We start from the raw sequence: 57671 nt of genomic DNA on the forward strand, positions 1-57671 counted from the left end.
GAGCAAGCACTATCTTCAGCGACGTCTGCGTTTAATGATTGGTGCCGAACGCCAGTTGAAGTACGTGCGACTGCATTGCAAAAGCTAGCGGATCTACTAGAAGAAAACCGCGAAGAGCTGATCGCTCTTTGTACACGTGAAGCGGGTAAGAGCTTACAAGATGGTATTGATGAAGTTCGTGAAGCCGTCGACTTCTGCCGTTACTACGCTGTACAGGCTAAAAAGATGATGGCTCAACCTGAGCTTATGCCTGGACCAACTGGTGAGCTTAATGAGCTATTCCTGCAAGGCCGTGGCGTATTTGTGTGTATCAGCCCATGGAACTTCCCTCTTGCGATTTTCTTAGGTCAAGTTACTGCTGCACTAGCTGCGGGTAATACCGTTATCGCCAAACCTGCTGAGCAAACCTGTATTGTCGGTTACCGCGCAGTTCAACTTGCTCATGAAGCTGGTATTCCAACGAATGTACTGCAATTCCTTCCGGGTACGGGGGCAACTGTAGGTGCCCCCTTAACCGCTGACGAGCGCATTGGTGGCGTATGCTTTACTGGCTCAACGGTAACGGCAAAACGCATCAACATGACTCTGGCTGAGCGTAACGGCGCTATCATTCCATTAATTGCTGAGACTGGCGGTCAAAATGCCATGGTTGTTGATTCAACCTCACAACCTGAGCAAGTGGTTAATGATGTTGTCGCATCGTCATTCACATCTGCTGGTCAACGTTGTTCAGCGCTACGTGTGCTTTACATTCAAGATGATATTGCCGATCGTGTACTTGATGTAATGCAAGGGGCAATGGAAGAGTTATCCATTGGTCATCCAGGTCTGGTAAAAACAGATGTTGGTCCAGTGATTGATGCAACCGCAAAAACCAACTTGAACGCGCATATTGATCACATCAAGCAAGTGGGTCGTTTGATCAAGCAAATCGATTTGCCAGAAGGTACAGAACATGGTCACTTTGTGGCGCCTACTGCAGTAGAAATTGATTCAATTAAAGTGCTAGAAAAAGAGCACTTTGGTCCAATTTTGCACGTTATCCGTTATAAGAGTACTGAACTGGATAAAGTGATTGCTGACATTAACTCAACAGGCTTTGGACTAACCCTAGGTATTCACAGCCGTAACGAAGGTCATGCCTTAGAGATTGCCAGTAAAGTTGATGTGGGTAACGTCTACATTAACCGTAACCAAATTGGTGCCGTTGTTGGTGTGCAGCCATTTGGTGGCCAAGGGTTATCTGGTACAGGCCCGAAAGCAGGTGGTCCTCACTATTTAACGCGTTTTGTAACAGAGAAAACTCGAACGAACAACATTACTGCAATTGGTGGTAATGCAACGCTACTTTCTTTAGGTGATAGCGAAGATTAAACCCTCTTAAACCTAATGGCTGAACGTTACCAAGCTGGCCTTGCGCCAGCTTTTTTATTATTGTAATTAAACATCGTTCACATTCTTTGACTCACGTTCTATCCCATCCCACACTTTAGTGACCTATAGTAATCAAACGTCTGAATTATGGCCGTTGCGAGACAATCCGAACCTACACCTATCATTGGCAGCATATACCAAGCTGCTTATAAAGCACCAGTCGAAGAAGGAGTGACAACCGAAACTTCTAGCTTTATGTTAAAAAGCGAGAATGTTGAATACGCTTTTACATACGAAGATAAAGGTAAGCTCTTCTACGTTACCAAGGTAGCTGAAGAAAACCGATATCTTTCGGCGTTTAGAACTGAAGCTTATTCGGAAGTAGAGTTAAATCGAGCGCTTTGTAATTTGCATATTCATGATATTATCAAAAAGTTCCGAGTCATGGTTTTTGATGATAATAGGCCGTCCTACAAAAACCGACTGCCAGAAATACAGCTAACTGAAGAAGCCGTTGATAATTTACTTACAGAATATGAGTTTGTAAGTATTATGCCTTCTCCAGAAAAAACAACCAGTCAACAGAAAGCACAAGAAGTAACAGAAATTCCTGTCTCCAAAGAAGTGGCCATTCAACCTGAAAAACAAGAAACATTAGAGACAACTGCAACAAAAACAGAAGATCAAGCGAAACCTTATGTGGAGCAAAATTCAGAAAAATTTATCAGTGGAAATGAAGGCACGACATTCTCCATAAAGCAACTTATAGAACGTTGGGAAAGCATATTTAATGAGAAATATCCAAGTTTAAACACACTTACAGCAGAGCAAAAGAAGCTCGCAACTACCGCTACAACACATCCAGAAAATAGAAAAATGCCTACCCCAAACAAGTCATCTGAATGCCAAGAACAGGCAACTTATTCATTAGGAAATACACCTTTTTGGCTTCCACCTCATTAAAACCGCTACTTAATTATGTCTACCAACTTCATTTTGCTCAAACAAAAGCAATAAAAACCACATTTTGTTATAATCTCTTGCCCTTTGTTTTCTATGTAACACTATGTCAGCTTCTCAAACTTCTTTTTCAGACTCTTACCTACAACGATTTTCTGGTATTGGCCGTTTGTACGGTCAACCAGCGTTAGCCAAATTTTCGCAAGCTCATGTTATGGTTATCGGTATCGGAGGTGTGGGCACTTGGGTAGCCGAATCTCTTGCTCGCTCAGGCATTGGCCAAATTTCTTTAATGGATTTAGATGATATTTGCGTTACCAACAGCAACCGCCAAACTCACGCATTAACATCAACCATAGGGCAGTCCAAAGTAGCCGTGATGGCTGAGCGGATTAAACAAATTAATCCAGAATGCCAAGTTAATGAAATTGAAGATTTCATTATGCCTGACAACCTTGCCGAGTATTTACAGGGAAGAAAGCAAGGCGGTGAGCTTGACTATGTAGTTGATTGCATTGATGCCGTAAAAGCTAAAGCCGCGGTAATTGCATGGTGTAAGCGTAATAAACTGCCGATAGTCACCGTGGGCGGTGCAGGCGGACAAATAGACCCAACTCAAGTTCAGTTGTGTGATTTGGCTAAGACACAACAAGACCCACTACTGGCAAAAGTACGTAACTTTTTACGCAGAGAATATAATTTCTCTAAAAACTTATCTCGTCGCTTCGGTGTTGATGCCGTGTATTCTACAGAGCAACTGGTATATCCAAAGTCTGATGGTACCGTTTGCCAAACCAAATCTGAAACCGATGGCAATATGAGAATGGATTGCGCTTCGGGCTTCGGTTCAGCAACAAGTGTAACGGGCACTTTTGGATTTGTTGCCGCCAGCCGAGTATTAAAAAAATTGGCTACAAAATAGTTAACCTCAGCTCTGCATAAGCCAACCTCTACAGCACAGCTACTTATGCGTATTTCTGTGTTAGAACATCCCATAATAGGCCGGCTATTATGAACTGTTCTGCCTTGAACTACACAAAATTAGCAGCACTGTAGATAAAAATTTAAGGATTGTACTGTAAATCATAATGTTATTGATTTAGTTATACAGAGCTGAGGTTAGTAAAAAATAAGGTTTAACTGGCATAGAACCTGCTATTCAAGTAAGCGGGTTCAAATTTATGACGGTAAAATCTCATGGCCAAATTTTCTCACTACATTAAGAAATACCTCACTCAAACAAGGTGGCTATATACGCTTATGCTCTGGACACTGCTCCTAAGCAGCAGCTTGTTGTTCCTACCAACTTCTATCATTAACCAATTAGGCTTATCGGGACTACAACAAAGCCAGCAACACTTCTTCGGATTGAGCATATTAATTTCAGCGGCGTACTTCTTAGCCAAACTGTGTGATCATCTGCTCGATGCAGGTATTGAGCATTACAGTGAAAAACGTATCAATGCCGTTATTAATGAAAAGATCAATTTTTTTGACGCTTATGAGCGCGCCCTGCTTCGGGAATTCTTTTTACAGAGCAGTCCAATACTCTCACTTCCTATGGATAATTTGGCCGTTCAAAGCTTAACAAAAGCGCATATTATCGAATGCATCGGTAATGAGCAGCATTTTGCGATCCAATCCGCAACGGCAGACTATAAAATCACCTTGCAAGCACGCCGTAAACTGAATCGAAAAATACTAAGGTTACCTGAAGGCACACCAAATGAGTTGGAACTGCAGCGACTCATTAAGTCACGCCCAGCTTTTATCAGCGGTCTGAGTTCAACGAGAAAGCAAGTGGCGTAGACACAAATAAAAATCCGATATTACAGCCGGAGAGGGGGGGAAGCTGTAATATCGGTGTCTACAACAAGAACAAGGCAAGTTTGTATGAAAGAGTTATTCTACGCGTGACTTAACTACAAACATCCACAATATGTAAGAAACAATACCTAGAGTTGAAAAAATCACAATCATGGATAATAAACCAATCCAATTGCCAAACATCAAATCTAACCAGAATGCCATTGTAGAAATCCTCTTTCATTTAAATACAGCTACAGGTTAGTACAGTTATTCGATGTAATTAATGATCAGGATCAAACAAATTTTGTGAACAATTTATCTTCGGTTGAAACCGAACATCAACTTGATCCACATCAATTTTTTACAAAGGATTTAAAGCTCATTAACGCTTGTTCAAAATCTTCCAATCCACAAGTGGCCGTTAATTCTGAGTCATACAAATTCAGGTCTTCTTGCAAATCTTCCTCACAGTCAATTCCCAAACTATTATCAACAATTAGTGCTTGATCTCTATGAAGCTCGAGTGAAAGTGTACGCCCAATCAACTTCCACTCATGGCGTTTTCCTGACTGTAACTCTTCGATTATTAGCTCTATTTTTGAAATGGTATTGAGTTGTTGTGAAAGTTCTTCGGTGAACCAACGCCCGAGAGCATGATGCTCCATTGAAAAAAAAGCGTGGATACTGTCATCAAAAGTGCTGTGACGGAATTCGAAATCCATGGATACGGCCTATATACTCGTGATACTTGAAGTTGCAGGGTTTCAGCGAGAATTAATTGCCATTTAGGCAAGGCGCTTATCCGTAGGAATAGCATTCTATTTCAAGGGTAAGTAACGCAGTATAAATGGCAATTAAACTCGCACGGCGTGGGCTTTTCAGCGATGATTCTTCTTTGTTGTGAAAGCTTAAATTAGCCCGCTAGTTCTGCACTTTCACGCCTCGAATAATGCAACGCTGAATAAGCCCTGAAAGCTGCATCTTCAAGTATCACGAGTATAAACAACTTCTCGTTTTGGCAGTTATACCATGAGTTATATAACGACTGACACAAAAAAGGCGCCATCGGCGCCTTTTCAGTTAAGAGATAGCCAAATTAGTGGCTGTGACCTGCGTGAGAGTCAGCTTTTTTTTCTGCTTTTGCTGCATCTTCTTTAACGATAGACTTTAGCACAACCTCAAAAATTAACGTTGAGTTTGCAGGGATTGTTCCCATGTCACGATCGCCATATGCCAAGTTTGAAGGAATAACGAAACGGAACTTAGAACCAACAGGCATTAATTGAACACCTTCAGTCCAACCAGGAATAACGCGATTCAGTTGGAATTTAACCGTCTGATTACGCTTGTAAGAACTGTCGAACTCAGTTCCATCAATCAAAGTACCTTTGTAGTGAACTTCAACGGTGTCAGTCGCCTTTGGCTTTGGACCTTTGCCTTCTTCTAATACTTGATATTCAAGACCCGATTTTGTGGTTACCACACCCGGTTTTTTCGCAAAATCTTCTAGGTATTTTTTACCTGATTCAAGGTTCTTTTTCGCCATTTCATCAGCATGAGATTTACGTTTTTCAGCTAAACGCTTATCCAGACCTTGCAACAGAGTTTGCATTTCTTCTTCCGTCAATTTTGACTTATCGTTAAGGCCATTAGCAAAACCCTCAACAATCAAAGCGCGATCAACTGGTAGACCAAGCTCTTCTTGCTCTTTGATGTGATTTGCCATGTACTTACCGATAGAAGCGCCCACACTGTACGATTCTTTTTGTGCTTGTGTTGTCAGTTCAGTACCCGCAGTGTCTTTGGTGGTTTTTTGCTCTTGGTTACAAGCTGACAGACCTAATACGGCCAATGCCACTAAAGAAATTTTATATACAGACTTCATTTAAACGCTTCCTCAGCATAAAAATCGTTTCAGCTAACTCTATGAATTACTTTATAAAGTTAATTCAACTTCATAAAGTAATTCATAAACTCACACCAAAAAACGAAATATAATTAATGGTTGTAGAATACACTAAGTCACTGTTTTAACGGCACTAGCCATCAGTGTCAACCCTTTAGAGATAATCCACAAGAATAAGTTCAGCCACAATTCAGGGCAATATAAGCCGACTTTCATCTCAAGCCGGCCTTTAAACCTCTAGGAACAATCATAACGAGTAGGTACAATAGCTTATTTACTCATTCTGATTTTTTTATGCAAACTCTCCAACAGCAAGTCGATGATCTTGAAGCCAAGCTTAGTTTTCAAGAACTGACCATTGAAGAATTAAACCAAGAAGTTATAAAGCTCAACGACATTATTGCCCAGCAGCAACATCAGTTAGAGCTGGTAGTACAAAAATTACTGTCGATGGAACCTAGCAATATTGCAAGTCAGTCGGAAGAAACACCTCCACCTCATTATTAGGGTGTGCTTATCTTTCAGGTTTAGATTTTGTGCTATTTGAGCGCTTTGCTGTTCAAGGCGTGAGCAGAGAAGCTTAGTCATCTAAGTGAGCTGATCACAACACAGAACAGGAAGTGCTCAAAAGCATCGAAGACAGTGTAAATTGGCCATCTCTGCTGCGTTATCGTTTGTTTATGTGGCTCACCACACAGCACAAACTCCACCTTGCAAAAGATAACCAATTTATCGCTGCAAAAATAAACTCGAAAGATAAACACACCCTAGGGTTGCAAGCCGCTGGAATTAATTACTATGCTAACAGTCTATTAAGAATAAAATATGAACCAATAGCGATGTAATCAGCACTTTTTAGGATAAGGCATGAAACGAGTTTTAGTCTGCTTAGCATTATGTTTTTCAATTTCAGGTTGTGCGACCAGCAGTCTATTCGTTAGCTATCCATCACAGATCCAAACTCAAAAGCAGGCTTTAAATTCGTCACAACCCGAATCACAACTACCACAACTAACCCGTAATATTTCCAGCAGCGACGGGCTTCTTTACGCTCAAGAGGCGGGGCGAGTTGCTCAAATATCAGGTAACTTTGCCGAAAGTAAAAAATACTACCAGCAGGCCATTGAGAAATATCTTGCTTTCGATAATAAAGCAGTAGTCAGCGCCAGTGATATTGGTGCCAATGCCAGCAGTTTACTTCTCAACGACAACGCGATCCCTTACGAAGGCCCTGGATTTGAGCGTATCATGCTGCATCAATATCAAGCCTTTAACTATCTGTTTGAACATGACTTTGAAGGTGCGTTAGTGGAAGTTCGTCGCGCTAATGAACTTCAACAGATCCAGCAAGATAAGTATGAATCGTCCAAAAAATCGGTACAACGTATCGCCAACGGTGTGGTTTCCGATCAAGAAGAAAAGTTGAGGCAAGGCACGGGATCCGTTACTAGCTCTTTTCTCAATGCCTACAGTTATTATGTCACAGGGTTATTACATGAAATATTAGGCAAAGCTAATGACGCCTTTATTGATTACCGCAAGGCCGCGGCCATTTGGCCACACAACCCATTTGTCGAGCAAAGTCTTGTACGTTTAGCAAAACAGTTGTCGATGCCACAATATAACGAATTTAAGCGAAAATTTGGTGAGCCTAAACTACCTAAAAGCAATCAAGGTGAGTTGATTGTTATTTATGAAAAAGGTTTCGTGCAACCTAAAGGTCACTTTAGTGTGCCGTTTACCGTTAATAGCAACTGGCAAACTATTGATCTACCTACCTATTATCAAGCTGCGTCGTATCCAGGTTCAGCAAATATCACAGGTCTTCCGACAGCACCTTTGCGCGCAGCTTCAATTACCAGCATTGATGCATTGGCAATGAACGCTCTTAGAGAAGACCTACCATTTATCTTAGCCAGACAAGCTGCTCGTGTGTATGCAAAAGCTGAATTAGCTAGACATATCACTGGCAAGCATCAACAAGATAAGGATGTATTTGATCTGGGCTCTCTTGCCGTTCAGATATTTAATGTAGTGACAGAGCAAGCCGATAGACGAAGCTGGCTCACTTTGCCTAATCAAGCTCAATTAGCTCGAAAATATGTACAAGCAGGCACTTACCCGATCCGTGTCGAACAAAGCCAGACACAAAATATTACTATTGAAGCGGGCAGAAAAACCCTTGTATGGGTGGTAAAAACTGGAAATTACGTTCGTTTTTATTCAATATTGATTTAATAGAATTACAATGACTTTAACTACTACTTACGGAACTGACCATGAAACAATTTAAATCTGTGCTCATCTTAGCTGGAGTGCTGGCACTCACAGCCTGTCAATCCAAAGTCGAATATGGCGATGCGAAAGAAGTTGAAACCGTAAACGCTAACTTTGGTTCAACTGACTTACAAGCTATCACCGATAAAATGGTGGATAGCATGCTCACTTTCCCACCTGTATTAATGTTAACAGCAAATAATCAGCGCCCGATTATTTTTGTAGATAGCATAAAAAATAAAACCTCTGAGCATATCGATACCGAATCCGTTACAGACTCCATCAGTAATCGCCTACTACGTTCAGGCAAGTTCCGTTTTATTGATATGACAAAAGTCGATGCTGTTCGTAAACAGTTAGATTACCAAAACAACTCAGGTATGGTCGACCCGTCAACCGCCATCAAGTTTGGCCGTCAAATTGGTGCTCAATACATGCTGTACGGCAACCTTTCAAGCATCGTAAAACAAGCTGGAAGTACCAAAGACGTTTACTACAAAATGACCATGCGCTTAATGGATCTGGAAACCGGTTTAATAGAATGGTCTGACGAAAAAGAAATTCGTAAAACTAAAACTAAGTCTCTATTTGGTCTATAAGATAGTTTGATGATAGTAAAAAGCCGATGCTAAGCATCGGCTTTTTTTGAGCCTAAACAAAAAGATGACGAATCTTCGCTAAATCCCCTTTCCCTTCAGCGATTTCTTCTGGTGTTAACCCAGAAACTTCATGTGGGAACACTAACCATTCATCTGATTCATGAATAAAATAATCAGGTTTCAAAGGTACAGCAGTATTAGCGGGTTTGTAATATGGACAGGCAATACGAATATCTTTTGGCAAATTAAGACGCATTTGCTCTTTTAGCTTTTCAATCAAAGCATGCACAGAACGCCCTGAATCAAACACATCATCAACGATCAGCAAGCCTTCATCAGCATTGGCATTTTCAATAATGTAATGCAAACCGTGAACACGGATCTCTTTGCTTTGCTTATCAGTACCAATACCATAGTAAGAAGAAGTACGAACCGCAATATGGTCGGTATCGACTTTTTTATAATCAAAGTATTCCTGAACAGCGATACCAATAGGTGCGCCACCACGCCAGATCCCGACAATGTATTGTGGACGGAAGCCATCCTCATAAACTTTTGCTGCTAAGCGAAATGAGTCTTCCAATAATTGTTGTGCGCTTATGTAGTGTTTTTCTGACATGACCAAGCCTATATTGTTGTTGTGACAATCTAAGGGGTTAAAGAAATAGAGCCCTTACACTTGGCAGGGAATTGTACCTGAAGTTTGAATATTTAGCTTTGATTTATTGAATATTATTAAATATGGAATAAGTCCAGAATGAACATTAATGAACAGCAAGAAAAAAGGCTGCCTAGTCGCAGCCTAATTATCTAAACTACATCAGAAATACTCACTTCGCCCCCAACTTCAACCTTATCAACACGTTGAAGTCCTCTTGGCAATTTTGCACCACGGCGGCCGCGTTCACCACGGTAGTGTTCCAAATCAGAGGCTTTTAACGTCAGTTTGCGTTTACCTGCCCATAGAGTAACAGCAGATTCAGCAGGGATAACTTCAAGGTGAGTCAGGAGCTCTTCTCTGTCTTTAGCACGTTGTGACGGAATACCAATGATCTTATTGCCCTTACCTTTGCTTAATTGAGGTAATGCATCAAGGCTAAACATTAACATCCGACCTTCATTGGTAATGGCAAGTAATGAAGCCCCGTCATTGTTGTCAATTGTACGTGGTGGCAAGGCTTGAGCATTAGCAGGTAAGCTTAATAACGCTTTACCTGATTTATTGCGTGACACCATGTCTTTGAACTGACAGATGAAACCATATCCTGCATCACTTGCCATCAAGTAGCATTGGCTATCGTCCCCCATAACTACATGCTGCACTAATTCGCCTTGGGCAACATTAAAACGCGTAGTGATAGGCTCACCTTGGCTTCTTGCAGATGGTATGGTGTGAGTGTCTGTGGCAAAAGCTCGACCTGAAGAGTCAATAAACACACTCTGCTGATTACTGCGGCCAGTGGCACTGCTTAAATACTTATCACCAGCCTTGTAATTTAAGGCAGTTGGATCAATATCATGCCCTTTAGCACAGCGTATCCAGCCTTTGTCAGACATAACTACGGTTACAGCTTCACTTGGTACCAAATCTTGCTCAGATAGTGCTTTCGACTCTTGTCGTTCAATGATTGGAGTACGTCGCTCATCACCATAAGTTTCGCCATCTTTGATAAGCTCTTTTTTCACCAAGGTTTTCATGCGGCGTTCTGAGCTTAATGTCAGTTGCAAGCTATCACGCTCTGCGGCTAATTCTTCTTGCTCAGTCTTGATTTTCATTTCTTCAAGCTTGGCAAGATGGCGTAGTTTAAGGTCTAAAATCGCTTCCGCTTGTTTATCACTTAAATTGAAACGCGACATCAATTCGGCTTTTGGCTCGTCATGGAAACGAATGATTTCAATCACTTCATCAATGTTGAGGAAGGCAATCATTAACGCATCTAACACGTGCAAGCGAGCTAATACTTTGTCTAAACGGAACTGCAATCGACGACGTACTGTTTCGATTCTGAACGTCAACCATTCTGTTAGGATCTTCTTTAACCCTTTAACCTGTGGGCGACCATCTAATCCTAAGATATTAAGGTTAATGCGGTAGTTCTTTTCTAAATCCGTTGTAGCAAATAGGTGCGCCATTAACTGTTCGCAATCAACACGGTTAGAACGTGGCACTATCACCATACGAACTGGGTTTTCGTGATCTGACTCATCACGAATATCCGATACCATCGGCAGCTTTTTCGCCTGCATTTGGGCGGCGATTTGTTCTAATACTTTTGCGCAGCCTACTTGGTGCGGCAGCGCAGTAATGACGATTTCACCTTGCTCAACACTATAAACCGCTCGCATTTTTACCGAGCCGCGGCCAGTCTCATAGATCTTATGAATATCGGCTTTTGGCGTGATGATTTCGGCTTCGGTTGGGTAGTCAGGACCTGGCACAAATTCCAATAGTCGTGAAAGCTCAGTTTTTGGATTCTCAAGCAATTCAACACTAGCCGCGACAATTTCACGGACATTATGCGGTGGAATATCGGTAGCCATACCTACAGCAATACCGGTAATACCATTTAAAAGAATATGAGGCAGACGCGAAGGCAGAACCAGCGGCTCTTTCATCGTACCGTCAAAGTTCACGCCCCAGTCGACCGTACCTTGCCCTAATTCATTTAACAGGACTTCTGAAAATTTAGATAGCTTGGCTTCGGTATAACGCATAGCCGCGAAAGATTTAGGATCATCTGGGGCACCCCAGTTTCCTTGACCGTCCACCAGCGGATAGCGATACGAAAATGGCTGCGCCATCAAAACCATAGCTTCGTAACAGGCGCTATCACCATGAGGATGATATTTACCTAATACATCACCGACAGTACGGGCTGATTTCTTATATTTAGCCGCAGCTGATAACCCTAACTCACTCATGGCGTATACAATACGTCGCTGTACTGGTTTTAAACCATCGCCAATATGAGGTAATGCACGATCCATGATCACGTACATGGAATAATTAAGATAAGCCTCTTCAGTAAAGCGTCGAAGTGGCATTTGCTCTACGCCATCTAAGCTCAGTTCTACAGCATCAGTCATGTTTCACTTCCTGTTGTTGTGCAGGCATTGGATCCTTATAAAACAGGCGATAGATGTTGCCTTTCAGATCGTCAGAAATATACATTGCGCCATCTTTACCAATGGCAAGAGAATAAGGTCTTGCGACAGGAAACCCGCCATCAAGAAAACTCATGAGTGTATTACGGCTCACGACTTTATTATTTTCAATGTTGAGCCATACCACTTGGTAACCCACTTTACTTGAACGATGGCGGGAGCCATTTTCAGCAATAAACAGTTGATTATGATATTTTTTTGGCAATTGCTTTGCACGGTAAAATAGCATTCCCACAGGTTCAACGTGAGCTGGAAGTTCGTATTCCGGTGCTTTTACCGATAAATTAACTGGCTGCTTATAGGCAGGCTCTTTCACATTTTTCCCATGAACATACGGAAAACCAAAGTGCTGCCCTTTGTGGTCAAGACGATTGATTTCGTCGGCTGGAAGATTATCTCCCATCCAATTTCGACCACTGTCTACAAACCACAAATGTTCGTCATCCGGTGACCAATCGAATCCTTTTGCGCTGCGAATACCGCTTGCAATTTGCTCGGTATTACCTGTTCTGAGATCAATCGCAATGATACTGCCAAAAGGTGCATCACTATCACAAACATTACATGGAGAACCTAAGGATACATACAAGCGTCCATCTGGACCAAAGTGCATCACGCGTGTATAACGCTTATCCATTTCGGGTAAATTATCGTAAACCACTTTTGGACGAAGTGGACGACGCAAGCGTCTTTCTATATCACGATATTGTAAAATTCGATTATCTGAAATCACATATAGACTGCCCTGATGATAGGCAATCGCTTCTGGGTACTTTAAATTTTTAGCAATGGTATAGCGTCGCTCTACACGACCATCTTGATTGGCTTTAACTAACGCCGTGACTTTACCGGATTTGCCTGAACCTACAAAAATGGTTCCTTGATCGCCCACGGCAATCTGCTTGGCATCACCGAGATCCGAGGCGTATATCGAAACACCAAACCCTTTAGTAACGGTAATGTGCATTGAATTCGACGCTTGCACTAAGCCTATACAGCCCGTTAGTAACGAGAACATGACTCCAAGTCTGATCAAAATCTTTTGCTTACTACTCAATTTTGTTACGTCCTTTCAACCATAAGATGCCATTTATAGGCTGTTTATCGTTCTTATTTTATTTTTTTACCATCTTACCAGACAACATCAACGACATGAAAATCTAATGTTAAACAAGGCTGCAATTGGTAAATTTTATCAGTATAACTTCTTAAAATTTCGTCACAATGAAATCCCATAAAAAATGAGCGGATACCTGAAGTTTCCGCTCATTACTTTCTAATTTTTTTATGAAAAAGACTTTAGGGCGTGTTGATCTTTCGTGTTTATTTTTGCAGCGATAAATTGGTTATCTTATGCAAGGCAGAGTTTGTGCTGTGTGGTCATTACCGACATACAAAACTGTCGTTACTTCGTTTCCACATAAACAAACGATAACGCAGCAGAAGTGACCAATTTACGCTGTCTTCGATGCTTTTGAGCACTTCCTTTTCTGCGTTGTGACCAATTTACTTAGATGACTAAGCTTCACTGCTCACGCCTTGAACAGAAAAGTGCTCAAATAGCACAAAATTTAATCCTGAAAGATCAACACGCTCTAACCTTTGAAGAATCCGATAAGTTTTCGCCAACGGAATGAAAGCAACACTAAGACTAAGACTATATATATACTAGGTTGAATAATTTCTGACTTTACCGACCAGAAGAAGTGAATTGCCACTAAGATAACAACTAAGTAAATAAGGTTATGTAATGTCTGCCATTTACGTCCCATCTTAGACATCAACTTTTTCAATGAAGTCACCGTTAATGCGACTAAAATCAAGTAGGCAACGGCACCAACTAAAATATACGGACGTTTAACGATTTCTTCGCCCAATAATCGCCATTCAAATAACAGATCCAAACTAAAATAAGCCGCAATATGTAAGGTGGCGTAGGCAAAAACATATAATCCCACCAAACGGCGAGTTCTCATCAACCACGGCCATTTCATTTTTTTAGCGATAGGACTGATTAATAGCGTTATTAAAAGCGTATTTAAAGCACCAATGCCTGTGTAATGAATGATGTATTGAACCGGATCTCCTCCTGCGCCCCCACTAAACACATTAAGCACCAAAAAAGCAATTGGTGCTAACGCCACAAGATGAAACAGCCCTTTGATCCAAAAAAGCTGTTTAGGGGTCACTCTCATTAAAAGTTTTTCCTTAAATCTAAGTCTTTATACAAGCTGGCAACTTGATCACCATAGCCATTAAACATTTGAGTTGGGATCCGTTTTGCTGAAAATAAACCACCAGCACCAATTCTTCGTTCAGAAGCTTGAGACCATCTTGGGTGATCCACTTGAGGGTTCACATTGGCATAAAACCCATATTCATGCGGAGCAAGAATATTCCAGCTGGTTGGTGGCATTTTCTCAACTAAACGAATTTTTACAATCGATTTGATGCTCTTAAAACCGTATTTCCATGGTACAACTAAACGAATAGGCGCACCATTTTGTGGTGGTAATGTTTTACCATATAAACCCACCGCTAAAAAGCTAAGCTCATTCATTGCTTCGGGCAAAGTAAGACCTTCTACATAGGGATAACTTACCCCCCCACCAACGTAGCGATTTCTCTGCCCCGGCATTTGCTCTGGATCATATAACGTTTCAAACGCCACATATTTCGCTTTACTGGTTGGATTGGCTTTCTTAATCAGTTCAGCCAAAGAAAAACCTACCCACGGGATAACCATCGACCATGCTTCTACGCATCGTAAACGGTAAGTTCTTTCCTCTAAAGCAATCAACTTATATAGATCGTCGTAATCCAGTTTGAGCGGCTTTTCGACTTCACCTTCTATCTTTAACTGCCATGGATTAACTTTAAATCCTTGAGCATTGTCTTTAGGATCTGTTTTTCGAGTACCAAATTCATAAAAATTGTTGTGAGAAATCACTTTGTTTTCTGGCGTTAGAATTTCTGACGTTTGATAACTTTGATTTTTGGTAAATATTAGTGGAGATACTTCAAACGCCTTTTTGGGCTTATCGTTACCAAACACATCAAACAGCCCTGCTTGCACATTGGTGGATAAACTTGCCGATGCCGCCCCTAAACCTAAGGCTTTAATAATATTTCGGCGTTGCTTGAATATTGATTCAGGCGTTACCTCTGACTCCGGTAAATCCCAAGCCGCTTTTTGTGCGATCCCTTTAGTAAAACCTTTAGCTTTCATCTCATCATACCTTCTAAAGTTCGATATATATTAGACACTGCTAGCCACATTAATCTTTCTAAAAAGTAGCACAAATTATCAATCCTTCGAAAACAGCCACTTGTTAACCACTGTTGTTTTCGATTTTATGCTCTGTATTACTGGTAGCCTATATAAGCACTGAATAAATTATATCCATTTCGAATAAAGAAAAAGATCGATAGAGCTTATTATTGATACTTAACAACTATTTCGAGAGGTAAAAAATGAGTGCTGCTATCCAAGGAACACGACGTTCAAGCCCCGATTATAATTCAACAGAATTAGCTGCATACCCTTTTCGTCAGTCAGCTAACGCAATCAAAAACCAACAAAATCAAGATGGGGTTCAAATGCAAAAAGAGGCACTGAGTTCTGAAGACAGCCCACACCCTCATCCTACTGCAATGTATACAACATACCTTCAAAAAGTAAAAGTAGATAGGTTAAGCGCGAGAGATGTAGTAAGACTTGACAACATAAGTCCTCAAAAGGCTGCTAACTTTGCGGTTCAACAAAATAGACACGTTCAGGAACTTCAAAAAAAACTAGATGAACTCACTAATAAAAAGGCGAAGCTTACAAAAAGAAATGGTCGAACAGACGGTAGAGCAGCAGCAATAAATCATCAAATTAGCGACATATACCATAAGCTCCAAGAAGCGAAAACAACCGTCAAGTTCTTTAAATAATATATAACTTGAATTATCTCTAGCTAAAAATTAGAGCCAGCAAATTCGGCTCATTTCTGTCTTATTTTGTTGAAATAGCACTAAGTTATCAGCCAGTTACAAGCCGTACTGATAAGTCATATAACTTATGTAGTTTTTGCATTTCTCATTTTAACACTTTCATGCCAACCTGCTTAAATTCGATTGTAAATTGCCAATAGGTTTAAGTATGAGTGGGTTAATAACAGCCATAACCACAAAAGCAACTACTACAAAACAGTACTACTTCCCTAAAGCAATTGAGGGTAAAAACCTTCCTCCTTTACTTTGGAATAAAGGAAACGATCGATCGCTCAGTGAATATACAGATGCACACCACACTTTTATCACTAACACCATGAGAGATAAAGGTATTCAAGATGGAGATAATAAATGGCTTATTAGAATAAAATTACCTGTAAAGGGTGCTTCAAAATGGAGTCAGACTTGCTTTAATGAGTTTGATATTTATTTTAGTGATACAGATAAAGGGCAGGATGTGAATAGAATTGCAGTTGCTTCACTTATAAGCCGTTACGCTTTAACAGGATCTACAATAGGTGCTGCGTTACATACACAATTTTTAAATTTTGTTCCTGATAACACTTCTACTGGAAGCCAATAGATAACAATCCAATATATGCCAATAATGTTATCGATTATAAGCGAAAGCGGATAACTTTAAATTACGTTCTCTCAAATTTTATACAACTTAGATTATGGAAATGCAGCCTGATACCCTTTTACATCCGCAACTACTGCCTAGCTATCGTTTATCAGGCCATCCCCAAGCTCATCCAGACCAAAGCCCAGAAGTTTATCTAAGCTCACGTCTTTCTCGTGCAGTTCCAGCCAAATCATTTGTTGCAAGTCCATCTCGTCAAAGTCAACATCACTCTCTTCTTTCTACATTTGTCCATACTCCAGCTACACAACGTTTTCCAAAAGCAGTTCACTTAGGGTACTTCATTAGTTCCCCCCTTATATCAGAGGCTGAGTCAAAGCAAAGAGAAGATACAAATACGACACAACATTGGCGTGCACGAGCCCAGTTAATAAAGCCGGCCTATTCATTATTCACCGACATTCCTATTGTAGAGCACACTTCTGTCCCCATAAAAACCTCCAGAAATAGAGCTGCTGAAAAAGGCTTGATTTCAGCTAACTATGTTAATGTTCCCAATTTTGGTCGAATTATCGCTTCGGAGCATCCATCTGCATCTAAAGAACCATTTGAACTTTTCTGGAGGATGGTTATGCAAACTAACACCCAAATAATTTGGGATTTATCAGGAACATCCGATACAAAAATCCCGTACTACCCTGATGGCAATGTCGAAAAAATTATGATCGGATCTATCACAGTAAGAAAAACCGAAACGGGAGTTTATTTTCATAATTATGAAATGTTAGATAGTCACAGTTCATGTCATTACGTGTACAGATATTGCGTAGACGATTGGGCTGATGGCCAAAGCTACCCTTTAGACAAGTTTAACGTTTTGCTTGATAACATTAATACATGTCTGCCTGAGTTTCCTCATATGCTTATCCATTGCATGGGTGGAATTGGCCGAACAGGGGTTGTATTGGTGGCTTTATCTTTACTTGAGTATCGAGATAAATTGATTGAACCCTCTCAAACAATAGAAAAGCTTGTTGATTCAAAAATCATTCTAATACAGTTTGAGCGCTCCCTCAGAATCGTAGAGCGACCAAGCCAAAGACAAATGCTAATAGATTTAGTAGATGAGTGGCAAAAAAGAATCAAATATAACTGTGTTTGAAAATCTTCGACTTTATAGGCCGTATTCAGCCTCCAAGCTTAACGCTACTAGAGGCTCAAAGTTTAAAGGGATGTCAGTTTACTTATATTGAGTATTCGTTGCTTGCATCAATTGATTAATAATCATTTGCTTAATAAGAAATCCTACGGGACAATAAATACCTATTTTACTGGTTAACAACTCTCTTTTCTGATCATCTTCCCACATTTCAAGCAGTACCTTCGGAGACTTTGTCAATAAAAAATAAAACGATCTCAAGAAGTCATATTCATCTTTTAAGCTCAAGGTTGCCTCCAGTGAATACGTTGAAAGCTTCGTTTCATTTCCAGGATGGCAAGGGTGAACACCTAGTACTCCCTCAAGCCACTGGTTCATATCAACAACGTCCATATGCCTAAAAAACTGAAACTCCGCGAGATTTTTTTGTGTTAAAGGCAAAGCGAAATGCTTTGAAGTTGGAAGGTGCTCTAGTGCTCTTTCAACCGAATTGTGATCATACCCTAATCGCTTTAAATCGGCCTTTAGAGATGGCACTAATGGCTGGGTTATACACATAATTTGGTGGTGTAAATCAACTGTCAAAACAAGCATGCCACGTTGGACATATTCAAAAGAAGCTCCACTTTCTTTTATATCTGGAGCATAGATCAATCTTCTGTATTCATCTTTTAATTGTCTTGCCCGTTGCGCGACTTCTTCTGAAATAGGTTCATCACCGATTAGAATAATTTTCTCCAAAATAACATCTTGGTAACTTGGTGGGGCTGATTGAGCAGAAAAAGGAGAATAAAAACCTGTATTAAAAAAAGCACCACATCTGTTTGAAGTCAATTTTAGCGAACGAGTAAAAATTGGAAGATTTTGATGTTGATCAGCAATATTAAAACGACGTTTCATAGCAGCAATTACCGAGGCGCTCTGTAAGCGATGCCGCACAATCCATTGCTCAAATTTTGACGGATTATGACCTACCATTTTATGGTTAACGAATGAAATTGTTAGCCGATTATTTTCTTGTAAATCAACTCGATATCTATGATGGTTAAAAGTAAATTCCACATTTTTCGATGTTCTCTCATCTAGCGCACTTAGAAGCAATTGCTTAGGATCGTGGCCACAGAGAAAACAGCTAAAACAGCAAGTCATAAACTTATTACTATTTGTTATTCAATAATAAATACTCTATCCGACTTGTAGCAAATTAGAAGTTAAACTTAATTAACTTCTAATTTGTCACATACTGTTTTAATTTGAATTATAAGGAGCAATCACCAATCTGGTGTTTCTCTCATAAGGTGTGATGTTTGTAGCTTACAGCCCGCATAAACTCAGAAGCCATGATATTTTAATGCAAGTCATTTTCTACCATAAAATGACATTTTATTTCTTTGCTTTATATTCCATTATAAGCTTCAGATGGCGCATTCAATCATACTTCGTTTCTAATACACAACTCACTTCGGGACAAAACTACATTTAACTACGATTCAAAGCTTCCCCCTTACTTATAGTTAATATTATTCTCGCATGCACTGATAAGTTCCAATTTATGAAAATATAGTATTAGTTATCAAAGAAAAATATTAGATACCCAAGAAACATTGCGATTAATATTTAAACAATCATTTTAGTGGCTTATTGATATTTTCTTGAGAGGTTTATAGTTCATGAAGTTATTAATTTTAATTGCTGTACTTAGCGCACCAGCTTTAGCGAACAACTCTGTTAAGACATTTGGAGATTGGATAGTATTCTCTGCTGACAACGGTGACCAACTGGCAACTTCGATACCACTAAATAAATCATCTCATGGTTTCTTTATTGGATGCCACAAACATACAGATTGCTTTATTAGCTACACCAATATAATCCCTTGTATTTCCAAGACAAGTAGATTCATCCACGTAGAGCAAGACAACAGCAAAACATCATCAAATTTTGAGGCAAAGTGTATTCATGGGCAGTGGAAAGACCAACCTTTTCTTTATAATGAGGCAACAATGAGAAATTTTAACACTGTTAATGAAACAGTGAGTATTTCTTTATTTAATGAAGCAAATACAAAAAATATTTACAGTGCAATAGGCGTTATGGATGCTATAAATTATGTGTTCGGTAAGTCGAATAACTTTAGTTGAAAATGATGCCCACTAGGTCAAATGGATAGGCTTATTAGCCGCTGTTCAGCTTTGAGGTAAAGATGGTTTTGCAAGCGATCACTGCTGGCACATCTACTTTTTGCATCTTGAAATAATACTCGACCCTGCTTGAGAGGAATAATAAGCAACCATGTTGGTGAAGGCCGACATGGTTGGCTCTGTTTTAGCTTTGATAATGTGACATAATATGAGCATTGAATGACAACTTATGGTCGTTGAATGTCAACTTATGATCGAATCACCAATCATGCTGATTACACCATAAGTCTGCACAATAAATATTTATAACTCCTTGTTATCTTTGATATCAAAAATTAAGGCGATCTTCATATTTCGGTATAACCCCGCACATATCAAAGCAATTTACTCCATATGTCCGCATAAAAATTTTTAACATTTATCACTTCAGGTGCAAAAAACAGCTTCGTTTTTCGTTAGCAGTTACGCTGAATTAAGCCTAAATCCTAACAAGGAGCTAAATCTATATAAAAGGGCATTGCGTACACCTAACTGAGAACTCAAACAAAAAATTTAAAGTAAACCTTGAGAGTATTCTGAACACACTCAAAATCTATTGCTCCGAACTTGTGGACAAAAACTGCAACCACTATAAAAGAACTCAACTAAATATCCTCGCTCCATGTAAAGCGATACCAAATGAATAGCTTAGAAATAGCTATTTTGCATCACTGATTCATTCCTTTAGCTCTTCTGGATAATCAGAATTTTTTGTTCCAAATCTTAAAAATCAGATTACAGACATTTATTCATTAACTTTTACTCGTTTTAGAATATTGCTATTTGTTATTTTCCACTGTTCAACATTGTATAAATACTGCTCATAAGGTGACAGATTTTTTCGATATTTTGAATTAAGTGATCTGTTGAAAGATTTTAGCTTTTCTTCAAAAACAACTTTATCAAAATTTCCAAGTGCATCTAACGTATCATTCAATCGTTTTGTGCTTTCAACGGTCTGTACTAACCCGCCAATCTTGTTAGCAATACTGGCATAGAGCTGTTCCTTACCACCTCCATAGTTATATGTATACAGGTAGTTTCTATGCGCATCAGATCCCCAAACAATACCTTTCTTCCTATAATAATTAAGTACCCACTCTGGTGCTGGCTGAGGTTTTAAGGCCGAAGGATTTCCATTAGGGTCTACACACTCTAACGAACCATCATCGTTAATTTTAACTATGACTGCACATTTGAAGGTATTGAATTGATATGGTTTCCCATTAATGTATGTAGCATGGTCTGCTGGGTACTGATTCAACTCTTTCATTTGCTCGATGATCGAACACCCAGAAATCAAAAATATCGCAACCGTAATTAAAAAATGTTTGTACATCCCTAAACCCTTTTGAAATCCATTAAAGTATTGAAGCCACATTTATCTAGGGGGTATAAGTCATAGCTATACGCCCTAAACCTTTCGTGTCATACCGAACGATTTGTCCTTCTAAACCAGTAAGTATTTTGATCTGCTCTTGTTGAACACGCATACTTGCAAACGAATTATGTCTCCCAACATATATTTCTACCAGCCCATTCACTTCAGTTTTTAAGGGGAAATAAACAACGTAACCTTTATCATCTAGTACCCGTGTTAATTGCGTTGCATCATGATTATTGAATCTTCCAAGAAATATCGTGGTTAGCTTTTCATTTTTTGATAATGTACCTAAATCCTCAATTTTCCATTCATAATCTTTAGTCACTTCAGAAATAGGCTCAAGGTGTTTGTCTTTCTCTTTTATAGCCATCTCGTATAGGAATGCGATTATGTTCAATGCAAAAATAGTCAAACAAAATATTATGAGAGGCTTCAAAATGCCCGAACCAATATTAGCTTTTTTTTCATTTTGAGTTGAGTCAACAGAATTAACTTCTACTTCATTTTCACTTGGTTCGTTATGCTCCAAAAATAAGCTGTTTGGAGACTGTAAATTTGAGTTTGCTTCGAATTTATTTATGATTTCACTTGCCTCAAGACTAGATCCTAATATTGATACAACTTTACTTAATTCGATCGCTGCCTCTGGTTTATCGTCAACCAACAGCTGTTCGCCATATTGCTGTAACTCAGGAGAAGTTCCAAAAAAACTCCGAATAAAATTGACTCGCATAACCTCAGCATTGCTCTTTGCATCATTAAAGTTTTTATTGGGGAGCGTTTCTTTAACAAAATCTAAAGCTAACTTTTGAGATATTGACTCAAGTGCAAGTCTGCACTTTTCAACTTCTGGTTGATATTTAGCTACTGTTTCCCAATCATCTTGAATTGTTTTAGACATTTCTGTTATGGATAAATCACTAAGTGATAACTTCATCACCTCAACTGGAGCTTTAGAGTTAGGGATACTTTGTGGCTTCGTATAGTTCCTTTTTTGCTGTTGGCGAGGTTTTATTAACCACTTATAAAGTTTTGCTAACAGAAAAAGTTCAAGAACAATTATTACTACACCTGGTTCTTTACCTGAAGTTGCGATAATCGGTAAGTTGACAACAATAAACAATCCTAAAAAGGCAATTAGGCATAAAATTACAGCTAAGAATTTATTCAATTTAAATTACTTCCTTATAAACAACTATCATCATTTTCCCTCAGATGAATAACGACTTTCCCCCGAGGTAATTTACAAAAAATAGAGCTGACAACAAAGGCTATCCCAAAGATTTTTTACTCTTCACCTCTATCTCACAAGCCTCCTTAATTTTCTCTATTGAGAGATCGATATGTTCAATTTCTTTATTTATACGATTTCGCTCCATTTTACGCTCGACGAGATCTTGTTCACTGTAGATAACGTCATACTTCTCCTTTAATGGCACAAGCGTTAATTCCAATTGATGCCTTTGCTGTTTGAGGCTTTCTGTTCTCGTTCGAACCAGTTCGTTAATTTCATTGTGCTCCCTTAATGAATCATTTATATCCTCCATAAAACCTGAAAATGAATCTAACGCAGATCCTGTTGCTGTACCAACTTCTGAAATGGTTTCTTTGGTTTGCTTAACCGCTTCTACATAATCAGCTTTGGGTTTAGTGCAAAACATGACTAGACCAGAAATAGTAATGAATGGAATAGCAATATAGGTCAAATAGACACCTACATAAGAAACCGTAAACAAAGTGATCAAGTAGAGAATTGAGGAAACCCAAAAAACAAATGCAGCTTTAGAATGCATCTTTATCCTTCTTAATAGAAAAGCCATTATAGATTTTCATTTGGCTTCTGCCCTTATAACTACTTAGTTTCCCACTTGCACAAACCGTTTGGTTATATATGGCACTCAAAGATCCAACCTCTTTTTCAACCGAAGTAATATGATTATGCCAAACAACCAATGTGAGAGCCTGACTTGGATAAGACCCATTTAAGTTTATGTATACCCCTTTTTTGAAATTTGAAACTTGCTTGACTACGCCACATGCAATCACACTTTCTCCGATATGAAATGCTGATTGTGATGCGTTAATTTTGTCTATGGAATAAGCATTGCCACAAACAATACTGGCAATAAGCGTGATAACGGCTCTTTTCACAAACTAATACCTCTACGACTTTATTGTATAACCGAATGAATGCAGTCCAATCGGATGTAATTCTCAACTAAACCTAACCTAAATCTGATTTTGATTATCAACCGTACTTTGCAAACTCTGAGTCCATGCGGCTTTAAAAGCTGGGTCTTGTGCATAAAGCTTATAGAGTTCCAATTCATCCCTACGACGTTGTAGCATGATTTCTTTTAGCATTTTCTCAAAGGCTAATTCACGGTTGAATGGGTCTGGGTTGTTTTGATATTTACTTTCAAAATCTGGATGATCCTTGAGACTTTCAGCAATATTAATAAACTTCACTTTCTGTTCTTCTGGCGTAGCACTCCAACCTTGGAACCAGCGCTCATTAAAGTTTTTGATAATATCATCCAGAGGATCTTTTTCAGCTTCACCATGACTACCACGAGGGTTTGGATTTTGAGGGTCTAGTACCGTTTCACTATCATCCATTTCAATAGTGTGATTAAGCTTATTCCGTTGCAAACCATAAGAGCTTAAATCTACAGAATCTAATAACTTGTCGATTGCGTCAGAGTCAGGGTCTTTAACAATCAGTTTTGGAATTAGGAACTTTAAGAACCAAAACAGCTTCTCCCACGCCACAATCTCATACGGCATGATAGAGGCCATTTGCCCATAGATTTTTACAAACTGTTTCGCTTTGATTTTAAAATCAACTTTGTCGTCTTCTTCTAACTCAAGTTCATTATTAAATCGATTTGCCGCAACATCGATAATTGGGCTTAGCTTTTGAGCATCAGCGTTATCAAAGTACAACTCAACAAAGCGTTCAACTTCATGCCACTCATATACTCCTACATCATCGAGTGCATCTTTTAACTCGTGTAGCACATTGACATCTGTAGCCTCAGAAAGACTGGTTGACGTATAGAAAGGATCAAACGAAGCTTTGATATCATCCGTGCTATTAAAAAAGTCTAAAACGAATAAGTCTTCTGTTTTTTTGCCAAGCTTAGGTGCTGAACGGTTTAATCGTGATAAAGCCTGCACGCATAGCACACTCGCCAGCTTCTTATCCACATACATGGCGCTTAGCTTAGGTTGGTCAAACCCTGTTAGGTACTTGTTTGCCACAACAAGTATACGAAATTCGTCTTGGTTGATGTGCTTAGGAACTTTGTCATCTGAGCTTTTACGTTTGAAGTTAACATCAAAATACTCTTTGGTATCGGCTTCAGAAAAACCATTCATCTCCGCTTCTGTGTACTCAATGCCATCCACTTCTTTAGTGCCCGAGAACGCAATCAAGGCTTTAAATGGGTTACCCTTTTCATTTAAAAGGCGTGTAATAGCTTTGTAATAGCGGATAGCTGTTTCAATATTTTGAGTAACCACCATCGCTTTAGCTTTGCCTTTCAGCTTCTTCGCATTAACGACCTTATCAGTAAAATGCTCAAGCATAATTTCAGCTTTGGTATTGATGGTTTGCTGCTCTCGCTCTACATAAGCTCTCAGCTTCTTTTGCGCTTTTTGGGTATCGAAAAGCGGATTATCTTGAATCGACTTTTCAATTTCGTAATAGCTTTTATAGGTGGTGTAATTGGCGATCACATCAAGAATAAAGCCTTCTTCAATCGCCTGTTTCATTGAATACAGATGAAAAGGAACAAATGTGCCGTCAGGTTGCTGCTCGCCAAACTTTTCTAAAGTAGAGTTTTTTGGGGTTGCAGTGAAAGCAAAATAAGACGCATTACCACGCATTTTTCTTGAGCGCATCGCATTCAAAATCTTATCTTGAGCATCTTCCGATTCTTCAACCTCTGCTTTGCCCATCGCTCGATTCATATTATCGTGAGCCGAGCCTGATTGTGAGCTATGCGCCTCATCAATGATCACAGCAAAGCGCTTATCACTTAAATCTTCAATGCCATCAATGATGAATGGAAACTTTTGGATAGTGGTAATGATGATTTTCTTACCAACTTCCAATGCCGATTTTAGTTCTGATGCCTTATGCGCTGGGGCTACAATATTCTTAACCTCAGAAAATTCTTTGATGTTATCTCTAAGTTGTTTATCAAGTAATCTTCTGTCTGTAACCACAATCACAGAGTCAAATAGGGCTTCTTCCATGCCCTTACTACCACGAACCGCTGTCGAAACTGGGTAGGTCTCGATAAGCTGATAGGCAGCCCAAGTTATGGAATTCGATTTACCAGAACCTGCTGAGTGCTGGATCAAATAAGTGTGACCAACACCTTGAGTCGCAACATGGTCAACCAGTTTCCTGACCACATCCATCTGATGATAACGAGGAAAGAACAAAGTACGCTTTTTCAAATCGTCTTTGCTACTGCCATCTAAGCGAACAAAATGCTGAATAATGTTTGCAAGACTTTCTTTAGTAAACACCTCTTCCCATAGGTAGCTGGTCTTGTGCCCATTTGGGTTTGGAGGGTTACCCTGCCCATGATTGTTACCTTTATTAAAAGGCAAAAAGAAGGTGCTTTTCCCTGCTAACTTGGTGGTCATATAGACTTCATCTGTGTCTACTGCCATATGTACAAGGCAGCGACCAAACTGAAGTAGCGGCTGATTAATATCCCTATCATTACGATACTGCTTCTGTCCGTGATATCGAGCCGTTTGATTCGTCCAATGATTCTTTAATTCAAGCGTGACCAGAGGGATGCCATTAATAAACAGCACCATATCAATTTCTTGTCGAGTATTAACTGACGAATACCGAAGCTGACGAGTAACACTAAAAATATTACTCGCAAAGTTCTTCTTAACTTGAATACTCGAACTGGCAAGCGGAGCTGGATACATCAAGGTCAAATGCGCATCATCAACACTTAACCCTTTTTTCAATAAGTGTAAAACACCATGCTTTTTGATCAGCCTATCAAACCGTTCAACAATCTTACGCTTCCAATCAACAGGGCTATTGCGCTTAAGCTTTTCTATTTCTTCTTTCTGTGTTTGTTGTAAAAAATTCCAAAAATGAAGAGTATCCAACGCATAGTGCACATCAAAATCAGCTGGACTACCTTGCTTAAAGTAACGACCAGAATAATCAGGGTTTACTTCCAGTACCCCAGCTTTAATGTCTTCTAAGCTAATACCTGTAAGATGCTTTTCAATTGCTGATTCAAGAGCTTGTTCGTTTGTTTGGCTAACCATCTATCAATTCCTTTCTAACTCTGGTAACAAATTAAAGAGTTCACAGTAATTTCCCCCTCTGAAATTACCTGTAGTATTAAAAAGAGGCTTACTATGTTCAAAGGCTCTATCTCTATCTTCTATTACGTAATCTACATTTAAAGCGATATACGCCCCTTTGCACCACATAGCTTCTCTGAGCTTATTGTTGTACCACAGTAATTGAGTTAAAAAGTCATCATCAGTTTTCACGGCAAAATGTTTTCTTTTTTCTTCTAATAGCCTTTCAGGTGTCCACCCTGTTTCCATCAATTCGCTGAAGAACATAATGAATTCATTATTTTTTAGGTAGGGCATTCGAGAGCGAATGATATTGCGCCAGTCATTAAACTGGTAGTTTTCGTAGTACCAAGGTGATTTGCGTTTCCAAAATTTACCATAATGCAGTAATAAACTCTGAAGAATTGGAAACTTACTTGTGTCACTCGAATTTTCTGGTGGAAAACACAGATAAAAAGTATCTTTAATTTTAGTTAGCTTTTCAAACGTTAATGCTTCATCAAAATTAACCAAGTGACTACTATTGGTCATTCCCACATCAGAGCCATCAAGGTTGTATGGGTGATCTTCAATTTGCCAAAGCATCGACTCTAACTCTGCCCAATCTTCTTCATCAGATACAAGCTCTAGCCAACGCTCTTTTTTGTACTCTTCATCATCATTCTTATTTGATATATAGCCATGAATAAGCAAATTACTAACAGAACTACTTACCCCGTTATCACCAACAACGGAACGGTTATTATTTTTATAGCGAAGATAAAATTGACGTATTCCACGAAAAATTTGATGTACACTCAATTTGTCAAGAGATAAAGCTGAATTAACCCAATGTAAGACCCCCCACATAAAAACCATTCGTCTCCTTTCTGTTGCGAGATGGTCATAGCTATAGTCAATTACCCAAGCAGTTGTATTTGAATTGAACATCGACCAAAAGTCATCGAAAAACTTATCCAACCATCCAGCATAGGGATACGACTTTGCAAACTCTAGGCGCTGAGTTTCCATAAATTGAAGAATGCCCATATATTGACTAATAACATCAAGCGTAAGCTCCTGAGCTAATATGTTCTGTGTAGGTTTTAACGATTTGTTTTGTTCTAGCCAGCTATTAGCATTCCCTGATAAGTATATTTGTAAGCCACAAATACAGCTTAAAAACTCATTGAAGCCCTTATCAGCATTGAGGGTTTCAATAGGTTTGGATTTAACTCCTCTGGTTCTCATTCGCCAAAAGAAGTCTTGCCAATTTTCCCACTCAGCACCCTTATCATTTTTGCATTCGGTAGAGTCAAGCTTCCTTAATAACTCTGCTTTGAGGTTTTCATTACCTTGCATCTGCTCACCACGGGCATTGAGATAGATATATAAGTTCTCACCTTGTGCGCTGATATTAGTATCAAAGTACCAAAACTCTGTATATTCATTTACATATGAATACAAAAGGGCTTCATCTAAATTGTGATCTTCAAGAAATGTTTTAATCACCTTCAAGTTATTGATGATATTTTTAATGGTTATATCATCTTCATAGCTACTTAAATACCAAGGTTGATCTTCTATATTCTTGCCAGCATGTTCAAGATAAAAGGTCACCAGTTTCCGAATAAATGTGCAAGCAGAGCTGCGCACTCGATAGTCCAACTTAGGTGTTTCTTTAATACAATATTTGTTCTTAAAATCAGCCCCGTTGCCTGTACGAACTGCTAGCAACAATAAAACTAAATATAGGGTGGTAATTCTTTGTTGCCCGTCAATCAAAAAGTAACGTCCGCTGTACTCCTGATCACTGTAGGCATAGATAAACCCAATATTTGACGAGAAATTTCTCTGGCGATAAAAATCAGCAAAATCTTCTTCAAGTTTATGTAAACCGTCCATGGTATCGGTCAAATTTAATGACGGAACATCAGCCTGCTGATAGCGAGTAAAATCAGAAACAATGGAAGATAGAAGCCCACTAACTTGTTCCTTCTGCCAAACATAATCTCGTTGTATTTCTGGAATGATCAGTTGGTCTATATACCGATTTACGAATAAAGATTGATAGTTATATTTACCTGCTCTCATTAATCATCATCCCTAATTATTTGCATAACGGTGCTAGCGATATAGTCTGCATGACTTTGAATATCTTGTTTTGACCATAAAGCTAAATCATCTTCCAGCCCATTAATCATTTTGGAAAACACATCAAACGTGTGCTTGGGAACAAAGTCTCCTCTTTGAATTAGTTTTAGGATTTTTTGTCTTTTTCCATCAAAAAATTTACATCCTAAAGCACTGTTCGCCCCTCCAGTGAGCAAGCACATGTTTCCGATATTATCTAATATCCCAGTCTTTCGAATGGCATTCACATAAACTTTTTGCTCTTCATTTGTACGGGATTTTTGTTGCAACAATGACTCAACTTCTTCATTTTTTTCGTTCAAAAGCGCTCTAATATTTATCTTTTCAGACTCAGTTAACACATGACCTTTACCTTCAGGCGTTTGAGGAAACACGTGCTCTAAAGACCAATCTTGTCGCTTAAACGAATCAAAATCAAAACGTCGAGTAACATTTATTGGAAACACACTTAAAGCCAATAAAACGGCATGAATTTGCTTGTCATCATCACCATACTTTAAGCTTTTTATCAAAGCGTTTTTGTCGTCACTTTCAGAATGTTCACCAAACATTAATTCAGATTTTTTGCCCTTTAAAAATGACTTTAATGCTGTTTTAGTTGGTAATGCTAGGCAGTCCTTTAAAAAGCTTAATCCCTTGTATTTACTTTTTAAGGTAAATCGACAAAAGCCGATCAGATGATAAACATCATCACTTTCAAACCAATCTTTTAAACGCTCATGCACTTCAATCAATTGATTAAACCCATTATTTATTTCACTTTGGTGTTTAGTGAAAAAATTGAAGAGAGGATGGCTGGTATTAGTTTTGGCGTCACCTATTTCAGAAGCTTTAGCTCCCATACATAGAGCAGTTAATTGAAGTAATCCGTGTAGAGGGGAAAGGGTATCATCAAAATAGAAACTGTTGATATCACCACGTTGTGCCCATTGCTGAATATCTTCCCATGTTCGACTAAGACCAAGCCTAACTTCCATTACTTCACGAAAGTGACTATCTGCATTACGAACTTTTTCACGTCCCACTCGTGTAATAAATAAAGCCTTTATGAGTTCAACTTCTGAAAGTGGCACCTTGTTGCTGTTTAGGTTTTTGAACACTGTTTCGCTGACGATATGTGGTTCAACAGAATTTACAATTAACTTTACGTTGGTAAGCAAGTAATCTTGAAATGAGTTAATCTTTACCTTGTTATCTTTCAGGAAGCGAGTGCAAGCTTTTACTGCACCATGTAAATAAAAAATATCTTGGCGATCCAACCTTTCGGTGTCTTCTGCAATAAAGTCATTCCAACTCAGCTCAGCAATTTGCTTAAGCTTTTCGTGCTTGTAAATGAACTCATCAAAGAAGTTTTCTCTAATGGCATAATCAAGCTTATGACGTGCAATATTTTCTTCATCAGTCTCCTTTTCAAGAAGCATATTAATAACTGACAATAAAACAGAAAGAGTGGTTAAACGCTGCTGACCGTCAATGACTTCCATATATTGCGAATCACATAGCATCAAGGGCTTTACTGTGATGTATTGTAAGTAATACTCGTCTTCTTGTTTGATATAAGCATGCCATAAATCATCAAGTAAAATGCTTACTGCACCAGTTGACTCACTCCCCCATTTATAGCCACGTTGATAGGCTGGAATATGAAAACAACTCGCATGATATTGAGATAAACACCCACTTTGACTTTCATGATTAAAAATATCACCAATGGAAAATACGAGTTCTTTCATTTTGTTCATCCTTGATATTCATATTGTTATTATTAGCTTCCGCTTAACGGCACTTTAATTTTGCCCGTAACAGCACTGTTGATCAGTGTGGTTTTGTATTCTTTGAGTTTTTCGATTTTGTCTTTTAATAACGCTACTCCCTCATCTGATGAAGTAGTGAAGGAAACGACATAATCAACGATGTCTCGTTGTTCCTTCAGAGTCGGAATGAATAAATCCACTTTAGAGAAATTTTCAAAATTTAGATCTTGTCCGTCTCTAATAAAGCTAGCGGTCTGCTGAAGCGCTTTGATATATAAAGGAAGTTTTAATAAATATCCGTAAAATGCTGGCTCAATTTCTTCTAACGCTCTCAGAACAACATAAGAGGAACGGATGCAGCCACTGTCCCAAGCTCTCTCCAAGCCACCCTGAAAGCTTCTCATGCTAATCACAAAATCATCTTTTTCAACGTGTTTTCTTTTATCCAAATGAAATTGGATTTTTACCACTCGTTTGCCCGTTAATAATTCATACTGTTCCTGTGGTATAACACCATATGCCTGTGTGGCAGAGAGCTGAACATCCTCTTTTCTGGCTCTTTCCTTTCTCTGAGTATATAGAAACTTGCTTCTACGAACCTCCCAATGCTCTGGGATTTGTCCTATCCAATCTACGCCTGAGTCTTTCATTGGGGCGCTAGGATCGAGTCCTTGGGTGACGGCTTGTTGGATAATGATTTGCTTGCGCTCTTTTAACAGCTCGATTTGCTGTTGTTTAATGGCAATGGCTTCATCTATCTGCGCTGTTTTTTTGTCGAGGAAATTGGCAATGGCGGTTTGTTCTTTTAGTTTTGGAACTGCAATTTTAAAAGACTTATATTTTGGAACCGAAATACTAGGCACAGTACCGGGATTGACGAACCAATCAAAATCTATAACTTTATGTAGATAAAAGTTAAACATTGGATCAATATTAATGCACTCAAATGCAATACAATTATTGTCTATTATTGAACATTCTTTAATGAGCTTCCGATGATTTTTTCGCAGAGCCTCACCAATTTTAGCTGTCACAAGTGAACCTGCTGGTATCATATTCCATTTATATTTTTTTACTTGTTGGAAAGAAACTTTATTAACAGAGTCACCTACATAAATCCTATCATTCCCAAAATCACTAATTTTGATGAATGGAATATCGCCACTTCCTCCTTGCATTTCAATTGGGAAGCCATTTCCGGAACGTTCTTTTACCATCAATTTCAATGGAACTAAGCTCCAACTTTCAGGAACCTCCCCCAACCACTCAACACCTGAATCTTTATAAGCTTCATATTTAGGCATGGTTGTTAATTCATTCATCACCTATTCTCCTACGCTTTGGCGAGTTCAATGCCTAATATCTCGGAGATCAAGCCTTCGGCTTTTCTCTCTAGGGCAATAATGTCGTGAGCGACTTCCTCAATCGAGCGCAGGGCTTTGTGTTGGTAGAAGTATTTGTTAAAGCTGATCTCGTAACCAATTTTGACTGAATCAAGGTTGATCCACGCTTCATCCACATGGGGTTTCACTTCATCAAGAAAGTATTGGTGAATTTCACTGTTGCCAGTGTTTTCATTCGCATCTTTAGCTGAGTAAGTTAGCGGTACAGATTCAGCATCACGCAAGTCTGAGCTTGGCTCGTAAGTGGTGTATTCGTTGGTGTTATTTGACGGGAAGTAACCAAAATCTGCGAGTTGAGATTGCTCACAGCCTAAGTGGTCTAAGAGTTCATCCAGCTTGTCTTGTTTTAGCTTAACGACTTTCTTGACGACTTTTTCAGCGCTTTCGTCATACCAGCTCACGGCATTTACAACGCTCGTGTAAAACCCTTTGCGTTTACCGCTTGCAATATCGCTTAATATTTCGGGCGCAACGGTTTTAAACAGCTTTTCTACATCACGCTTAAATTGGTTAAAGTCGCTGTATTCTTGGGTGATGGTCTTTTTAAATTCGTTAGCCAGCTCAACCAGTAATCGACCGTCTTGCCATGTTTTACCATCTAACAGCTTCTTTTTGGCTTTGGCATTAAGGCTAATATCGTTTTCTTCACACCACGATATAATCGCCTTTTGCTCAGCTTGTAAAAACTCTGGCTGATAGACCTTATCGCCATGTTCGTTGTAGAGATACTCCATCACTTCACGTAACGATTTATCAAAACGCAATGGTGCAATGAGTTCGTCTTTGAACTGTGCCTTACGACGATCTGGACGTTCGATATTGACTTTGTAGTAACCAAAATCAGCATTATCAAACACCTTAGACGCAATACCCATTGGGTCGTTGTTATCGTCTTTTGTGCGCTCGATGTCTTTGCCATCAAGGTAGACTTGAGTAATTTGTGCAATATGCTGCGGTGAAAATTCGCAGTTTTTATTACCTAAGTTTTTACGCAGCTTTCTACACAGTAGGCTGGCATCGATTAACTGTACCTTGCCTCTGCGCTGCGCTGGCTTGTTATTGTTTATCAGCCAGATGTAGGTGGTAATGCCTGTGTTGTAAAACAGGTTATTTGGCAGCTGCACAATGGCATCAAGCCTATCGTTTTCGATAAGGAAGCGACGAATGTTACTTTCACCAGAGCCAGCATCCCCCGTAAACAAACTTGAACCATTGTGAACCGATGCGATACGGCTTCCTAGAATGCCCTGAGCAGGCGTTTTCATTTTACTGACCATTTCCATTAGGAACAGTAATTGACCGTCACTAGAGCGTGGTGCGGCATCGACAGTGGCTGTTTTGCCCCAATAGTCAGCGAGAGTAACTTGAAAACGAGGATCGATAATATCTGAGCCATCTTTAATGTGTTTTTGATCACTTGCCCAGCTTTTGCCGTAAGGCGGGTTGGACAGCATGAAGTCAAAGCGTTTAGCCATGAACTCATCGGTTGCGAGTGTTGAGCCTTCTTTGATGTTTTCAGGGTTATTACCTTTGATCATCATGTCTGATTTACAAATGGCGTAGGTTTCGTCGTTGATCTCTTTGCCGTAAAGGTGAATATCACGCTTTCCGTCAGCAACAGGGTATTTTTCTTCAATAAAGTTTTGGGCTTCGGTGAGCATACCACCACTACCACAGGCAGGATCGTAGATGGTCAGCGGATCAGGTAACTGTGCTTCAATTGGGTCAAAGACCAAGTGGGTCATCAGCTCAATCACTTCTCTTGGGGTAAAGTGCTCTCCTGCTTCTTCGTTGTTTTCTTCGTTAAATTTGCGGATCAACTCTTCAAACACATAACCCATGCCCAAATTGGTTAGAGCTGGCATTTTGTTGCCATCAGGATCTTCTTTTGCTGTTGGCGTTAGGTTGATGTATGGCGAAACAAACTTTTCAATCACCTCAAGCAATACGTCTTTTTCTGCCATGTGGCGGATTTGCGATTGCAGGTTAAAGCATTTGATGATTTCTTTTACGTTATCACTGAAGCCAAGCAAGTATTCTTCAACGTTAGCTAATAGAATTTGACGGTTATTCGTGGCGGTATTTTTAAGGCTTTTTAGCGTCCACTTGGAAGTGTTGTAAAACACATAACCTGATGCGGTTTTTAATGGCTCATCGTCAAGCTCAACGGCATCCATTTCTTCTTTTTGAAATTTAACTTCATCCAGCACCGCTTGCTTAGTTGGCTCTAGCAAGGTATCGATACGACGCAGCACTACCATTGGCAAGATCACATCTCGATATTTACCTCGCACGTACACATCTCGTAAGCAGTCGTCTGCAATCGACCAAATGAAAGAAACCAGTTTGTTATGTACGCTGTGGTTCATCGAATATCCACCTTGAAAGAAGTAAGAAAAATCAATCACATTATTGAGTTGTTGACGGATTGATTAATGCGAGTAGCAAAGAAAAGAAAGCTATTTTGCACTATAAGCTGTGATTGGTTAAGAGAAAATTGATGGTTTACAAATTAACTAAACTTCCAACCAATTAATATTAATTATGCCAAAGATTAAAATTAGGAAGTGTGAAGCAAATCCGCATATGCAATATGGATATTTAATATGATTAAAAGGCTATAAACAAAGCACAAAGCTGTTTACTGAGGAGTATCTATGGGGTTTGGCGTGAATAACGATCCTGAAAAAGTTTATGCGGCAACAATGGCACAGCACAACGAGACTGTACAAAAAGATAAAGAGTTCAAACAGCTTGTGAGCGAGTTAGCTCAATTTAGATTTAGAACTAGCAAGGAGTTATCAGCCTATATTGTTCGACACAAATTAGGTCATCGCTATCCCAATATCTCAGGAGTTCTTGATATGACTGACGGCCAAGACTCATGGAAATTCAACGGTGGATTTCCACAAGATATTTATCGTAGGCTCTGCATTGAGCTGAAACTTGAAGGGCAACATAGTTCAGCAAGACCTAGTGGGTTCAAGTCGTACAAGCAATTAAGCGAAGAAGATAATTTGTTTTAGGCTTTGTCAATTTTGTAGCTACAAGATTAAGGAGCTGTTTCATTCAGCTCCTTATCATAAGCAAGCATTAGATTTCAGGATAAGTGTATGGAAATAGCTGATTATTTGTATTTCGGCAACCGCTATGCTTTTGAAAGACCTTATCTTTATGCAGCCATATTGTGTCTGAATAGCCTTGAAGCGGTCTAGATATCGCTATTTTGAACATGGGGGAATTAGCTTCAATGACTCTACCGCAAAAAGTCTCTGCACCCACTTTTAGTCTGTTTCTCCATGCATTTAATTTAGCTAGATTGGCTTTACGTCTTTGCTGATTTTCTTTGCGAATTCGTAGCTCGGTGTCTTTTTTCATTTTTCGAGCCTTTGCGATTAAGTTTGCTTCATCTTGATATTGATATTTGTCGATAAAATTTCTTACGTCACCAAGTGTCTTCAATCTCTTGAATTCTTTTTGTTGCTCTCGCTTTATTTTTTGTTTATCTCGCTTAATTGAACTGCTCAGCTTCAACTTTGCTTTGGTAATGTTTTTTGCAAGGTCTAAGTTTTCATATTGAGCAATGTAGCTTTCAAGCTCAACGGTAGTTCGAGCATTTTTGAAATCACTATTTTGCTTTTTAATAAAATCACTCTTGGCTTCTGCTAGCTTTGTTTGATATTCACCTAATAGATCCGATTGAACGTTTGCATAATGCAAATTGATATCAGACTTTGCCTTACTCTCGAAATCATCAAGTGAACCATACGCAGGGATTTTGAATGAATACATTGGGATATCATTTAATCCAATAAACTCATATCGATTTATTTCTTTTTGCTTTTCTTTTTGGTGCCTCCGTACCTCACCGTATTTTGTTAGCTCATACTTGGACAAGCTCTTATGCAAATCACTAGCTTTAGCCATATAGTTTATATAATTTTCTAAAGAGCCATGCTTTTCAACAACAGCGTTAGCGGTATGTTTATAAAAACTATCGTGATCAAATTCAATCCACTTGTGCACCCAAATTGAACCATGACTCAGTAAGCTTATTGCACCATAAACAATCGTACCACCCACTATTGGTATACCAGCAATTGCTAATGCTGTACCACTTAGTAAAACATTTTTAGCCGATAAGCCTGCCCTTTTTCCATCTTTAATACGGTGTTCATAAGTATCACCATAGGCACTTTTTGTGCCATTTAAGTGAAAAAAAGGTGAGTTAATGTTTTCAAAGCGCTTACATTTTCCTTCTTTAACATCACATGTAAAACGCTCGGTTCGGAATGCTGGATATAAGGTTTTGCCATTAAACTCCCACTGCTGGGTTGCGTACCTATCTGTATTTATACTCTTTTCTTCCATTAAATGAGAACCAAGAGTAAATTTATCACCGTTACGGATCAGAGTTCCATATAGAGTTATTTTATTGATCTTACTCTGGAGAGCTTTTGATTTTTTAGGGTCTATTTTAGGAGTTGAAGCACAGCCTGCTGCAAGAGATAAAACAAGTAAACTAGAGATGGCATTTTTCTTCATATCAGTCCATTCCTTACTATTTATTGTCCATAATAAATAGAGCTACCGCTAACCATCCGCTCCAGCTTTTTGTCTATCAAACTATAACTGTTTAAAAAACGCAATATCTTAATTAAAACATACAGATATTTATTTTTTATTGCTGACATTAACAAGAAATATTACGCAAATTAAAGTCACTTAACATTCATTGATATAGAGCACGATTGACGGTATCAAGCATTTACCATTAACCAATACTCCGTAACTGCTTGAAATTAATCAATCGTTTATACCCTCAACCCAACGAGCTTCTACCTAGCTACTTACATCGACTAGCAAACGGCAACGGCTATCGGAATGTTCAAACCTTGATGAAGCTATTAGGGGAAGAACTGGTTAACACAAGAGTACCGAGTAAGCGATTATTCTTTGGTGATTTTGATACTGAGAAACTAGCAAGTTTGGTAAACCAGCCTCATCAAAAGATTGAATCGAGACAGCTAATCAAACATGGAGCAACTCGCTTCAGTTATATGAAGCAACATTTCTTAGCTAAAGCCTTCGACTTCACTTACTTAAAAGTTTGCCCTCATTGCTATTCTGATGCATCCACATTCAATCTTCTTAACAGCTTAAAGATGAAAAGCTGTTGCACCGAACATAGATGCAGCTTGCTTTCAATCAATCCCGACAACGGGAAAAAGCTAAGTTGGAGTACCCATCACCTGAAAACGAAATTACCTGAGTGGGTAAATGATATTCCAGCTAGAGAAATAACTGAACGAGAACTTCAACTTAACCAACATATTGAATACTTATGGGAACAACAGCCAAGCTCGATTTATCCTGTTGTAAATAATCTGAAGTTGTCGGAATTTATCGATATCTGTAGTTTTTTATCTCACTTTCATTTGAGAGCATTTCCTGCTCATAAAAGTTCTGATAATCCATGTTTAATCGCTCACGATTACTTGTGTGATTGGCCGAACAAATTCTATGAGTTACTCGATTTCTTCCAAACGCATCCAATGAGAACGAAAGGGCATACAGGAATAAGAAATTGCTACAGAGATTTGTATGATGATCTTTGTTCTACTGAAAACAGCCAGTTTGATGGCTATCGACTTTTAAAAAAAACCTTTGATCAGTTTATTCAATCACATTTCAGCAATGGTAATTTCAATGCCAATATTACTCTTATTGATAGCAATATTATTTCATCAAGAGCGTTTGTAAACCAAACACAAGCAATGGCAGTTCTGGATGTTCCAGTATCTAAGTTTAAAGTTCTACTCAGAGAATCATTCCTTAAACCTAAAACTGTACTGAAAAATGGCGATGCCATGTATGCTCGCTCAGACATCATCACACTAAAAACTCGCTTGGAAAGGTGCTTAAGTTTAAATGGCGCAGCCAAGCTTCTTGGCTTGAGTCAATATCGCTTAAGGCTTTTGATTAATGGCGGGATCATCAAGCCGTTACTTAAACCCACCAAAGCCAATAGGGACTGGCTTATTGAAAAAGAAGAATTAGAAAGCTTCGTCAAAAGGTTAGTCTCCTGTGCTCAATTGAAAGTAACCAAACCACACAAGAACCAAGTTAAACAGTTTCAATTTTTGGGTGTAGATTTTCTAGAGTTAGTGAGACAAATGTTAGATGGGCAGATTGCTTATACCTACAACCCTCTCAAACGCTCTCCTTTGGCATTTAAACAGTTTATTCCTGTGAGAAGTAAGCATGAACAGCCCGATCCTGAATGGTTATCACCAGCCGAAGCCTGTACCTTTTTAGAAGTAAACAAAAATGTGATTTACGAGCTACTTAAAAAGAACTTTATCAAGGGCAAAAAGAAAAGCGTAAAGCGAACAGCCAGACCAGTGCTTCATATTCACAAAGCCAGCGCCATTGAGTTCAAAAATGCTTACCAATTAAGGCATCAAATCCACGAACCTGAACGCCATACAATTGTTCACGGGAAAAGTGTTGATGGTTTTATGATTAACTTGTATCAAAGGGTTTAGCCTACCCCAATCTCTAAAAATTTTTGCTCACTGATTTCAGTATTAATAGTCACATGCCTTAATACACCTTTGCCGGCTCCCGAATGCTTTCTTACAATAGATACCACACCTTGCCGATCAACAAAAGACCAGCATTAACAATGACTTACTTTAACTCACCCATAATTAAAAGTAGGATCGCCTTAGAGTATTTTGTACGAGGTGAGTATGAATTCAGCAATGAAAGCAATGGGTGAAGGCAGAGGGATTCCAGATAACAGCGGTATTCAGCGAATGGAACTAAATTCTGGCTTAATATCTGATAATAAGAGTGAATTACAACGAAAATGTTACAAGTAATTGTTGCCTTTATTATGCTTACGCTTGCTTACGTTTTTATATTATCAATCCCAATTTATTTTCTTTGGAATTGGCTTATGCCGAGCTTATTCCATCTGCCAAAAATTGAATACCTTCAATGCATCGGCCTGCTGTTTATCATCATACTAGTGAGAGGATTTTTTTCGAATGATTAAGTGGTAATGACACAAAACTAAACTTAGCCATCCGTGGCTATTGTCCTCTATTAGCTACCTGTACGGTAAGTCACTCTTAATTAACTCTGACATCAATAAACAGCAAATTTTCGGCTACCTGTGCGGTAGGTCACCTACACGGACGAGCAAAAAGCCAAAGCCCAATATTTTCGGCTACCTGTGCGGTAGGTCACAAGAAAAATCAAAACAAAAACCCAAACATTTCTGATAGTTAAATGGATTTTTAGTAAAGTACCAATCAGATTTCAACATCATCTAACCTCCTAATATCTAATGAGATTTAATTCTCACAAAATTTCATGGTCAAAGTTTAGATCTGGTACAGTTCCTATTGATATCTGATTTGAAGCTAGGCCATAGTGACCAAAGTCACAATTTGCGGCATAACCTACGGCAGATTTTTTTTGAATATACAAAGGAAAGGCTTTATGGCTGCTTGTGCTTTCAACTATCAACTTATGAAAGTGACTAAAGTCCCTTTCGTTAAAACTATGCTTGGGTTGATACTCTCGACCAGCTTTTTCAGCTCTTCGTTTACATCGCTCAATTCGGCGTTGCCGTTCTCGTAACGTATTTTTAGCAATACCGTTATTTCTTATATATTGAACTTCTTTTAAACCGTTAGGGACTTCTTCTGAATTTGAAACAAAGAAAAGTCCATCTTCATTCATCATATTGAAATATCGATTTTTTCTAAATGATTCAAGGTTTCTGTAATTATTAGATACAAAACCGATTTGTCCCCCGATGTCTGAATCTGACCACTTTGGAAAAGATACTCCAATGCTTGTTTGTCCGTTGTGGCTTACAACACCATGCAGGACAGAAATACATCTTGCCGCTAGTAATGAATTACTAGCGTTTTCGGGTAAATACTTGATCATAAAATAGTAACGATTGCGCATAATCACTTACCTCATGCTTTATCACTTTTACGATTAAAAACGCCACCTTTAACGAGCATCGCCATTAAGTAGTGGATTTCGTTTGAGATCTCATCCTCCCCTAATTTGTTGTACCTTAAAAATCGAATATAAAATGGCACCTTAGGTAACAGCGAATACACATCTTGTCTATTTCTAGGCACTCTTAGCGCAATATGCTGACCATGAACAGCGCCATACTCACTCACTCGAATTGGCTCCTCTATATCAATCCAGTCATCAATCAATTGAATTCCAGCGCCCACTTTGTATTTCGTGAAACATACCGTCATTTGCTCAGAGTTAAGACTCGTTTCTGCAACCGTAGGTTCTTTACCTGCTCTACGTTCAGCTTCTGAGTGTACGAGTTGACTTGGGATTATCTCTTGCAGAGTTTCAGCCCTAATTTTGGCTTTAATTTGTAGTGTTAAAGTACCTGTAGATGACAACGCTGTATCAATAAGTGCTGTTAATTCATCTAGGTCATCTTGATAACCTTCCCAGCCATCACTCCATTGTAAGCTTTGAATGTTTTTGACTTTTATTAGCAGGTTACCTCTACGTTTAATTGATAATGTGATTGGCCGGTCTGATTCAATATTTTTCCATAGCCACTGACCACGAAGAATATTTTTAGCATAGCGCTTTGCTAATTCATGGTATCCATTTTGCTCCTTATAGCTTTTAGCGAAACGCTGGAGGTATTTAGAAACTTTTAGATCATCATGCCCATGTGGCTTAAGGCTATCTGCTCGAAGCTTTAATGAAAATTTACAATAAAACCATTTGGCCTCATAAGGTACATGACAATATGGAGCACAGTGAAGCTGTGGTCGCCCTAGCTCATAAGCATTTATATTTTTAATGACCCCTTGCTCTTGATGACCCTCACTGAAAGCTGAAGTTGGTGAATTTGCTACTAGGTTGACGATAGAAATTGGTAATTTGACATCAGAGTCTGCTGACTTACAGTAAAAAATAGCGGGGGATGGGCGTATTGAACCGCTATAAGATAAACTCACAGGGATATCCACGATATTCCTCCTGTTATTTTGTCATCAAAGTGCTGTACTCAGAGATTTTGGGTGCCCAAAATGCGTTATCAAAGAAGAATTTTAATCCTTTGTTATTCGCATCAACCGGATGTACACATTTAGCTATACCTAATATAGGCTCACCAAAACAATGTCTTGGACTGATAGCCCCCTCTCTAGATTTCGGTTGCTCTAAATATGCATAACCTACATGGACGGGTTTTAGTTCTTGGTCTCGTTTAAGTAAACTAGATAGATCAGAAATGCATCTAATTCTGTGATCAGTTGGACATAACCAGCATCCTTTATGCGAAATAAACCTTAAGAATGAAAAGAGTTCTTGAATATTTGAAGTGAGGTAAAATTGTTTCTTAATCTTTTTATGCGAAAGAAAAATTTCACCACCCATGATCCGTTCTGGAAATGAGTTGGCCAAAACCTCAAGATTGACGTTAGCTTGCATATTATTTAGCCCAGCTAAACGAAAAACCAAATCAAATTTCATTTTGCTTTTAGGAAGGTCGAACAACGCTGGTCGGACAGGCGTATATTGACCCGCTTTACCATTTATACGGTCAAATTCAGGTAATGATGAATAGCACTTTACTTGATAAGAGTGAACGAATATCGCAACTCCTAATACTTTCAAATAAATACCAGACCGCCTTAAATTTAGCTCAAATTCATGAGAAAAACCCGCCAGAGCAATGATCGAAGGCATTCCCCATAGATACAAATTGCTCATGGTATTAATATCTTCAGCCGTTATATTTTTAACATGAAGGTAAGTAAAATTGGATTGAAGGTGTTCATCATAAGCACCTCTGCCATGTAACACATATTTTATTTGACGCTTTAGCAATTCAAGCAGCTTGGGATGGTAAGCAAATTTTTGAGTGGCATCAATTTCGCTTAGTTGCAGGTTAAGTTTGGCACTCAGCTTAACCGCTAGGCTTTGTACCTCAGCGTTCCCATATTCGACTAATTCTTTTATCAATGAGCCTTCTCTTAGCTTTTCTTCATCAAGATTGGCATATTTTTTAGATCTCAATATTCTGAACAACCACAAGTAGATAACTCTGCGTATGACTTTAATTGCATCAATACGAGCAAGGCGCTTGGCTCGAAGTGTTGGGTAGCGAACCGAAAATGTAATTTCGTAAAGCGCTTTTTTAAACCGATTGAAGCTAAGAGGTTTTTTGTAAAACAGGCTTTCGTCTGTGAGTTGGTTAACGTACTTTTCTAACTCTTGAAGGTGATGCATCGTATTCGGGTAATAGCTAAGTACATTTATTCTTCCACCCAATGCTGTAAGCAAACTTCCAGTATTCGTGTACCCCTTTTGAGGATAAAGAATGCTCCTACATCTAAGGCTATCATTCGCACAGGCTTTTTGAAGTTCTGACAGCACCCTATGGCTAACAACTGGAGTAATAGCTAAATAATCATCTTTATATGGGAATCTAAGTTGGATGGTATTGTGAACTTGATTAGGTACATGCGTTGCCAATGAGCTTTTTAATATTTTAACCACTATGTCTATGTATTGAAGACTGAAACCAAGATCTAGAAATTGCTCTATCCAAATAGCTTCACAATTTGCAACTAATTCGGCTAAACAGGTTACTTTTCCATTCCAACAAAATTCTGTGATTAAAGGAAAAGATCTTGTTACACGACCACCATTATGAGAATAACCATAACGAGTCGAGTCGGTACAGCCTTCACTGCATACACCATTAATTCCCTTATTTAAAATTCTGGCTCTTATCACCTGTTCTCGTATTCGAATGTCAGGATATTTCGAGTTATGTGTATGTATCCAAGCTGATTCTGACAGGGTTATGCCAAAATATTTTTTGTTATTTAAAAATTGTTTTGCCGAATGAAGATCTAGTAAATCAATGTGTTCATTCTTTGAGTATCCAAGGTTGATAAGTATCAGAAACATCTGCGCTTCAAAACCTGAAGCCTCAATCGGTGAGTTTGAGGGTTTCAGCCGATCTCGAATTTTGTTATTTCTCAAAGAGACAGTTTCATTGTCGAGTAACTCTTTAAGACTTTCCATTTCACCAAGCCGATATGATGTGATTTGACGTGATAGTGTTTGCGCCTTGTGCTTCGGCTAGCTCAATAACCTCTCTCAAGTAAAAAATCGGAATATGAGGCTTGTAAATGGCCTCAGTTGGGACTCCGAACTTGACTCTCAAGTATCCATCCTCCAACAGTCGAAACACTTGCTCAGCGGATGTCCTGAGCAATAGTGCACTATCCAATTGATTAATTAGCGTATCCGCAATATTGGCATGCTCGCATTTTGGGTAACGTCTTACTAAGTCAATAAAATAGTTAGTCAACTGTTCTAAAACTAAATTATTCGTTTTGTTAGTCGAAGCAAGCTTCAAATTCCGTAATTGATCACGCCAGATGTCGTTTACTGAAATTTGGTTAAATCCTGAAGTCTGCATTTCAATAGCGTTGTTTTCTTGTGTTTTCAGATAAGACAAGTAATTGTCAGGCCAGTAGGAAAAATAACTACTGAACTTTGAAAGAAAGCACTCATCATCAAGAGCGATACCAGCATGCTTTGAAAACCATAAATATTTACCAAACTCTAGCGAGAGGTGTTCAGCATTTTCTGGTGATTCAAAAAACGATGTCGAGATAGATTCTTCAATCTTTTTTGGTGGTTTGATTTGCCTTAAATCAAAACCACATGAGCAAAGCTCTACATTTTCATTTTGAATGTAGTTGATATCATTCCCGCATTTAGGGCAGTTAAAAATTAGCTTTACTTGGTGCATAGGACAGCACTGTATGGGCTTTAAATGCCAAATGAATCGAATATAATTTCTTTCTTGAAGGCAGATGGGGCAGATAGGGATTACATTATCTCTAAGCATGATATTTGGAAAAAGCACATTACTTCTTGCTAATGCCACATAACTTCCAAAGTGTTTATTGGTTCTCAACACAGATACCCTTAACAAGCTACTGGGTTGCAAATCGCAAAACTCCTCTAGTAGTTTTATCGCTTGTACACGATATGCACTTGAACTATGGGCTTTGTGTAAATTCAGCCTAGATAGGCTAGCAGGTAAAACACCTTTTAGCTCTTTATCTCGCAGACTAATAAAAGCATTTAAGCTTGGAAGAAATAAGCTTATTTTTTGAAACCCATTACTTCGAGCACAACGAATAAAATAACTTTCTAGAGTTTCTTCTGGAAACAATTTATTTCGTGTGAGAAATTTCATTGCCAAAGAGTATCCCAACAATTTGATATTGAATCGAATTCTTTAAGAATTAAAGGGCATAGCTTATTTCCATCATCTCTTAGAGAGAACATCTGATAAATTCAAATCTTCAAATTTGACCTTAGCGAAAACAGCATCTACAACTCTTTGCTCTTTTCTTTTTGCGTTTTCCTTCAAACTGGATGCTGATTTTTGCTGGTGTGCCGTCACATCTTGAATAGATTCAATTAGAAATGGATTCTTTCCTTTGAAATTTGCATTGTCATTAACAGCTTGAATAAAATCGTCCTTTACAACAAAATTCCTTTCATTTTCAATCGCCAATTCGCATGCGGGAAGTATAGTGCCGTCCATGAGTTCTGAAATATTACCTCTTGATGCAGAAAATAGCCTGAACGCCATTTCCACTTGCCATATCGATTGATAAGTTTTTATGGGCAACCGCTCTTGTACTTTTTGGAGAAACATCTGAAATTCTTTAAAGTTTGCTAAAGTATAATTTGTTAATTCATATCGACACCTTACTCTTCGGCTCAATTGAGCATTAATATCGATTACTGGCTTAGCCCAAGGTACACCGACTAACATGACAGGAATGCGGCTCTCATTAATTAAGATTTTGAACCACTCTCCGATCTCTTGAATCACATTCTTATTGGTAGTTTCAATTGCATGTTGAACTTCGTCGATGATGATCAACTCAGTTCCTGCTATTTTCAATAACCTAATTAATCTTGTTGTTAATTCACGAACATCTCCCTTGAGCCCCTCCAAAGGATCACCTAACTCATATAATAATTGTGACACGACAGGTTTAGGGTGTTTTGCTTTAGGAAGTTGACAATACAAAACTGGTACTACCGTTTTTTCACCATTATTACCATTAACATCATACTTCGAATGCTTTTTAAGATACTGTTCAATAAAATACGTTTTACCTACTCCAGTTTCACCTAATAAGATCATGCATTTAGGCATGACTTCATAGTTATTTATCTTGCTAAATTCACGAGATTTTTTCATTGCTTGTAAGATTTCATTTAATTGATGAGTGGCAATAAAAAAATTTAAAGCTTTTATGGATTCAGATTTACCTTTTAACATAACCTCTCCCAATAAATAATCCCCACAGCGAGCTGTGAGGAATTGAGCCCTAAGAGATTCAATTAGAAATCCAGTTCATCAGGCAGTGTATTGGCCTCGCCATTAAAGAATTCAAGTTCTTCAATCAAGTTATTGGAGGATGCTTCATTTTCGGATATATCTTGCAATGTATTATTACTAAGCCTCCTTGGATTAATCACAGATGAGTTGACCGTCTGGTCTGTTTGCTGCCCCACATTCAAAAATCTTGAGAGCTTTTGGCTTGATGAGGTTTTTTTGGAACTTGATGAATCTAAAAAATTTGAAATCAGTTGCATAATTTTCATTTTGGCAACAGCTAAGTCTTCTGGGTTGTGCTCTTTTTGTAGCTTGTTTTTATTGAACGACTTGATCACTTGATGTTGGTGCAAGCTCAGACCTTTTGCATATTTTTGATTAATTGCAGGCACTTTGAAATAGTGTCTTTCAGAAGGATTTCGTTCATCCAAAACATAAATATATCCAAGTTCTTCTCTGTTATATTTAATCGTAACCTTAGTAAATCCTACTTCTGATCTGTATTTCAACAATTCATCATTGTCATACCAAATATGATCAAACACGATTCCGGCTGGGCTATTCTTTCTATCAGTCATCTCTGAAAGAACAATATCTAAATCATCCTTATTCATAACCCTCCTAGGTACTGATTTAAGATCTTCTTGCCAGCTAACACTAGGAATAATTGTACCTTCAGAGACTAAATCTTGTTGATAAACATCAACAACCCAAACATGGAACAACTTTAAAAATAAATCCATTGTTATCACAGCATGCTTTTGAGGATTATAGAGATTAGTATCAACAATATCCGGGAAAACTTTTCCTTTCATATCGTCGAGCAACTTAGTATTGATACTCTTAAAAAAAGATTCAACAGAACCTTTATACCAAGGGTGTTTAGCTGGGTTTCGTTCAATTCTAATATTCAAATCATGACATGCGTCAATTAAGGCAACACTTTCAAAATCTTTTCCTCTATCAACAGCTAATGTTTTCGGAATACCATAACAATCCCACTCATTTTCTACCTCAGGATAAAGTTCTTTTAGGTATGTTTTTGGTAGAATGGCATGCTTTAATGCTCTCGCAACACTTAAATAAGAAGGTTTCTCAAAACCAATGTAGAACCCTAAAATTGATTTAGACTTATAATCAAGTAATACGGTGATATATGGACGCCCCAGTATCATTGATAACTCACTATCTACGATGAATAAATCTGCTTGAGTATGATCAACTTCTACTCGTTGAAGAATAAACTTAATTTCTTGAGAAAGTTGATTGAGTTTGAACCTTTTCCTAGCTTCATTTTTACCTAACCTTGCAGCAAAAATTTCTTTCTTTGCAAACTTTTCTAACCGTTTTATAAATGCTGATAAAGAAGGAACTTTTATTTTCTTTGATTTAGAAAGAACCTTATTATCATAGTTAATTAATGTCTTAAGATAATCATATGCACTAGAGATTGATGGGCGCTCAGGGGTTTTGAAATACTCAATCGCAGCCGCGATATAAGGCTCTTTTATTTCATCTAATTTAACGTTTCTATTCCCTTTTGCATGATAGATAGGAAGTAAAGCCCGAATACTACAGTTAGCATCTCTATAACTCTTTAACCAATATTGAACCGTTCGAATCCCTGGCTTTTTGGTAAGAGTAGTGAATGAATTTGAGTTATAAATTTGTTCAACAATAGGCTTAAGTATCGCTGCGCTATACGACTTCAAATTTTGTTCTAAAATTCCAGAAACAAAAATATATCGCTCTCTTGCTTTCTTCTTTGACTCTTCTGGAAAACTGGCAAAATCTATTATGTTGTTTTCTAGTAGCTTTCTTGTGCGAAGATCTTTTTGGTGAATGTTTGCAATACCGGATACAATTAACTCGTCGAGTTCTCGGCTTTTTCTTGTCGAAGCGATTCCTGAGAAGCTATCAATTAATTTAATTACATCTGGGCTGCTATAGATAATTTCATATTGATGACTGACATCATCATTTTTGATCGTGATAAAATCACCAGTTTCATAAGTAGCATTCATAACTTTCACCACTATGTTTAATCGAAGTTTGAGTTGATAAAAACTCGGTATCTATAGGAGCTAAAATCTTCCGTTCGAAAATAAGCTTATAGACTTGCTCAAGTTCTGAATCAAAGTTAGCTTTAGGCAATAAATCTGAAATTAAAACATCATCATTTTGATCTAGGGTATTAATTACTTTTACCAAAAAACCTTTATCCAAAGCTTTATCATGAGAAGCCCAAAGTAGCGTAAGGTTTTCATATAGTGGCTGTTGTCGAATTTCAGTTTCAGTGAGCACTTCAAACTCGAAACCTTCAGATTCACAAGCAGTCTTAATCGCTAAACACCTGTCATCAAAGTCATTATCTCGCGCAATATCTCGATTGAACTTGATTTCGATAAGGCGTTTCTTGCCATCAAAGTAATTAACTAATAGATCTGCTGTGTAACTGTGTTTTTCATCATTGAGGAAATATTTGATACGAGGAGGTTGGGACTGGTAATTTAATACTTTACAGTCAAATTCAAGGTAATAACAAAGGTCTGCCTCAAGAGTCCCTTCTGTAAAAGTAATCTCATCAAGTGATTTTCTGGCAGGAAATACGTTTATAGATTTCGACATCAATTTCTTAATGTCTCTTCTATCTTTGTTTTCTTCGTTTTTCCACATAAGCGCTGCTCCTGAATAGTAACAGCGCTAGATTCTTCCTTTCGCTATATTAACGCAAGTTAACATTTGTTAATGCGCAAACTTATGGTGTGCAAAAATGCAAGCTTATGGTGTACCAATGCAACCTTATGGTGTAATCATCAAATCAAATTTCCGCAAGGTCACCCTTAGTTTCGAGCCAAGTCTTACGATCACCACTGCGCTTTTTCGCCAGTAACATATCCATTAATGCTAACGTTTCTTCAGCATCATCAATAGTGAGTTGCACTAAGCGACGAGTATTAGGATCCATGGTGGTTTCTCGTAATTGCAACGGATTCATTTCACCCAGACCTTTAAAGCGGGTGACTTGAACTTTACCTTTTTTATTTTCAGCGGCAATACGATCAAGTATGCCCTGCTTTTCCCCTTCATCTAAGGCATAAAAGACTTCTTTGCCAATATCGATACGGAACAATGGAGGCATCGCAATGTAAACATGCCCTTTTTCAACCAGCACTCGATAGTGCTTCATAAATAAAGCGCATAACAGCGTGGCAATGTGAAGTCCATCGGAGTCAGCATCGGCAAGAATACAAATTTTGCCGTATCGTAGTTCAGAGATATCTTCATTGTCAGGATCACAACCGATGGCAACCGAAATATCATGAACTTCTTGTGAGGCTAAGACCTGTGAGGCATCGACTTCCCATGTGTTTAGAATTTTTCCACGAAGCGGCATAATGGCCTGAAACTCACGATCACGCGCTTGTTTCGCACTACCACCAGCGGAGTCCCCTTCCACTAAGAACAGTTCGCCACGCATAGGATCTTGAGTGCTGCAGTCAGTCAACTTACCCGGTAAGGCAGGTCCTTGAGTGACTTTTTTACGAGCGACTTTTTTTGCTGCTTTTAGGCGCTTTTGCGCATTGTTAATGCACATTTCCGCCAACGCTTCAGCGTATTCGGTATTTGAATTTAACCACAAAGAGAAAGCGTCACGAACGATACCAGAAACAAAAGCGGCACATTGACGACTCGAAAGTTTTTCTTTGGTTTGACCAGCAAACTGTGGGTCTTGCATTTTGACGGACAATACGAATGAAGAGCGATCCCAAATGTCTTCAGGTGACAGTTTAACGCCACGAGGCGTTAGATTGCGGAATTCACAAAATTCTCGCATGGATTCCAATAGCCCTTGGCGAAAACCGTTGACGTGAGTTCCACCAAGTGGTGTTGGGATCAAGTTCACGTAACTCTCGTTAAGGCATTCTCCGCCTTCAGGAAGCCACGTTATCGCCCAGTCTGCCGCTTCCAATTTGGCATTCATACTGCCAACAAAAGGTTGTGGCGGCAGCATTTCATTGCCTTTGGTAGATTCTTGCAGATAATCATTTAGACCATCTTCATAATGCCATTCTTGAGTTTCACCTGTTTGCTTGTTAGCAAATTTGATTTTTAAGCCGGGGCACAGAACGGCTTTTGCTCTCAGTAAATAAGTAAGCTTAGTGACGGAGAAATTAGCTGAATCAAAGTAACTGGCATCAGGCCAAAAATGCACTCTTGTACCGGTATTGCGACGGCCACAGACGCCAATTTCTTCTAATTCTTCAACCTTATCGCCATTTTCAAATGCCATTTGATAGACTTTGGCACTGCGGCGCACTGTAATTTCTACGCGTTTTGATAAGGCGTTTACGACTGAGATCCCCACCCCGTGCAAGCCACCAGAAAATTGGTAGTTTTTATTGGAAAACTTACCACCAGCATGGAGCTTAGTAAGAATCAGCTCAACCCCAGGAATGCCTTCTTCTGGGTGAATGTCTACCGGCATGCCACGACCGTCATCAATTACTTCTAGTGAGTTATCTTGATGCAAAATCACGTCAATTTTACTGGCATGTCCTGCTAAAGCTTCATCGACACTGTTATCAATCACCTCTTGACCTAAGTGGTTAGGACGGGTGGTATCCGTATACATGCCTGGACGACGTTGAACTGGCTCGAGTCCGTTTAGCACTTCAATAGCATCAGAGGTATATTGATTGGTCATAACTGGTTTCTAGCGTCTCTAGGTTAATAATTGGGAGTATAACTATTTGTTCTATGGTAACAATGTTGCGATGCCAATTAACAATTTGTCAACTGTAAAAATTCAGCAATGGCAGGTAAATGATTCTTATAGCCCACGAAACTATGATCACCACCGGCTTCCAACGTCATTTTACAGCTATGATACTTACTTAATGCCTGTCTGTAATCCAATACTTCATCTTGCGCTTGTTGTAACACATATATTTGATCAGGTCGGCTAATGGTAGGCGTATTGAGTTCAAGTAATTGCTGTTGATGTTCAGGGATGACTTCAAAGTATTCTTGGGTATAGGGGTTATATTGCTGCCCAAGCCAATCTTTCATCGATTCATAGGGTTTCACAGCTGGATTGATCAAAACGGCTTTACCGCCATATTGCTCAACTAGATGTGTTGCAAAGTAACCACCTAATGACGAACCCAAAAAACGCAGTGGTTGCGCATCATTTTGCGCTGTCTCCACAATGCTCTTTAGTAGTGCCATTGCTTTATGTGGACAATAAGGAAGTTGTGGCTGATAAAAGGGTAAATCAGGAAAATGTTGTCCAATAAATTGCGCCGTCTCAAGTCCTTTTTCTGACTGAGGGGAGCTGTTAAATCCATGAATATAAAGCAGCATAGTTCCTCACTCTGCGGAAATTAGCCTACTAATATCCGCTGGCTTCATGCTCCGGTGAAAAACGATCACCTTTAACACGATAAACAGTTGTGCGAATGCTACCATCGCTATGCAATTGCAGCAAACGATAACCCGGCTGCAACCCATCGAGTGCAAAATGGTTTGATTTAGGGGTAAATTGAATGCACGTAGATGGTGTTGCCAGTAAGGGAATTTCGACGTGTGGCCCTTGATATATTTCATCCACTTCTTGATGAACGTGCCCCCATAAAATCCCTTTTACTTGAGAATGGCGACTGACTCTCGACAAAAACTCATCACCATTTTGCATCCAGTGTTGATCCAACCAGCGACAGCCTACCCGAATAGGATTATGATGCATCACGACCAATAGATGTTTATTAGGATGAGTTTGTATCGCTTGTTCTATCAGCTCAAATTGATCTTCTTCTACTCGACCAGCTGGCTTACCTTCGATAGTAGAATTTAGCATCACAATCTGCCAGTTATCAAAAATCACATGCTTTTGAGGAAAAAGGTGATCTCCTTGCTGCAGCAAGGCTTGATGCATCATTTGATTTTCGTCATGGTTACCCGGTACAAAGTGGCAAGGCAAACCAAGGCGCTTACTTTGATTAGCAAAACGATAATAAGATTCAACGCTATTGTCTTGACTGATGTCACCTGTCATTAATACCAAATCAGCTTGATGGTCATTATTAAGGATTAATTCTAAGACCGCTTCAAAACTTTGAGATGTATTAACTCCCAAGAGTTGGCCATCATCTGAAGCGAATAAATGCGTGTCTGTGATCTGCACCAATTGGATACAGTCAAGTTGTCGTTCCGTGTAGGTAGTACTAGAGTTTGTCACTTTGCTTTCCCTATCCATCAATCATCTTCAATCGCCATTTGACGACCTGTTATGAGTAATTCAGATAAAAATGCATTCATTTGGTATTTTTCGTTAGTTTGATGCATTTGCGGATTCGGATAATCATACACTGGAAGGAGTTTATAAATCTGTTGACTGCTTAACACTTCTGCTAATCGAGCATCATGATATAAACGGACTAACACTTTGGGTTGGTTGAGATAATTATGCTTTGGTACAGTGCGGCGTATTTCGATAAGCTGGGTATACTTGGTGTTTTCTAAGAGCTGAACCTCTAAATGCGCTGAACTACTCGAAATAGACCAAGTATCGCCAGTGGTCATATCGACTGGCAACAGCTGTTGTAAAGCGTGATAGTTACGACCACACAGGGCTAAGAACTCACTGACATTAGGACGATACCGCTGCTGACGCTGAGTCATAGAGACCATTATTCACTCAATTGCTGATAGTGTAATTGTAGCCATTGCAAGCCAATGACTGTAGCTGCATTGTTAATTTTTCCTTGCTCCAACCATTGATAAGCTTGAGCCCTTGAGACCACATGCACCTTTATGTCTTCTTGCTCCGAATCTAAACCGTGGACCCCTTGCGCTTTGGATGCATCCACTCTGGCCCAATAAAAGAAAAACCGCTCTGATGTGCCACCAGGACTAACCATCACTTGATTAACAGACGTCAGTTTTTGAGCTATTACGCCTGCTTCCTCTGCAAGTTCAGCGTGTGCTACTTGTTCTGGTGTGCGATTTTTATCAACCATACCAGCCACTAACTCTAACAGCCACGGACTTTCATTTTTACCCAATGCCGGAATACGTATTTGCTCTATCAACACCACTTGATCCAATACAGGATCATAAGGTAATACGACAACAGCATCTCCACGCTCAAACACTTCTCGACTTATAGGCTGGCTCCAACCTCCTGCAAATAACCGATGAACAAATTGGTATTCTTCAACTTTAAAAAAACCTTGGAAAACCGTTTGCTTACTCAGCAACTGTACATCATTATTATTAAATTCATTCATTCCAATTCTTGCAACCGACAGTTTCAATTTTCTCTAAGGTTAACACACAGATAGCTGATAAAATCTGTTACACTTCGAAGTTGACTGAAATAGAATTCATTTTTACTATTTATCATCAAGTTGTACAGGAAAGCGTCGGGAAGCGCCAACCACCTAAATTATTTAAGATAGATAAACACTGATTAATTTAGGTAAATTTTAAGGTTATTGTCTTGAACAAAGGCATCATGTCTAAAGGGCAGAAAATGAAATTTAAGATGAAATCCATATGCGCAGCACTGGCCTTCGCGGCAACGTCTTCAGCGGCATATGCTGATAATTTACTTCAGATTTATCAACAAGCACTGACAAATGATCCAATCGTGCTACAAGCTAAAGCACAACGTGATTCGTTGTTTGAAAAAATTGAGCAAAATCGCTCAGGATTAATGCCGACCATCAGTGGTACCGTTGGTTATAACAAAACTTGGGCTAATTCTAACCCAAATGCTCAGGGTTACAGCGCTGGGGTAACACTTAGCCAAAACCTTTATAATCACAGTGTATGGATTGGGCTAGACATAGCAGAAAAGGCCGCGACCCAAGCAGATTCACAATATGCGGGTGCATTACAAGACCTAATGATGCGCGTCACTTCAGCTTACTTTGATGTATTGACCGCTAAAGATGACTACGAATTTAAGAAAGCCGAAAAACGTGCAATTGATCGTCAACTAGAGCAAACCAAACAACGATTTGCGGTAGGTCTAACAGCGATTACTGATGTTCATGAGGCGCAAGCGCAATATGACTTAGCCACAGCATCTGAAATCTTAGCGCAAAATACACTGGATAACAGTTATGAAGCACTACGTGAAATCACTGGTGTTGACCATTTGAACATTGATACCTTAGATACTAAACGTTTTTCAGCTACGTCACCGTCACCTCAGTCTAGCAATGAGTGGCTAAAACTTGCTGAAAATAAAAGTATTGCCCTTACGTCTGATAAGATTGGTAAAGAAATCGCAAAAGAAGCAATTGATGCTCAGTGGGCTGGTCATTTACCAACACTTAGCTTAAATGGTAGTTACAACAAGAGTTTCAATGGTAAAGGGCAAATACCAGCAGATCCTACTAACCCTCTAAATAGAAATACCGTTTTTGATAACGTCGCCGACAGTGATAACCGCTCGATTGGTATTACCTTAAACGTACCTATTTTTCAGGGTTTTGCAGTATCATCACAAGTTAAGCAGGCTCAATATGCCTACGTTACCGCTAGCCAAAAACTGGAGCAAACTCACCGCAGTGTGGTGAAAAATGTGCGTAATAACTTTAACAATGTAAAAGCATCCATAAGCTCTATTAAAGCTTATGAGCAGTCTGTACTTTCATCAAACAGTGCATTAAAGGCCACACAAGCTGGCTTCGAAGTAGGTACTCGCACTATTGTTGACGTTTTAAATCGTACTCGTGATTTATATAACTCAAAACGCCAGCTTTCTGATGCACGCTACTCATACATAAAGTCAATTCTTGCGCTCAAACAAGCCGCAGGAACATTGAACGAAGATGATATTATTGCCATTAATAATGGTTTGAATAAATAATCTTTTAGACTAAAAAAACCGCACTCAACTTGGTGCGGTTTTTTATTTTCTAAGCATCACTGGCGTTGCGTCATGGATGTAAAAATAATATGAATCTGTTGTTACTCTGCTCGAATTACGGTTACTATCTGTCAATAAAATTCGCAGTAGCTATGATGTTATGAGCATTTCCGTTTCTCAAGTAGATGATAAAACCAAGGATGTATCAGCTAAGCGTAAGCTGCTTAGCTTAGCGCCGAGGATTGGATTGGCCGCAGACGGTAAATATCAACCCAGCAACGCTTCATTAACCGAACGGGCAAAGTATCGAAACGAACAACAAGCATCTGTTTTCCAACAAAACCTAGAAGCCATATACAAACAAGCTTTGGCCTTGATCCCTGCAGATGTTACGGGTGCTGAACTTGATCCCGACTGGCTTCACCATTTTTATAATTTAGCTGAAACTATCCATAACCCAAAGATGCAAGAGTTATGGGCGAAGATCCTCACTCGAGAAATTACATCTCCCGGCCATTTCAGTATCGCCACGTTAAAGCGCTTAACTCAACTTACCCAAAGAGAAGCACAAATAATAGAAAAAGTGACTTCTTTAACCTGTACCATCAATCGTGATCCACAGGTTAAATTGTTAAGCCATTATCGTATTACTGGCGGATGGCGACATTGGCTCAGCAAATCCCCTAAGCAAACGCTCAATTTAGCAAAAGTTGGGATACCATACTCGTATATCGTAACGCTTATTGAGGCAGGTATTTTACTTAAACAGGAATTTGAAACTGGCCAACTTGCCGCTAAACAGCCTGTATTACTGGATTTTGGACTTGACACCTTACGCCTTACCCCAAAGCACCGCCAACTGGTATTAGGCTACTACCGCTTTTCATTGATTGGAAATGAGTTAGCTCAGTTACTCCCTCCCCGTCCTCAAACGAAGCAAGCAAATCTCGCTTTATCTGAATTTCTAAATTCAGACTTTCAAATGACTGATTCAACAAGAAAAATAAATTCTAAATGAATCGTGGATTAACATTTTATCCCCAAAAAAATATAAGCCATTGATTTTAAACAACTTACCTCAATATTCGTATTTTTCATATTTGGCATACTGGCTGCAATATCCCTAGTATGAAAACATAGGTGTTTTTATTAACTTAAGGAATGCAGGTGGCTGAAGCGTCTTGTTCACAATCAAAAGCAACTGCTGCCCTCCCTATTGAAGTATTTTGGAATGACGGCAGCAAGCAGGAAAATGGACTACAAACAATTAAAGGGCTAGAGAGCATTCCCCTAAGTCTGCGGGATCAAAAACTGCTACAGATCAAAATTGTTGATGAAAATGATCCCTCAGCAACAAGAGCTGTCTATTTTGACGTGATAAAAAAAGACAGTAATAATTACGAGTTATTCTTTAATCCAGAGTTCGATAGTTGCCACTCTAGCAGTCAAGCTGCTATTCATATTTATGATGCTTATAACCAATGGCAAAAAGCAATTTATGCTACAAATGTTCCAAATAATGAGTGGGTTACTAAAGTATACTCTGTTGTAGCCACCTACATACCTAACGCTCGTATTGAGAAAGCATCCTGCGTAAATAAGCCATATAGATTCGAATATACCCCCAAACCAGCCCAAAAAAATGCATCAGTTCTGAGCCTTCCTGCAGCGTATTCTGAGGCATTCACAGTTGTGTGGGATCCAAGAAAGAAAATGGTCATAGGGCTGAATCAGCTCTTATCGCTTTTAGCACTGAACAAAAATTTACAAGCGGTAAAAATAAATGTCATTTCAGCCCATACACAGGCGATAGATCATCAACTCTATTTCGTTGTACAAAAAGAAAATGAAGGCCTGCGTTTACTGGAGCACAGCTCAAAGGATTTATCTGTGACAGATAAAGCATGTAACACATCCTATGCGTTGATCCGTACCACCTTTAATACACTTCAAGCCAAGCTTCTCGCAAAAGAATTTAGACCGAAACCGAATGATATTTATGAGCTAGTCGCTTTTTATTCAGATAAACAAGAAAAGTGCTATTTTTATCAAATTCCGATATTTATTGATATGGTTTCCCCTGAAGTTGCGTCAAAAAAAGCAGAGATTCCCCCCCTTAAAAAGTTAAACTTTAAGGAAGCTAAAGCTCAAGCAAAGCAAAAGCGTAAATCTGGTATTTCAGAAAATAAATTAAGACATTTTGATTTAGAATCCACTCTGCGTTTTATAAAAACCAAGATCACTAAATCAACTGATGAAGCACAAACGGCCACACCAGTAAATATTGATTGCGCCTTAGAGAAACACCTTGATATGTCTGCACAACGAGATGTGTTGATAGAGAGACATATTATTTGTTATGAAGATCAGCTTCCTAGTTTTATGGAAGAAGCCGTAGAGCAATTTGCAGCATTGGCACCTTTTGCTCAAAAACAATTGTTGTTCATCCCTATCGGATTACATCGAAATAAAGCACGGGCAAAGCATGCTGTATTTTGTGTAGTGACAAAAAAAGGAGCAATTTTAGTTGATTCCAAAATTCTTTCTGATAAATACTCAGGAAAAATCAAAGTTATACGCACAAACTGGCAAGAAACTTTAGATGTAGAGCGATGCAATCTGTATGTCACCTATACTATCATGCAGTTAGCCGCTTATATTAATAATCACCCTACAAATTGGGATTCATTTTCTTTTAAAGAGCAGCGTAGCCTATTAAAAGAGATTTTAAGAAATCAAATTCCGCCACCTAGTGATGATGATTTAGCGACACTATTTGAAGAAGTAGAAAGAAGTAAACCAGAGAATGATGACGCTGAATTTGTAAGTCTAACACCTGAGCACACCTTATTTAGCGCACAACAACAAGTAGATTTCGAAGCAGCGCAGACAAGCGACACACAAAACACAGAAACGGGATCTGAGTTAAGCTCAAGTCACTCCACTACGCTTAGTGGCGGACCACAAAGTTCTATTGAAGAAGATCTACCCAGTGCAACCATTAGTGGAGATTCTCGAACTGAATTACTTTCAACAAGCTCAACTAGCCATAGCAACGAACAATCAATGAGTTATCAGGGTTTAACTAGCGCTTTACAAGATACACAAACTGCAGAAACTGACTCCACAGCACAAAATATCGATAAAGAATTCAGTTGGAGGGACAATTCCCGGAAAGATTGGAAAATAATTCTTTCAACGCAAGAATCTGGGTTTGTGTTGGTTGAAACTAAGGAGCTAGAAGATGATCTAACAGAGTCTATGAGTGATAGTCGAACAAGGGCGCAG

Annotated in this window: 48 protein-coding genes (2 of these 48 cut by a window edge); 17 read left to right on the forward strand and 31 right to left on the reverse strand. The window is 38.8% G+C overall.

The features are described 5' to 3' along the window. From putA to AC1EU0_RS04860, 4 genes are all read left to right on the forward strand, one after another. Positions 1 to 1374, forward strand: partial view of a bifunctional proline dehydrogenase/L-glutamate gamma-semialdehyde dehydrogenase PutA gene (gene putA, locus AC1EU0_RS04845; RefSeq protein ID WP_480300815.1) — the 3' portion only. The gene continues 1806 nt to the left of window position 1, outside the view; 1374 of the gene's 3180 nt are visible here — the last part of the coding sequence; its start codon lies beyond the left edge, outside the window; its stop codon occupies positions 1372 to 1374. Between the two features lie 147 nt (positions 1375 to 1521). Next, positions 1522 to 2337 carry a hypothetical protein gene (locus AC1EU0_RS04850; protein ID WP_480300816.1) on the forward strand — a complete coding sequence of 272 codons (816 nt, stop codon included), beginning with the start codon at positions 1522 to 1524 and terminating at the stop codon, positions 2335 to 2337. Positions 2338 to 2440: 103 nt separating this feature from the next. Beyond that, positions 2441 to 3256, forward strand: a complete 816-nt coding sequence (gene tcdA / locus AC1EU0_RS04855) for a tRNA cyclic N6-threonylcarbamoyladenosine(37) synthase TcdA (RefSeq protein ID WP_480300817.1) — start codon at positions 2441 to 2443, stop codon at positions 3254 to 3256. Positions 3257 to 3531: 275 nt separating this feature from the next. Further along, positions 3532 to 4143, forward strand: a complete 612-nt coding sequence (locus AC1EU0_RS04860) for a superinfection exclusion B family protein (protein WP_480300819.1) — start codon at positions 3532 to 3534, stop codon at positions 4141 to 4143. A gap of 93 nt (positions 4144 to 4236) precedes the next feature. On the opposite strand, the gene AC1EU0_RS04865 is transcribed toward AC1EU0_RS04860, so the two are convergent. The 3 genes from AC1EU0_RS04865 to fkpA form a co-directional block, all read right to left on the reverse strand. Next, positions 4237 to 4365 carry a DUF3149 domain-containing protein gene (locus tag AC1EU0_RS04865; RefSeq protein WP_480300821.1) on the reverse strand — a complete coding sequence of 43 codons (129 nt, stop codon included), beginning with the start codon at positions 4363 to 4365 and terminating at the stop codon, positions 4237 to 4239. A 131-nt stretch (positions 4366 to 4496) separates the two neighbouring features. Then, the gene (locus tag AC1EU0_RS04870; protein ID WP_480300823.1) at positions 4497 to 4865 is read right to left on the reverse strand and encodes a YacL family protein; all 369 of its coding nucleotides are present in this window, start codon (positions 4863 to 4865) and stop codon (positions 4497 to 4499) included. Positions 4866 to 5239: 374 nt separating this feature from the next. Continuing rightward, complete coding sequence (gene fkpA, locus AC1EU0_RS04875) at positions 5240 to 6028, reverse strand: FKBP-type peptidyl-prolyl cis-trans isomerase (RefSeq protein ID WP_480300825.1); 789 nt, start codon at positions 6026 to 6028, stop codon at positions 5240 to 5242. A gap of 315 nt (positions 6029 to 6343) precedes the next feature. On the opposite strand from fkpA, the gene AC1EU0_RS04880 reads away from it, so the two are divergent. The 4 genes from AC1EU0_RS04880 to lpoB all read left to right on the forward strand — a co-directional run bounded on the left by AC1EU0_RS04880 (position 6344) and on the right by lpoB (position 8925). Further along, a complete protein-coding gene (locus AC1EU0_RS04880; protein ID WP_480300827.1) occupies positions 6344 to 6556 on the forward strand; it encodes a SlyX family protein in 213 nt (70 codons plus the stop codon). 113 nt (positions 6557 to 6669) lie between these two features. Then, on the forward strand, positions 6670 to 6894 hold the full coding sequence (locus AC1EU0_RS04885; RefSeq protein ID WP_480300828.1) for a hypothetical protein: 225 nt from the start codon (positions 6670 to 6672) through the stop codon (positions 6892 to 6894). 22 nt (positions 6895 to 6916) lie between these two features. After that, positions 6917 to 8287 carry a COG3014 family protein gene (locus AC1EU0_RS04890; RefSeq protein ID WP_480300830.1) on the forward strand — a complete coding sequence of 457 codons (1371 nt, stop codon included), beginning with the start codon at positions 6917 to 6919 and terminating at the stop codon, positions 8285 to 8287. A 41-nt stretch (positions 8288 to 8328) separates the two neighbouring features. Beyond that, positions 8329 to 8925, forward strand: a complete 597-nt coding sequence (lpoB, locus tag AC1EU0_RS04895; protein ID WP_121838148.1) for a penicillin-binding protein activator LpoB — start codon at positions 8329 to 8331, stop codon at positions 8923 to 8925. Between the two features lie 52 nt (positions 8926 to 8977). Here lpoB and AC1EU0_RS04900 read toward each other — a convergent pair whose 3' ends face one another. From AC1EU0_RS04900 to msrP, 5 genes are all read right to left on the reverse strand, one after another. Further along, complete coding sequence (locus tag AC1EU0_RS04900; RefSeq protein WP_480300832.1) at positions 8978 to 9544, reverse strand: phosphoribosyltransferase; 567 nt, start codon at positions 9542 to 9544, stop codon at positions 8978 to 8980. A gap of 191 nt (positions 9545 to 9735) precedes the next feature. Then, positions 9736 to 12012, reverse strand: a complete 2277-nt coding sequence (gene parC, locus AC1EU0_RS04905) for a DNA topoisomerase IV subunit A (protein WP_480300834.1) — start codon at positions 12010 to 12012, stop codon at positions 9736 to 9738. Next, positions 12005 to 13108 (reverse strand): PQQ-dependent sugar dehydrogenase, encoded by a 1104-nt coding sequence (locus AC1EU0_RS04910; RefSeq protein ID WP_480300963.1) that lies wholly within the window; start codon positions 13106 to 13108, stop codon positions 12005 to 12007. The genes parC and AC1EU0_RS04910 overlap by 8 nt, the downstream gene beginning before the upstream one ends. A 577-nt stretch (positions 13109 to 13685) precedes the next feature. Beyond that, positions 13686 to 14285: a protein-methionine-sulfoxide reductase heme-binding subunit MsrQ gene (msrQ, locus tag AC1EU0_RS04915; protein ID WP_480300836.1), complete on the reverse strand. Its 600-nt coding sequence runs from the start codon at positions 14283 to 14285 to the stop codon at positions 13686 to 13688. Next, positions 14285 to 15319, reverse strand: a complete 1035-nt coding sequence (gene msrP / locus AC1EU0_RS04920; RefSeq protein ID WP_480300837.1) for a protein-methionine-sulfoxide reductase catalytic subunit MsrP — start codon at positions 15317 to 15319, stop codon at positions 14285 to 14287. Before msrP ends, msrQ begins: the two co-directional genes overlap by 1 nt. A 245-nt stretch (positions 15320 to 15564) precedes the next feature. Here msrP and AC1EU0_RS04925 point away from each other — a divergent pair, with 245 nt between their 5' ends. The 3 genes from AC1EU0_RS04925 (at position 15565) to AC1EU0_RS04935 (ending at position 17834) form a co-directional block, all read left to right on the forward strand. Next, positions 15565 to 16029 (forward strand): hypothetical protein, encoded by a 465-nt coding sequence (locus AC1EU0_RS04925; RefSeq protein ID WP_480300839.1) that lies wholly within the window; start codon positions 15565 to 15567, stop codon positions 16027 to 16029. 208 nt (positions 16030 to 16237) lie between these two features. Continuing rightward, positions 16238 to 16672, forward strand: a complete 435-nt coding sequence (locus tag AC1EU0_RS04930) for a hypothetical protein (RefSeq protein WP_480300841.1) — start codon at positions 16238 to 16240, stop codon at positions 16670 to 16672. Positions 16673 to 16772: 100 nt separating this feature from the next. After that, positions 16773 to 17834, forward strand: coding sequence for a protein-tyrosine phosphatase family protein (locus AC1EU0_RS04935; protein WP_480300842.1), 1062 nt, complete (start codon positions 16773 to 16775; stop codon positions 17832 to 17834). A gap of 78 nt (positions 17835 to 17912) precedes the next feature. Here the strand turns inward: AC1EU0_RS04935 and AC1EU0_RS04940 are convergent, their stop codons facing one another. Beyond that, the gene (locus AC1EU0_RS04940; RefSeq protein WP_480300844.1) at positions 17913 to 18893 is read right to left on the reverse strand and encodes a hypothetical protein; all 981 of its coding nucleotides are present in this window, start codon (positions 18891 to 18893) and stop codon (positions 17913 to 17915) included. 608 nt (positions 18894 to 19501) lie between these two features. Here AC1EU0_RS04940 and AC1EU0_RS04945 point away from each other — a divergent pair. Then, positions 19502 to 19972 carry a hypothetical protein gene (locus AC1EU0_RS04945; protein ID WP_480300846.1) on the forward strand — a complete coding sequence of 157 codons (471 nt, stop codon included), beginning with the start codon at positions 19502 to 19504 and terminating at the stop codon, positions 19970 to 19972. Positions 19973 to 20756: 784 nt separating this feature from the next. On the opposite strand, the gene AC1EU0_RS04950 is transcribed toward AC1EU0_RS04945, so the two are convergent. From AC1EU0_RS04950 to AC1EU0_RS04990, 9 genes are all read right to left on the reverse strand, one after another. Next, positions 20757 to 21350: a hypothetical protein gene (locus AC1EU0_RS04950; protein ID WP_480300848.1), complete on the reverse strand. Its 594-nt coding sequence runs from the start codon at positions 21348 to 21350 to the stop codon at positions 20757 to 20759. Between the two features lie 46 nt (positions 21351 to 21396). After that, positions 21397 to 22566 carry an SPOR domain-containing protein gene (locus AC1EU0_RS04955; RefSeq protein WP_480300850.1) on the reverse strand — a complete coding sequence of 390 codons (1170 nt, stop codon included), beginning with the start codon at positions 22564 to 22566 and terminating at the stop codon, positions 21397 to 21399. 100 nt (positions 22567 to 22666) lie between these two features. Continuing rightward, positions 22667 to 23188: a hypothetical protein gene (locus AC1EU0_RS04960; RefSeq protein ID WP_480300852.1), complete on the reverse strand. Its 522-nt coding sequence runs from the start codon at positions 23186 to 23188 to the stop codon at positions 22667 to 22669. Further along, entirely contained in the window at positions 23178 to 23546 is a 369-nt protein-coding gene (locus tag AC1EU0_RS04965) for a hypothetical protein (protein WP_480300854.1), read from the reverse strand. The genes AC1EU0_RS04960 and AC1EU0_RS04965 overlap by 11 nt, the downstream gene beginning before the upstream one ends. A 78-nt stretch (positions 23547 to 23624) precedes the next feature. Continuing rightward, the gene (locus tag AC1EU0_RS04970) at positions 23625 to 26711 is read right to left on the reverse strand and encodes a type I restriction endonuclease subunit R (RefSeq protein WP_480300855.1); all 3087 of its coding nucleotides are present in this window, start codon (positions 26709 to 26711) and stop codon (positions 23625 to 23627) included. A 3-nt stretch (positions 26712 to 26714) separates the two neighbouring features. Further along, positions 26715 to 28823 (reverse strand): GmrSD restriction endonuclease domain-containing protein, encoded by a 2109-nt coding sequence (locus AC1EU0_RS04975; protein ID WP_480300857.1) that lies wholly within the window; start codon positions 28821 to 28823, stop codon positions 26715 to 26717. Continuing rightward, positions 28823 to 30616: a GmrSD restriction endonuclease domain-containing protein gene (locus tag AC1EU0_RS04980; protein ID WP_480300859.1), complete on the reverse strand. Its 1794-nt coding sequence runs from the start codon at positions 30614 to 30616 to the stop codon at positions 28823 to 28825. Before AC1EU0_RS04980 ends, AC1EU0_RS04975 begins: the two co-directional genes overlap by 1 nt. A 32-nt stretch (positions 30617 to 30648) precedes the next feature. Continuing rightward, the gene (locus AC1EU0_RS04985) at positions 30649 to 31959 is read right to left on the reverse strand and encodes a restriction endonuclease subunit S (protein ID WP_480300860.1); all 1311 of its coding nucleotides are present in this window, start codon (positions 31957 to 31959) and stop codon (positions 30649 to 30651) included. An 11-nt stretch (positions 31960 to 31970) separates the two neighbouring features. Further along, positions 31971 to 34409 carry a type I restriction-modification system subunit M gene (locus AC1EU0_RS04990; RefSeq protein WP_480300862.1) on the reverse strand — a complete coding sequence of 813 codons (2439 nt, stop codon included), beginning with the start codon at positions 34407 to 34409 and terminating at the stop codon, positions 31971 to 31973. Between the two features lie 288 nt (positions 34410 to 34697). Here AC1EU0_RS04990 and AC1EU0_RS04995 point away from each other — a divergent pair, with 288 nt between their 5' ends. Beyond that, a complete protein-coding gene (locus tag AC1EU0_RS04995) occupies positions 34698 to 35066 on the forward strand; it encodes a hypothetical protein (RefSeq protein ID WP_480300863.1) in 369 nt (122 codons plus the stop codon). A gap of 67 nt (positions 35067 to 35133) precedes the next feature. Here the strand turns inward: AC1EU0_RS04995 and AC1EU0_RS05000 are convergent, their stop codons facing one another. Further along, positions 35134 to 36585: a hypothetical protein gene (locus AC1EU0_RS05000; protein ID WP_480300864.1), complete on the reverse strand. Its 1452-nt coding sequence runs from the start codon at positions 36583 to 36585 to the stop codon at positions 35134 to 35136. A 251-nt stretch (positions 36586 to 36836) separates the two neighbouring features. On the opposite strand from AC1EU0_RS05000, the gene AC1EU0_RS05005 reads away from it, so the two are divergent. Continuing rightward, a complete protein-coding gene (locus AC1EU0_RS05005) occupies positions 36837 to 38588 on the forward strand; it encodes a TniQ family protein (RefSeq protein ID WP_480300866.1) in 1752 nt (583 codons plus the stop codon). 823 nt (positions 38589 to 39411) lie between these two features. Here AC1EU0_RS05005 and cas6f read toward each other — a convergent pair. The 12 genes from cas6f to nudF form a co-directional block, all read right to left on the reverse strand. Further along, a complete protein-coding gene (cas6f, locus tag AC1EU0_RS05010; RefSeq protein WP_480300867.1) occupies positions 39412 to 40029 on the reverse strand; it encodes a type I-F CRISPR-associated endoribonuclease Cas6/Csy4 in 618 nt (205 codons plus the stop codon). 11 nt (positions 40030 to 40040) lie between these two features. After that, complete coding sequence (csy3, locus tag AC1EU0_RS05015; protein WP_480300869.1) at positions 40041 to 41081, reverse strand: type I-F CRISPR-associated protein Csy3; 1041 nt, start codon at positions 41079 to 41081, stop codon at positions 40041 to 40043. 13 nt (positions 41082 to 41094) lie between these two features. Further along, on the reverse strand, positions 41095 to 43149 hold the full coding sequence (locus tag AC1EU0_RS05020) for a type I-F CRISPR-associated protein Csy2 (protein WP_480300871.1): 2055 nt from the start codon (positions 43147 to 43149) through the stop codon (positions 41095 to 41097). Position 43150: 1 nt separating this feature from the next. Then, positions 43151 to 44338 (reverse strand): TniQ family protein, encoded by a 1188-nt coding sequence (locus AC1EU0_RS05025; protein ID WP_480300872.1) that lies wholly within the window; start codon positions 44336 to 44338, stop codon positions 43151 to 43153. Between the two features lie 72 nt (positions 44339 to 44410). After that, positions 44411 to 45442, reverse strand: coding sequence for a TniB family NTP-binding protein (locus AC1EU0_RS05030; protein WP_480300874.1), 1032 nt, complete (start codon positions 45440 to 45442; stop codon positions 44411 to 44413). A 62-nt stretch (positions 45443 to 45504) separates the two neighbouring features. After that, positions 45505 to 47523 carry a Mu transposase C-terminal domain-containing protein gene (locus AC1EU0_RS05035; RefSeq protein ID WP_480300876.1) on the reverse strand — a complete coding sequence of 673 codons (2019 nt, stop codon included), beginning with the start codon at positions 47521 to 47523 and terminating at the stop codon, positions 45505 to 45507. Next, positions 47507 to 48175, reverse strand: coding sequence for a Tn7 transposase TnsA N-terminal domain-containing protein (locus AC1EU0_RS05040; RefSeq protein WP_480300878.1), 669 nt, complete (start codon positions 48173 to 48175; stop codon positions 47507 to 47509). The genes AC1EU0_RS05035 and AC1EU0_RS05040 overlap by 17 nt, the downstream gene beginning before the upstream one ends. 145 nt (positions 48176 to 48320) lie before the next feature. Further along, positions 48321 to 50207 (reverse strand): DNA topoisomerase IV subunit B, encoded by a 1887-nt coding sequence (parE, locus tag AC1EU0_RS05045; RefSeq protein WP_480300880.1) that lies wholly within the window; start codon positions 50205 to 50207, stop codon positions 48321 to 48323. 77 nt (positions 50208 to 50284) lie between these two features. After that, the gene (locus AC1EU0_RS05050; protein WP_480300882.1) at positions 50285 to 50866 is read right to left on the reverse strand and encodes a YqiA/YcfP family alpha/beta fold hydrolase; all 582 of its coding nucleotides are present in this window, start codon (positions 50864 to 50866) and stop codon (positions 50285 to 50287) included. A 28-nt stretch (positions 50867 to 50894) separates the two neighbouring features. Then, on the reverse strand, positions 50895 to 51740 hold the full coding sequence (gene cpdA / locus AC1EU0_RS05055) for a 3',5'-cyclic-AMP phosphodiesterase (RefSeq protein ID WP_480300883.1): 846 nt from the start codon (positions 51738 to 51740) through the stop codon (positions 50895 to 50897). A gap of 17 nt (positions 51741 to 51757) precedes the next feature. Next, entirely contained in the window at positions 51758 to 52192 is a 435-nt protein-coding gene (locus tag AC1EU0_RS05060) for a DUF1249 domain-containing protein (protein WP_480300885.1), read from the reverse strand. Continuing rightward, the gene (gene nudF / locus AC1EU0_RS05065) at positions 52192 to 52791 is read right to left on the reverse strand and encodes an ADP-ribose diphosphatase (protein WP_480300887.1); all 600 of its coding nucleotides are present in this window, start codon (positions 52789 to 52791) and stop codon (positions 52192 to 52194) included. Before nudF ends, AC1EU0_RS05060 begins: the two co-directional genes overlap by 1 nt. Positions 52792 to 53036: 245 nt before the next feature. Between nudF and tolC the strand changes: the two genes are divergently transcribed. From tolC to AC1EU0_RS05080, 3 genes are all read left to right on the forward strand, one after another. Further along, a complete protein-coding gene (tolC, locus tag AC1EU0_RS05070) occupies positions 53037 to 54383 on the forward strand; it encodes an outer membrane channel protein TolC (protein ID WP_480300888.1) in 1347 nt (448 codons plus the stop codon). 160 nt (positions 54384 to 54543) lie between these two features. Beyond that, on the forward strand, positions 54544 to 55401 hold the full coding sequence (locus tag AC1EU0_RS05075; protein ID WP_480300889.1) for a TIGR03899 family protein: 858 nt from the start codon (positions 54544 to 54546) through the stop codon (positions 55399 to 55401). Positions 55402 to 55550: 149 nt separating this feature from the next. After that, on the forward strand, positions 55551 to 57671 hold the 5' portion of the coding sequence (locus AC1EU0_RS05080; protein ID WP_480300890.1) for a hypothetical protein. It continues 81 nt past the right edge of the window; only the first 2121 of its 2202 coding nucleotides appear in the window; it begins with the start codon at positions 55551 to 55553; the stop codon falls past the right edge of the window.

The sequence above is a fragment of the Parashewanella sp. 2210YD4-3 genome (genome assembly GCF_056591735.1).

Coding starts and splice junctions, on each gene's coding strand:
- AC1EU0_RS05075 (WP_480300889.1), top strand. CDS start 54,544: ATGAGCATTTCCGTTTCTCAAGTAGATGATAAAACCAAGGATGTATCA.
- AC1EU0_RS05035 (WP_480300876.1), bottom strand. CDS start 47,523: ATGAATGCTACTTATGAAACTGGTGATTTTATCACGATCAAAAATGAT.
- AC1EU0_RS05020 (WP_480300871.1), bottom strand. CDS start 43,149: ATGGAAAGTCTTAAAGAGTTACTCGACAATGAAACTGTCTCTTTGAGA.
- AC1EU0_RS05000 (WP_480300864.1), bottom strand. CDS start 36,585: ATGAAGAAAAATGCCATCTCTAGTTTACTTGTTTTATCTCTTGCAGCA.
- fkpA (WP_480300825.1), bottom strand. CDS start 6,028: ATGAAGTCTGTATATAAAATTTCTTTAGTGGCATTGGCCGTATTAGGT.
- parE (WP_480300880.1), bottom strand. CDS start 50,207: ATGACCAATCAATATACCTCTGATGCTATTGAAGTGCTAAACGGACTC.
- nudF (WP_480300887.1), bottom strand. CDS start 52,791: ATGAATGAATTTAATAATAATGATGTACAGTTGCTGAGTAAGCAAACG.
- AC1EU0_RS04870 (WP_480300823.1), bottom strand. CDS start 4,865: ATGGATTTCGAATTCCGTCACAGCACTTTTGATGACAGTATCCACGCT.
- AC1EU0_RS04930 (WP_480300841.1), top strand. CDS start 16,238: ATGAGTGGGTTAATAACAGCCATAACCACAAAAGCAACTACTACAAAA.
- AC1EU0_RS04950 (WP_480300848.1), bottom strand. CDS start 21,350: ATGTACAAACATTTTTTAATTACGGTTGCGATATTTTTGATTTCTGGG.
- AC1EU0_RS04850 (WP_480300816.1), top strand. CDS start 1,522: ATGGCCGTTGCGAGACAATCCGAACCTACACCTATCATTGGCAGCATA.
- AC1EU0_RS05060 (WP_480300885.1), bottom strand. CDS start 52,192: ATGGTCTCTATGACTCAGCGTCAGCAGCGGTATCGTCCTAATGTCAGT.
- AC1EU0_RS04960 (WP_480300852.1), bottom strand. CDS start 23,188: ATGCATTCTAAAGCTGCATTTGTTTTTTGGGTTTCCTCAATTCTCTAC.
- AC1EU0_RS04925 (WP_480300839.1), top strand. CDS start 15,565: ATGAGTGCTGCTATCCAAGGAACACGACGTTCAAGCCCCGATTATAAT.
- AC1EU0_RS04970 (WP_480300855.1), bottom strand. CDS start 26,711: ATGGTTAGCCAAACAAACGAACAAGCTCTTGAATCAGCAATTGAAAAG.
- AC1EU0_RS05050 (WP_480300882.1), bottom strand. CDS start 50,866: ATGCTGCTTTATATTCATGGATTTAACAGCTCCCCTCAGTCAGAAAAA.
- AC1EU0_RS04880 (WP_480300827.1), top strand. CDS start 6,344: ATGCAAACTCTCCAACAGCAAGTCGATGATCTTGAAGCCAAGCTTAGT.
- AC1EU0_RS05040 (WP_480300878.1), bottom strand. CDS start 48,175: ATGTGGAAAAACGAAGAAAACAAAGATAGAAGAGACATTAAGAAATTG.
- AC1EU0_RS04985 (WP_480300860.1), bottom strand. CDS start 31,959: ATGAATGAATTAACAACCATGCCTAAATATGAAGCTTATAAAGATTCA.
- cas6f (WP_480300867.1), bottom strand. CDS start 40,029: ATGCGCAATCGTTACTATTTTATGATCAAGTATTTACCCGAAAACGCT.
- AC1EU0_RS04890 (WP_480300830.1), top strand. CDS start 6,917: ATGAAACGAGTTTTAGTCTGCTTAGCATTATGTTTTTCAATTTCAGGT.
- tolC (WP_480300888.1), top strand. CDS start 53,037: ATGAAATTTAAGATGAAATCCATATGCGCAGCACTGGCCTTCGCGGCA.
- AC1EU0_RS04945 (WP_480300846.1), top strand. CDS start 19,502: ATGAAGTTATTAATTTTAATTGCTGTACTTAGCGCACCAGCTTTAGCG.
- msrQ (WP_480300836.1), bottom strand. CDS start 14,285: ATGAGAGTGACCCCTAAACAGCTTTTTTGGATCAAAGGGCTGTTTCAT.
- lpoB (WP_121838148.1), top strand. CDS start 8,329: ATGAAACAATTTAAATCTGTGCTCATCTTAGCTGGAGTGCTGGCACTC.
- AC1EU0_RS04995 (WP_480300863.1), top strand. CDS start 34,698: ATGGGGTTTGGCGTGAATAACGATCCTGAAAAAGTTTATGCGGCAACA.
- parC (WP_480300834.1), bottom strand. CDS start 12,012: ATGACTGATGCTGTAGAACTGAGCTTAGATGGCGTAGAGCAAATGCCA.
- AC1EU0_RS04900 (WP_480300832.1), bottom strand. CDS start 9,544: ATGTCAGAAAAACACTACATAAGCGCACAACAATTATTGGAAGACTCA.
- AC1EU0_RS04980 (WP_480300859.1), bottom strand. CDS start 30,616: ATGAAAGAACTCGTATTTTCCATTGGTGATATTTTTAATCATGAAAGT.
- AC1EU0_RS05030 (WP_480300874.1), bottom strand. CDS start 45,442: ATGTTAAAAGGTAAATCTGAATCCATAAAAGCTTTAAATTTTTTTATT.
- AC1EU0_RS04865 (WP_480300821.1), bottom strand. CDS start 4,365: ATGGCATTCTGGTTAGATTTGATGTTTGGCAATTGGATTGGTTTATTA.
- AC1EU0_RS05025 (WP_480300872.1), bottom strand. CDS start 44,338: ATGAAATTTCTCACACGAAATAAATTGTTTCCAGAAGAAACTCTAGAA.
- AC1EU0_RS04975 (WP_480300857.1), bottom strand. CDS start 28,823: ATGAGAGCAGGTAAATATAACTATCAATCTTTATTCGTAAATCGGTAT.
- AC1EU0_RS04910 (WP_480300963.1), bottom strand. CDS start 13,108: ATGTTCTCGTTACTAACGGGCTGTATAGGCTTAGTGCAAGCGTCGAAT.
- AC1EU0_RS04935 (WP_480300842.1), top strand. CDS start 16,773: ATGCAGCCTGATACCCTTTTACATCCGCAACTACTGCCTAGCTATCGT.
- AC1EU0_RS04860 (WP_480300819.1), top strand. CDS start 3,532: ATGGCCAAATTTTCTCACTACATTAAGAAATACCTCACTCAAACAAGG.
- tcdA (WP_480300817.1), top strand. CDS start 2,441: ATGTCAGCTTCTCAAACTTCTTTTTCAGACTCTTACCTACAACGATTT.
- msrP (WP_480300837.1), bottom strand. CDS start 15,319: ATGAAAGCTAAAGGTTTTACTAAAGGGATCGCACAAAAAGCGGCTTGG.
- AC1EU0_RS04990 (WP_480300862.1), bottom strand. CDS start 34,409: ATGAACCACAGCGTACATAACAAACTGGTTTCTTTCATTTGGTCGATT.